Annotated in this window: 55 protein-coding genes, 1 tRNA gene and 1 pseudogene (1 of these 57 cut by a window edge); 31 read left to right on the top strand and 26 right to left on the bottom strand. The window is 66.0% G+C overall.

Annotation, left to right across the window (positions count from 1 at the left end):
* Positions 1 to 815, top strand: partial view of a VC_2705 family sodium/solute symporter gene (locus tag K320_RS0105755; protein ID WP_024537893.1) — the end only. The gene continues 1,249 nt to the left of window position 1, outside the view; the window shows 815 of its 2,064 coding nt (coding positions 1,250-2,064); its start codon lies off the left edge, out of view; the stop codon is at positions 813 to 815.
* Here K320_RS0105755 and K320_RS0105750 read toward each other — a convergent pair.
* The 3 genes from K320_RS0105750 to K320_RS0105740 form a co-directional block, all read right to left on the bottom strand.
* Positions 805 to 1,161: an FKBP-type peptidyl-prolyl cis-trans isomerase gene (locus K320_RS0105750; RefSeq protein ID WP_024537892.1), complete on the bottom strand. Its 357-nt coding sequence runs from the start codon at positions 1,159 to 1,161 to the stop codon at positions 805 to 807. The genes K320_RS0105755 and K320_RS0105750 overlap by 11 nt on opposite strands.
* 31 nt (positions 1,162 to 1,192) lie before the next feature.
* Positions 1,193 to 1,498: a winged helix-turn-helix transcriptional regulator gene (locus tag K320_RS0105745; RefSeq protein WP_024537891.1), complete on the bottom strand. Its 306-nt coding sequence runs from the start codon at positions 1,496 to 1,498 to the stop codon at positions 1,193 to 1,195.
* A 230-nt stretch (positions 1,499 to 1,728) separates the two neighbouring features.
* Complete coding sequence (locus tag K320_RS0105740; RefSeq protein WP_024537890.1) at positions 1,729 to 2,673, bottom strand: ketopantoate reductase family protein; 945 nt, start codon at positions 2,671 to 2,673, stop codon at positions 1,729 to 1,731.
* 325 nt (positions 2,674 to 2,998) lie between these two features.
* On the opposite strand from K320_RS0105740, the gene aceA reads away from it, so the two are divergent.
* Positions 2,999 to 4,330, top strand: coding sequence for an isocitrate lyase (gene aceA / locus K320_RS0105735; RefSeq protein WP_024537889.1), 1,332 nt, complete (start codon positions 2,999 to 3,001; stop codon positions 4,328 to 4,330).
* A 117-nt stretch (positions 4,331 to 4,447) separates the two neighbouring features.
* The gene (locus K320_RS0105730) at positions 4,448 to 4,729 is read left to right on the top strand and encodes a hypothetical protein (RefSeq protein ID WP_024537888.1); all 282 of its coding nucleotides are present in this window, start codon (positions 4,448 to 4,450) and stop codon (positions 4,727 to 4,729) included.
* Here the strand turns inward: K320_RS0105730 and asd are convergent.
* Positions 4,711 to 5,562, bottom strand: a complete 852-nt coding sequence (gene asd / locus K320_RS0105725; RefSeq protein WP_024537887.1) for an archaetidylserine decarboxylase — start codon at positions 5,560 to 5,562, stop codon at positions 4,711 to 4,713. The genes K320_RS0105730 and asd overlap by 19 nt on opposite strands.
* A gap of 141 nt (positions 5,563 to 5,703) precedes the next feature.
* Between asd and infA the strand changes: the two genes are divergently transcribed.
* The 14 genes from infA (at position 5,704) to K320_RS0105655 (ending at position 16,005) form a co-directional block, all read left to right on the top strand.
* Entirely contained in the window at positions 5,704 to 5,949 is a 246-nt protein-coding gene (gene infA, locus K320_RS0105720) for a translation initiation factor IF-1 (RefSeq protein ID WP_024537886.1), read from the top strand.
* A gap of 52 nt (positions 5,950 to 6,001) precedes the next feature.
* Positions 6,002 to 6,078: transfer RNA gene (locus tag K320_RS0105715), tRNA-Pro, on the top strand.
* A gap of 281 nt (positions 6,079 to 6,359) precedes the next feature.
* On the top strand, positions 6,360 to 7,601 hold the full coding sequence (locus K320_RS0105710; RefSeq protein WP_024537885.1) for a tyrosine-type recombinase/integrase: 1,242 nt from the start codon (positions 6,360 to 6,362) through the stop codon (positions 7,599 to 7,601).
* 460 nt (positions 7,602 to 8,061) lie between these two features.
* On the top strand, positions 8,062 to 8,391 hold the full coding sequence (locus K320_RS0105705) for a type II toxin-antitoxin system RelE/ParE family toxin (RefSeq protein ID WP_024537884.1): 330 nt from the start codon (positions 8,062 to 8,064) through the stop codon (positions 8,389 to 8,391).
* On the top strand, positions 8,388 to 8,705 hold the full coding sequence (locus tag K320_RS0105700; RefSeq protein WP_024537883.1) for an addiction module antidote protein: 318 nt from the start codon (positions 8,388 to 8,390) through the stop codon (positions 8,703 to 8,705). The genes K320_RS0105705 and K320_RS0105700 overlap by 4 nt, the downstream gene beginning before the upstream one ends.
* A gap of 298 nt (positions 8,706 to 9,003) precedes the next feature.
* The gene (locus K320_RS0105695) at positions 9,004 to 9,291 is read left to right on the top strand and encodes a hypothetical protein (RefSeq protein ID WP_034342699.1); all 288 of its coding nucleotides are present in this window, start codon (positions 9,004 to 9,006) and stop codon (positions 9,289 to 9,291) included.
* A gap of 389 nt (positions 9,292 to 9,680) precedes the next feature.
* A complete protein-coding gene (locus K320_RS18025) occupies positions 9,681 to 10,001 on the top strand; it encodes a hypothetical protein (protein ID WP_024537881.1) in 321 nt (106 codons plus the stop codon).
* Complete coding sequence (locus tag K320_RS0105685) at positions 9,998 to 10,252, top strand: hypothetical protein (protein ID WP_024537880.1); 255 nt, start codon at positions 9,998 to 10,000, stop codon at positions 10,250 to 10,252. Before K320_RS18025 ends, K320_RS0105685 begins: the two co-directional genes overlap by 4 nt.
* Positions 10,253 to 10,255: 3 nt before the next feature.
* On the top strand, positions 10,256 to 10,825 hold the full coding sequence (locus K320_RS18020) for a JAB domain-containing protein (protein WP_024537879.1): 570 nt from the start codon (positions 10,256 to 10,258) through the stop codon (positions 10,823 to 10,825).
* A 366-nt stretch (positions 10,826 to 11,191) separates the two neighbouring features.
* Complete coding sequence (locus K320_RS0105675; RefSeq protein ID WP_034342695.1) at positions 11,192 to 11,464, top strand: hypothetical protein; 273 nt, start codon at positions 11,192 to 11,194, stop codon at positions 11,462 to 11,464.
* Positions 11,465 to 11,719: 255 nt separating this feature from the next.
* On the top strand, positions 11,720 to 11,938 hold the full coding sequence (locus K320_RS0105670) for a helix-turn-helix transcriptional regulator (protein ID WP_024537877.1): 219 nt from the start codon (positions 11,720 to 11,722) through the stop codon (positions 11,936 to 11,938).
* Positions 11,938 to 12,309, top strand: a complete 372-nt coding sequence (locus K320_RS0105665) for a hypothetical protein (RefSeq protein WP_024537876.1) — start codon at positions 11,938 to 11,940, stop codon at positions 12,307 to 12,309. Before K320_RS0105670 ends, K320_RS0105665 begins: the two co-directional genes overlap by 1 nt.
* A complete protein-coding gene (locus tag K320_RS0105660; protein WP_024537875.1) occupies positions 12,300 to 15,194 on the top strand; it encodes a DUF927 domain-containing protein in 2,895 nt (964 codons plus the stop codon). The genes K320_RS0105665 and K320_RS0105660 overlap by 10 nt, the downstream gene beginning before the upstream one ends.
* A gap of 286 nt (positions 15,195 to 15,480) precedes the next feature.
* Positions 15,481 to 16,005, top strand: a complete 525-nt coding sequence (locus tag K320_RS0105655) for a hypothetical protein (RefSeq protein ID WP_156913836.1) — start codon at positions 15,481 to 15,483, stop codon at positions 16,003 to 16,005.
* 769 nt (positions 16,006 to 16,774) lie between these two features.
* On the opposite strand, the gene hemH is transcribed toward K320_RS0105655, so the two are convergent.
* On the bottom strand, positions 16,775 to 17,773 hold the full coding sequence (gene hemH, locus K320_RS0105645) for a ferrochelatase (RefSeq protein WP_024537873.1): 999 nt from the start codon (positions 17,771 to 17,773) through the stop codon (positions 16,775 to 16,777).
* Between the two features lie 32 nt (positions 17,774 to 17,805).
* On the opposite strand from hemH, the gene K320_RS0105640 reads away from it, so the two are divergent.
* A complete protein-coding gene (locus K320_RS0105640) occupies positions 17,806 to 18,507 on the top strand; it encodes an HAD family hydrolase (RefSeq protein WP_029695850.1) in 702 nt (233 codons plus the stop codon).
* Here K320_RS0105640 and maiA read toward each other — a convergent pair whose 3' ends face one another.
* The 5 genes and pseudogenes from maiA to K320_RS0105620 form a co-directional block, all read right to left on the bottom strand.
* Positions 18,508 to 19,149: a maleylacetoacetate isomerase gene (gene maiA / locus K320_RS0105635; RefSeq protein ID WP_024537871.1), complete on the bottom strand. Its 642-nt coding sequence runs from the start codon at positions 19,147 to 19,149 to the stop codon at positions 18,508 to 18,510.
* A 14-nt stretch (positions 19,150 to 19,163) separates the two neighbouring features.
* Positions 19,164 to 20,486 (bottom strand): fumarylacetoacetase, encoded by a 1,323-nt coding sequence (gene fahA / locus K320_RS19440; protein WP_024537870.1) that lies wholly within the window; start codon positions 20,484 to 20,486, stop codon positions 19,164 to 19,166.
* A 135-nt stretch (positions 20,487 to 20,621) separates the two neighbouring features.
* Positions 20,622 to 22,862 (bottom strand): annotated as a pseudogene (locus tag K320_RS19435) (ABC transporter permease); the annotation flags it as partial.
* Positions 22,844 to 23,863 (bottom strand): HlyD family secretion protein, encoded by a 1,020-nt coding sequence (locus K320_RS0105625; protein ID WP_024537869.1) that lies wholly within the window; start codon positions 23,861 to 23,863, stop codon positions 22,844 to 22,846. The gene K320_RS0105625 and the pseudogene K320_RS19435, both read right to left, overlap by 19 nt.
* A complete protein-coding gene (locus K320_RS0105620; protein ID WP_024537868.1) occupies positions 23,860 to 25,362 on the bottom strand; it encodes a TolC family protein in 1,503 nt (500 codons plus the stop codon). The genes K320_RS0105625 and K320_RS0105620 overlap by 4 nt, the downstream gene beginning before the upstream one ends.
* A 174-nt stretch (positions 25,363 to 25,536) precedes the next feature.
* Here K320_RS0105620 and K320_RS0105615 point away from each other — a divergent pair, with 174 nt between their 5' ends.
* The gene (locus tag K320_RS0105615; RefSeq protein WP_029695849.1) at positions 25,537 to 26,880 is read left to right on the top strand and encodes an MFS transporter; all 1,344 of its coding nucleotides are present in this window, start codon (positions 25,537 to 25,539) and stop codon (positions 26,878 to 26,880) included.
* 24 nt (positions 26,881 to 26,904) lie between these two features.
* Here K320_RS0105615 and rpoD read toward each other — a convergent pair whose 3' ends face one another.
* The gene (gene rpoD / locus K320_RS0105610) at positions 26,905 to 29,124 is read right to left on the bottom strand and encodes an RNA polymerase sigma factor RpoD (RefSeq protein WP_245593826.1); all 2,220 of its coding nucleotides are present in this window, start codon (positions 29,122 to 29,124) and stop codon (positions 26,905 to 26,907) included.
* 298 nt (positions 29,125 to 29,422) lie between these two features.
* Positions 29,423 to 31,288: a DNA primase gene (gene dnaG, locus K320_RS0105605; protein WP_024537865.1), complete on the bottom strand. Its 1,866-nt coding sequence runs from the start codon at positions 31,286 to 31,288 to the stop codon at positions 29,423 to 29,425.
* A 116-nt stretch (positions 31,289 to 31,404) separates the two neighbouring features.
* Here dnaG and K320_RS0105600 point away from each other — a divergent pair, with 116 nt between their 5' ends.
* From K320_RS0105600 to K320_RS0105575, 6 genes are all read left to right on the top strand, one after another.
* Positions 31,405 to 32,412, top strand: coding sequence for an AraC family transcriptional regulator (locus K320_RS0105600; RefSeq protein WP_029695848.1), 1,008 nt, complete (start codon positions 31,405 to 31,407; stop codon positions 32,410 to 32,412).
* A gap of 245 nt (positions 32,413 to 32,657) precedes the next feature.
* Positions 32,658 to 33,851 (top strand): serine hydrolase domain-containing protein, encoded by a 1,194-nt coding sequence (locus K320_RS0105595; RefSeq protein ID WP_024537864.1) that lies wholly within the window; start codon positions 32,658 to 32,660, stop codon positions 33,849 to 33,851.
* 26 nt (positions 33,852 to 33,877) lie between these two features.
* Positions 33,878 to 34,759 (top strand): helix-turn-helix domain-containing protein, encoded by an 882-nt coding sequence (locus K320_RS0105590; protein WP_024537863.1) that lies wholly within the window; start codon positions 33,878 to 33,880, stop codon positions 34,757 to 34,759.
* 221 nt (positions 34,760 to 34,980) lie between these two features.
* Positions 34,981 to 36,642, top strand: a complete 1,662-nt coding sequence (locus K320_RS0105585) for a flavin-containing monooxygenase (RefSeq protein ID WP_024537862.1) — start codon at positions 34,981 to 34,983, stop codon at positions 36,640 to 36,642.
* Between the two features lie 50 nt (positions 36,643 to 36,692).
* On the top strand, positions 36,693 to 37,739 hold the full coding sequence (locus K320_RS0105580) for an alpha/beta fold hydrolase (RefSeq protein ID WP_024537861.1): 1,047 nt from the start codon (positions 36,693 to 36,695) through the stop codon (positions 37,737 to 37,739).
* Between the two features lie 247 nt (positions 37,740 to 37,986).
* Positions 37,987 to 39,630, top strand: coding sequence for an acyl-CoA synthetase (locus K320_RS0105575; RefSeq protein WP_024537860.1), 1,644 nt, complete (start codon positions 37,987 to 37,989; stop codon positions 39,628 to 39,630).
* Here K320_RS0105575 and K320_RS0105570 read toward each other — a convergent pair.
* Entirely contained in the window at positions 39,620 to 40,456 is an 837-nt protein-coding gene (locus K320_RS0105570) for a TlpA family protein disulfide reductase (protein ID WP_024537859.1), read from the bottom strand. The two genes, K320_RS0105575 and K320_RS0105570, sit on opposite strands and share 11 nt — an antisense overlap.
* A gap of 83 nt (positions 40,457 to 40,539) precedes the next feature.
* Between K320_RS0105570 and K320_RS0105565 the strand changes: the two genes are divergently transcribed.
* Both K320_RS0105565 and rlmD read left to right on the top strand, forming a co-directional pair.
* Positions 40,540 to 40,848 (top strand): hypothetical protein, encoded by a 309-nt coding sequence (locus tag K320_RS0105565; protein WP_024537858.1) that lies wholly within the window; start codon positions 40,540 to 40,542, stop codon positions 40,846 to 40,848.
* Between the two features lie 27 nt (positions 40,849 to 40,875).
* Positions 40,876 to 42,312 (top strand): 23S rRNA (uracil(1939)-C(5))-methyltransferase RlmD, encoded by a 1,437-nt coding sequence (gene rlmD / locus K320_RS0105560; RefSeq protein WP_029695847.1) that lies wholly within the window; start codon positions 40,876 to 40,878, stop codon positions 42,310 to 42,312.
* Between the two features lie 6 nt (positions 42,313 to 42,318).
* On the opposite strand, the gene K320_RS0105555 is transcribed toward rlmD, so the two are convergent.
* Positions 42,319 to 42,699, bottom strand: a complete 381-nt coding sequence (locus tag K320_RS0105555; protein WP_051384856.1) for a hypothetical protein — start codon at positions 42,697 to 42,699, stop codon at positions 42,319 to 42,321.
* Positions 42,700 to 42,786: 87 nt separating this feature from the next.
* On the bottom strand, positions 42,787 to 43,482 hold the full coding sequence (locus K320_RS0105550; protein WP_024537855.1) for a Bax inhibitor-1/YccA family protein: 696 nt from the start codon (positions 43,480 to 43,482) through the stop codon (positions 42,787 to 42,789).
* 184 nt (positions 43,483 to 43,666) lie between these two features.
* Between K320_RS0105550 and K320_RS0105545 the strand changes: the two genes are divergently transcribed.
* Together K320_RS0105545 and K320_RS0105540 are read left to right on the top strand one after the other, a co-directional pair.
* Positions 43,667 to 44,074, top strand: coding sequence for a GlcG/HbpS family heme-binding protein (locus K320_RS0105545; protein ID WP_024537854.1), 408 nt, complete (start codon positions 43,667 to 43,669; stop codon positions 44,072 to 44,074).
* A gap of 186 nt (positions 44,075 to 44,260) precedes the next feature.
* Positions 44,261 to 44,836: an FABP family protein gene (locus K320_RS0105540; RefSeq protein WP_024537853.1), complete on the top strand. Its 576-nt coding sequence runs from the start codon at positions 44,261 to 44,263 to the stop codon at positions 44,834 to 44,836.
* A gap of 53 nt (positions 44,837 to 44,889) precedes the next feature.
* Here the strand turns inward: K320_RS0105540 and K320_RS0105535 are convergent, their stop codons facing one another.
* The 5 genes from K320_RS0105535 to K320_RS0105515 all read right to left on the bottom strand — a co-directional run bounded on the left by K320_RS0105535 (position 44,890) and on the right by K320_RS0105515 (position 47,508).
* Positions 44,890 to 45,300, bottom strand: a complete 411-nt coding sequence (locus K320_RS0105535; protein ID WP_024537852.1) for an ExbD/TolR family protein — start codon at positions 45,298 to 45,300, stop codon at positions 44,890 to 44,892.
* 4 nt (positions 45,301 to 45,304) lie between these two features.
* Complete coding sequence (locus tag K320_RS0105530) at positions 45,305 to 46,021, bottom strand: MotA/TolQ/ExbB proton channel family protein (protein ID WP_024537851.1); 717 nt, start codon at positions 46,019 to 46,021, stop codon at positions 45,305 to 45,307.
* 9 nt (positions 46,022 to 46,030) lie between these two features.
* Complete coding sequence (locus K320_RS0105525; protein WP_024537850.1) at positions 46,031 to 46,780, bottom strand: energy transducer TonB; 750 nt, start codon at positions 46,778 to 46,780, stop codon at positions 46,031 to 46,033.
* An 82-nt stretch (positions 46,781 to 46,862) separates the two neighbouring features.
* Positions 46,863 to 47,087, bottom strand: a complete 225-nt coding sequence (locus K320_RS0105520; RefSeq protein WP_024537849.1) for a (2Fe-2S)-binding protein — start codon at positions 47,085 to 47,087, stop codon at positions 46,863 to 46,865.
* A gap of 133 nt (positions 47,088 to 47,220) precedes the next feature.
* Positions 47,221 to 47,508, bottom strand: coding sequence for an SWIB/MDM2 domain-containing protein (locus tag K320_RS0105515; protein WP_024537848.1), 288 nt, complete (start codon positions 47,506 to 47,508; stop codon positions 47,221 to 47,223).
* 200 nt (positions 47,509 to 47,708) lie between these two features.
* On the opposite strand from K320_RS0105515, the gene rraA reads away from it, so the two are divergent.
* Positions 47,709 to 48,224: a ribonuclease E activity regulator RraA gene (rraA, locus tag K320_RS0105510; protein ID WP_029695844.1), complete on the top strand. Its 516-nt coding sequence runs from the start codon at positions 47,709 to 47,711 to the stop codon at positions 48,222 to 48,224.
* Here rraA and K320_RS0105505 read toward each other — a convergent pair.
* The 3 genes from K320_RS0105505 to K320_RS0105495 are packed head-to-tail and all read right to left on the bottom strand — an operon-like array spanning position 48,190 to position 52,085.
* Positions 48,190 to 49,146, bottom strand: a complete 957-nt coding sequence (locus tag K320_RS0105505; RefSeq protein WP_034342675.1) for an EamA family transporter — start codon at positions 49,144 to 49,146, stop codon at positions 48,190 to 48,192. The two genes, rraA and K320_RS0105505, sit on opposite strands and share 35 nt — an antisense overlap.
* Entirely contained in the window at positions 49,143 to 51,071 is a 1,929-nt protein-coding gene (gene mnmC / locus K320_RS0105500; RefSeq protein ID WP_024537845.1) for an FAD-dependent 5-carboxymethylaminomethyl-2-thiouridine(34) oxidoreductase MnmC, read from the bottom strand. Before mnmC ends, K320_RS0105505 begins: the two co-directional genes overlap by 4 nt.
* Before the next feature lie 6 nt (positions 51,072 to 51,077).
* Positions 51,078 to 52,085, bottom strand: coding sequence for a D-2-hydroxyacid dehydrogenase family protein (locus tag K320_RS0105495; RefSeq protein WP_024537844.1), 1,008 nt, complete (start codon positions 52,083 to 52,085; stop codon positions 51,078 to 51,080).
* A 242-nt stretch (positions 52,086 to 52,327) separates the two neighbouring features.
* Here K320_RS0105495 and K320_RS0105490 point away from each other — a divergent pair, with 242 nt between their 5' ends.
* Entirely contained in the window at positions 52,328 to 54,025 is a 1,698-nt protein-coding gene (locus tag K320_RS0105490) for a long-chain fatty acid--CoA ligase (protein WP_024537843.1), read from the top strand.
* A 51-nt stretch (positions 54,026 to 54,076) separates the two neighbouring features.
* Here the strand turns inward: K320_RS0105490 and K320_RS19330 are convergent, their stop codons facing one another.
* Genes K320_RS19330 through K320_RS19320 form a run of 3 tightly spaced genes read right to left on the bottom strand, consistent with a single transcriptional unit; the run spans position 54,077 to position 55,480 of the window.
* Positions 54,077 to 54,676 (bottom strand): HipA domain-containing protein, encoded by a 600-nt coding sequence (locus K320_RS19330; RefSeq protein ID WP_281172614.1) that lies wholly within the window; start codon positions 54,674 to 54,676, stop codon positions 54,077 to 54,079.
* Between the two features lie 27 nt (positions 54,677 to 54,703).
* Positions 54,704 to 54,889 (bottom strand): hypothetical protein, encoded by a 186-nt coding sequence (locus tag K320_RS19325; protein ID WP_211236092.1) that lies wholly within the window; start codon positions 54,887 to 54,889, stop codon positions 54,704 to 54,706.
* Positions 54,890 to 55,480 carry a hypothetical protein gene (locus K320_RS19320; protein WP_211236091.1) on the bottom strand — a complete coding sequence of 197 codons (591 nt, stop codon included), beginning with the start codon at positions 55,478 to 55,480 and terminating at the stop codon, positions 54,890 to 54,892.
* Positions 55,481 to 55,695 lie beyond the last annotated feature (215 nt).

Below are 55,695 nucleotides of genomic sequence, written 5' to 3'. Positions count from 1 at the left end.
CGACGGTTGCCGCGGCGCGCGCCTCTGTGGCCTGGTCGCTGGTCTTCATCGCGCTTCTGTACCTGAGCATTCCGGCATTGGCGGCACTGGTGAAGTTCGAGGTGATGAGCCATCTCGTGGGCAGCCGTTTCGATGCGCTGCCCAGTTGGATTGCGCAATGGGCGAGCGTGGACTCCTCCCTGCTGTCGGTGCAGGATGTCAATGGCGACGGCATTGTGCAGTTTGGCGAAATCCGGCTGGGGGCGGACTTGCTGGTGCTGGCCGCGCCCGAGATTGGCGGCCTGCCTTATGTCGTGTCCGGCCTGGTGGCGGCCGGCGGTCTCGCGGCGGCTCTTTCGACGGCGGACGGCCTGTTGCTCACGATCAGCAATGCGCTGGTGCGCGATCTCTATTTCCAGCCGGGCAGGCGCAAGGCCTCTCCGGAGCAGCGGGTAATTCTGACGAAGTTCACCTTGCTCACCGTCGCGCTGGCCGCGGCTTTCGTCGCTGCGCTCAAGTCCTCGGAAATCCTGCCGCTGGTGGCCGCATCGTTTTCGATTGCTGCCGCAACCTTTGTGCCCGCCATGATTCTTGGAATCTACTGGCGCGGCATGACCCGCCACGGAGCGGTTGCGGCCATGGCGGTTGGCCTGGGGCTGACGCTGTACTATCTGGTGATCCACAACCCGGCGGCGCGCGCATGGCTGCCCAGCGGATTGCTGGTGCCGGGCCTGTGGTGGGGCATAGAGCCGATTTCTGCCGGAGCCTTTGGCGCCCCTGTGGGGGCGCTGGCCGGATGGCTGGTCAGCCTGCTGTCGCGGCGCGTCAGCCGATAGCGAGCAGTTCGACGTCGAATTGCAGCGTTGCGTTGGGCGGGATCACGCCGCCAGCGCCGCGCGGGCCGTAGCCCAGATCGGCCGGGATGATGAGTGTGCGCTGTCCGCCCACCTGCATTCCCTGCACGCCTTCATCCCAGCCGCGGATGACCATGCCCGCGCCCAGCGCGAATTCGAAGGGCTGGCCGCGGTCGCGGCTCGAATCGAAGCGCGCGCCCTTCTGGCCCGTCTCGTGCAGCCAGCCGGTGTAGTGCACGCGCACCGTCTGGCCTTTTCGGGCGGGTTCGCCTGCACCCGCGCAGACATCTTCAAATTGCAGGCCGGAGGCGGTGGTTGTCAATGCCACTGTGGAGGTTCCTTTGGTGAATGGGAGGGTCTTATTTTCTGGCGCGCGCTGCCGACCAGCGCGTCGCAAACGCCTGGATGTCCGAAAGCCGCTTGAGCAGATCCTGGCCGGAGGCGGTGACGATGTAGCCGTCGCTGCCGTGGTCCAGAAAGCCGGCCTCGCGCAATTCCTTGATGCGGGTGTTGAGCGTGTTGGGCGTGATGCCGCCGACGCTGTCCTGCAGCAGGCGAAAGGTTTGCGGATGGCCATCACGCAGTGCCCAGAGTACGCGCAGTGCGTAACGGCGTTCCAGCCGTTCAAGAAGCAGGTTGACGGCGACGTTTTCTTTGGAACCCATGGACTGTCTCCTGGTGCGAAACGGTGTTCAGCTGTCTATGCCGTGGCAAAAGCAGCTAAAAAGGATAGCGCTATGGTAACGTGGAAACGCGTGCCATGCCAAATTTTCCATCGGCGATCCAATCAGGCAGTCCTGGTCTGCGGGTTGCGGTTCGGATTTCTGTTGTTTTTCGGCATTTTCTGCCTGCTGGCGGCATGGACAAAGCGCCAACAGCTATCAATGCTGCAGGTTCAAGATTGCCGCTGTGACGCGCCGCGGCTTTCCATCATGCGCACCAGCACCTGCAGCGTCCGGTTGACCGGCGTGGCAATGCCCAGTTGCGTGCCACGCTGGACGACGTAGCCATTGAGGTGTTCGATTTCCGTCGGCTTGCCGCGGGCAATATCCTGCGCAGTTGACGATAGCTGCCCGGGCATGGTGGCGACGATATTGCGCAAGGCCGCATGGATGTCGCCCGGTATCTGGACGCCGTCGGCCCGGGCGACCGCCAGGCATTCCGTGACGATGTCCTGCACGACTTCCGCGGCGCCGGGCTGCTGCATCAACCAGCCATAGGGCTGCTGCAGCAGCGCGGACAGTGCGTTGACGGCGCTGTTGATGATGAGCTTGGCCCAGAGTGCGCCGCGGACGTTGTCCGATACCTGCGTGGGTATGCCGGCGGCCTGCAACTGGGTTGCAACGGTGCTGCTGAGCGGGGAGGGCGCCAGCACCAGGTCTCCCCGGCCATAGTGGCGCACATGGCCGGGGCCGACCATCGCCGTAGCCACGTAGACCACTGCCGCTGCCACGCTGCAGGCCGTGCCCAGCACGGCACGTGCGCGCGCGTCGTTGTCCACGCCGTTCTGCAGCGTGAGCAACAGGGTGTCTGGATCGACGTAGGGTTTGATCTCCCGCGCCGCCGTTTCGGTATCGCCGGACTTTACGCACAGAAAAACAACGTCCGCGCCCTGTATTGCGCCAGGCTGCGTGCTGGCGCGCAGCGAAATGAAGGTGTCTTCAGTGGCGGTTTGCAGGCGCACCCCGTGTGTTTCAATGGCCTGTACATGGTGGGGACGGCCGATCAGCGTGACGGCATGGCCCGCGCGCGCGAGCATGGCCCCGAAATAACATCCCACGGCCCCGGCACCGATGATGGCGAAGGACAAGGGGGCCGTTGGCGCAAGGGGGTCGGTCATGAATGGTGCCTCTGGAATGCCGGAAATTTGAAATCGGCTGGCCATCGTAGCGCGGATGCTTCATGGGGGTGGAAGTATTAATTTCCATATTGTGGAAATTAATACTATTGATCGAGATGCGGACATGTTGCAGCGCACCAAATTTTCCCAAATGCAAAAATTCTATTTTTCAATACGATATTTCAAACGTAAGATATTGATTTATATTAATTAAATTTATGTCTTATATAAGACACAAGACATTGCGACAGTCTTCTATAAGACTTAAACTGGAGCCACTGTACCGAGACGGGTACCGTCCTTTTTTCAACCTTCGGAGAAGACCATGCCGCAATCGCTGAATGCCCAGCTCAGCCGTGAACAACAAATCGCCGCCCTCGAGAAGGACTGGGCGCAGAACCCCCGCTGGAAGACCGTCAAGCGCGGCTACAGCGCCGCCGACGTGGTCCGCCTGCGCGGCAGCCTGCAGGTGGAGCACACGCTGGCCAAGCGCGGCGCCGAGAAGCTCTGGGAACTGATCAACGGCGAGTCCAGGAAGGGCTACGTCAATGCCTTCGGCGCCATCACCGCCGGCCAGGCCATGCAGCAGGCCAAGGCGGGGCTTGAGGCCGTCTATCTGTCGGGCTGGCAAGTCGCCGCCGATGGCAACACCAGTGAAACCATGTATCCCGACCAGTCGCTGTACGCGTACGACTCGGTGCCGACCATGGTGCGCCGCATCAACAACACCTTCCAGCGCGCGGACGAGATCCAATGGGGCCGTGGCGTCAATGCCGGCGACAAGGAGTTCATCGATTACTTCCTGCCCATCGTGGCGGATGCCGAAGCGGGCTTCGGCGGCGTGCTCAACGCCTTCGAGCTGATGAAGAACATGATCACCGCCGGGGCCTCCGGGGTGCACTTCGAAGACCAGCTGGCGGCCGTCAAGAAATGCGGTCACATGGGTGGCAAGGTGCTGGTGCCGACGCGCGAAGCGGTTGAGAAGCTGATCGCCGCGCGTTTTGCCGCCGACGTGATGGGCGTGCCCACCATCGTGCTGGCGCGCACCGATGCCGAGGCCGCCAACCTGCTGACCAGCGACGTGGACGCCAACGACAAGTCCTTCCTGACCGGCGAGCGCACGCAAGAAGGCTTCTACCGCGTGAAGAACGGCCTGGAGCAGGCCATCAGCCGCGGCGTGGCCTACGCGCCCTATGCCGATCTGGTGTGGTGCGAAACCGGCGTGCCCGACATCGGCTTCGCGCGCGAGTTCGCCCAGGCCGTGCTGGCTGCCAATCCTGGCAAGCTGCTGGCCTACAACTGCTCGCCGTCCTTCAACTGGAAGAAGAACCTCAACGACAAGCAGATCGCCACGTTCCAGGAAGACCTCTCGGCGCTGGGCTACAAATTCCAGTTCATCACGCTCGCGGGCATCCACAGCAACTGGTACAACACCTTCAAGTTCGCGCACGCCTATGCACGCGGCGAGGGCATGAAGCACTATGTCGAGATGGTGCAGGAGCCCGAGTTCGCCGCGCGCGAGCAGGGTTACACCTTCGTTTCGCACCAGCAGGAAGTGGGCGCGGGCTACTTCGACGACGTGACCACCGTGATCCAGGGCGGCTCGTCCAGCGTCAAGGCCTTGACCGGCTCGACCGAAGAGGCGCAGTTCCATTGAAGCGCCGCAGTGCAGGCACCTTGCCTGCCGCGTGACTGAAGCAAGAGGGCCACCGCAGAGTGGCTCTTTTGCGCTGGGCGCTCAAGTTTTGGTGCAATCTGCCGATGAATCAGGCATATGGAAATCCAGGCCGATACCGCTGAGCAACTCCCGGATGCCACCCCGCAAGGCTGGAGCAAGCGCTTCATCATGCCGCTGTTTCAGCGCGGCACGCAGGTGCGCCACGCGGGCCGCTGGGAAACCGTCGATTACGTGCAGTTGCGCCGTCTGGAAATGGCCGTGTTTCTGGTCGGCCATGCCGAGCCGGTCTCTACCTGGCAACTGGAGCTGGCGCCCACGCTGTTCACCACGGAGCGCGTTCCCGCGGCGGAAAACATCGGCTATACCTCAGGGCTGTAGGCCATGGCTTCTCCCAGGCGGATGGGGCGCCCGGCAGACCAGCCGCCGGTCCAGCGCAGACCGCCGCGGGGCAGCAGCACGATCACCGTCGAGCCGAGCTGAAAGCGTCCCATTTCTTCTCCCTGACGCAGGTGCATGGACTGCTCCGCGTAATCCCACTGGCGCGGTTGTCCGGTGCGCGGTGGGTTGACCTGCCCGTGCCAGACGGTCGCCATGCTGCCGACTATGGTTGCGCCCACCAGTACCAGCGCCATGGGACCGAAGGCCGTCTCAAACAGGCAGACCACACGTTCGTTGCGGGCAAAGAGCCCCGGCACGTTGCGCGCTGTCGTCGGGTTGACCGAAAACAGGCTGCCCGGGACGTGCAGCATGCGCAGCAGGCGGCCATCGCAAGGCATGTGGATGCGGTGGTAGTCGCGCGGGCTCAGGTACAGCGTTGCAAAATTGCCGTCGGTGAACCTTGCCGCGAGCGATGCATCGCCACCGAGCAAGGCGGTCGCCGTGTAACTGTGGCCCTTGGCCTGGAAAATGCTGCCATCCTGGATGGCGCCGGCCTGGCTGATGGCGCCGTCCACGGGGCAGGTCAGGGCAGCGGGCGCCAGCGGTCTTGCGCCAGGGCGCAGCGCGCGTGTGAAAAATGCATTGAAGGTGGGGTAAGCCGACGGATCCGGTTCTGCCGCTTCGCCCATGTCCACGCGGTAGCGCTGGATGAACCAGCGGATCGTTGCGGTCGTCCAGCGCCCCGCCTGCGCATTGGCCCAGCGTCCGGCCAGCCGGGTCATCAGCAGCTTGGGTGCTAGGTATTGGAGAGCAGTGGCTAGTTGATCAGGCACGGCAACAAGGGCAAAAGCGCGCAGTGTAATCGTGTACCAGCAAAAACCGGTCTCCCTGTACAATACGCAGTTCGCTTTTTGCTTGTGCAGCCGGGTTGGCTTGGGCGCAGCGGCGGCTTATCTTGAGAAGAACAGACCTCTATGGCAAAGGAAGAACTCATCGAAATGCAGGGCAGCGTCACTGAAGTGCTGCCCGATTCGCGTTTTCGTGTGACGCTGGACAATGGGCATCAGCTGATCGCCTACACCGGCGGGAAGATGCGCAAGCACCACATCCGCATTCTGGCGGGCGACAAGGTTTCGCTTGAAATGTCGCCCTATGATTTGACCAAGGGCCGGATCACTTTCCGCCATCTGCCAGGACGCGGGCCGGCGCCGGGCGCTTGAGCGCCGTCGGCGGCATGGCCGTGGTTGTTGATGCACGCGGCAAATTCAGCATCGGAGCGTAGCGCAGTCTGGTAGCGCATCTGGTTTGGGACCAGAGGGTCGTAGGTTCGAATCCTATCGCTCCGACCAAAATAGGGCCCGGAAGCTTCCGCAAGCTTCCGGGCTTTTTGTTTTCTCCCTTGTAAATCAACGCTTTTTCGTTCGCATGCTTCCGGCGTCGTTCGCATGCAGCCGATCAAAACCGGGGGAACAAACGGGGGAACAAAACGGGCTTGGGGGTAAACTTCCGGCGCCTGTTCCCCCGGTTTCGTGCAAACCTAATGCTGGCGCGGGTTTCCGGGATTTTTCACGTTCTCGGGCCTGGCTGGCCCCGTGGATACCGAACTGGCTACCCTGCAAAAAGGTGCCCCATGCTGACCGATGCCCATTGCCGCAACGCCACCTGCCCACCGGACAAAAAGCGCGGGCGCCTGAGCGATTCGGGCGGGCTTTACCTGGAAGTGACGCCCAACGGTTCCAAGCGCTGGTTCTGGAAATACCGGCACGCGGGCAAGGAGGGGCGCCTGGCCATCGGGAACTACCCGGCCGTGAAGCTGCCCGCCGCCCGCAAGGCACGCGACGATGCCAAGCGCGACAAGGAGGCTGGCACCGATCCGGTGAAGGCCCGGCAGATGGCCCGTGCCAACGAGGCGGCGCAGACCGATGGCACATTCAAGGCGCTGGCACTTGAATGGATCGCGCTGCGCCGGGACATGTGGAGCACCACGCACCATGCCCGTGAGCTGCGCAACCTGGAAAAAGACCTGTTCCCCTTCCTGGGGGCGCTGCCCATCCGGGATATCACCGGCCCGCAGCTATTGGCCGTGGTGCGCAAGGTGGAAGACCGTGGTGTTCTGGATGTGCCCCGGCGCGTGCTGCTGACTGCACATGGCGTCTGGCAGTACGCCGTGGCATCGGGCCACGCCGATCGCGACGTGACGCAAGACATCCGCAAGGCCCTGAAACCGCACGTCAAGAAAAACCTGCCCGCCATCATCGAACCGCCCGAGCTTGCCGAGCTGCTGCGCGCCAGCGATGCCTATCGGGGCGGGCCCGTGGTGCGTGCCGCCCTGCGCCTGGCGCCCATCCTGTTCCAGCGACCGGGCAACCTGCGCGCCATGCGCTGGGCCGATCTCGATCTCGACGCGGCGCTGTGGCGCATCCCCAGTGAAGACATGAAGCGGCGCAAGCAAGAAAAAATCAACGGACAGCCCCATGCCGTGCCCCTGCCGCGCCAAGCCGTGGAACTGCTGCGGGAGATCCAGCCCCTGACCGGGCGCAGCGTGTACGTGTTCCCTGGCATGCGCAACCACGAGCGCCCCATGAGCGAAGCCGCCCTGACCGCCGCCCTGGCCGCCATGGGCTACAAGGGCCGCCATTCCTGGCATGGCTACCGGGCCACCGGCCGCACCATCTTGCGGCAGGTGCTCAAATACCCGGCCGACGTGATCGAGGCGCAGCTGGCCCACAAGGGGCAGATCACCCATGGCGGCGCCTACGACCGGGCCACCTTCATCGATGAGCGCACCGCCATGTTGCAGCACTGGGCCGATTACCTCGACAAGCTGCAGGCCGGTGCCGACGTGATCCCGCTACCCCAGCGCACCGGCTGAGCACCAGCCGCCAGCCCGCCCCGAGCTCGCAACCAAGCCACCGCCGCCGCCCGGCCCGGTGGCTTTTTTGTGCGATTTTCAGAATCCTTTCCGGCTGGAAAACGCAAAAGTGCCGGGGACACGGGGACAAATAGCAAGGAACATAGCAACCATGCGGGTTTGCTGGCGTTTTGGTGCCGGGGACAAAGCGGGGACAAGACGGGGACAAAGCGGGGACAAATGAAGAATTTATTGGGTAGTGAAATTTTTCATATATATAAACCCTTATTCCAATTTTTCCCCCTTCCTTTTTTCAACCCTTTCCACCCTCTGGTCATGCCCGGCTGCTGGCTTTTCTGCCTGGTGCTGCTGGCGGAACGCGGCGTACCTCTGCGGATATGAGCGCGAGCGGGGTTCCCCTTGGCGCCGCAGCGCCCGCCGTCTTGTCCGCTATCTGCATGTAACGTATAATTCACAGTCCATGTTTGAGCTGCAGGCATACCAAAGCCCCACCGGGCAGGCGCCTTACGCGCAATGGCTGGCTGGGCTGGCAGACCGGCAAGCCCGGGCCCGTGTGCTGGTGCGTGTGGCGCGCATGGCCGCTGGTAATTTGGGCGACTGCCGGGCCGTGGGCGCTGGCGTGTGGGAGCTGCGCATTGATTGGGGCCCCGGCTATCGCGTGTACTACGCGCAAGCGGGCAAGCGCCTGATCCTGCTGCTGGCTGGTGGCGACAAGCGCAGCCAGCGTGCCGACATCGCCGCCGCTATCGCCTGCTGGCAAGACTGGCAGCAAAGGAGAAAGCCGATATGACCACCACCACAGCAAGCCGTCCGCACGACGCCATCGTGGTTGACCTGCTGCGCACCGATCCCGCGTTTGCCGATGAATACCTGGCTGCCGCCCTGGACGAATGCACCCAGCCGGGCGGGCAGGCAGCGCTTTTGGCTGCGCTGCGCCACGTTGCCGAGGCACAAGGCATGGCCACCGTTGCCGAGCGTGCGGGCATGCCCCGCGAAAGCCTGTACCGCGCCCTGAGCCCCAGCGGCAACCCCACCATCAAAACACTGCTTGCCGTGCTGGGTGCGGCTGGCCTGCGCCTGCGCATCGCGCACGACGGGGCTTGATCGGCCCCGGCGCCACCATGCCCCGGTGCCCGGTTTGCACGCTCAAAATGCACCGCTTTGTTTTTGATAGCAAACCTGTGGATAACTTTCGTGTAAGCAACTGCCTATTTTTTCGGCAAAACGGCCATCGGCCGCAAACCCGCATGAATGCTAGGTTTGCCCACAAATGTGCGAAAGTTATTCACAACGCACACTTTAGACAACGGGTTTTATGTTAAATACAGTGCGTATTTAATTTTTTTTGCACCTTTAAGGGATTGCATGCCACAATGCTGACTTCAACAAAAGGATGCGCGCAATGACCCTTGAAGAATTCGATGCCGCTTTGGCCGCCCTCGATTGGAAGGCCGTGGACTTTTGCCGGGCCACCGGCCTGCACCGCAACACCCCCAGCCGCTGGCGCAATGAGGGCGTGCCGATCCCGGCATGGGTGCCCCAACATATGGGCCTGCTGCTGGATTTGAAGCGCCTGCACGCTGCCCACGTCGTGCCAGCCAGCCCCAAGGGTGAGGGATGGTTCATGCAAGACCTGGCGCGCCTGCATGCGGCTTACCTACTGCCCCCGCGTGCCCCATCCGACGATTGACCCTGCCCTGCGCCCGGTCCCGCCCACATACCGATAGGGTTTGCGGGCGCAGCCCGAGCCATCCCACGCCTGATCCCTGAAATTGACCCGCGCCGATGCCGATAGCCCTTGCGCACCTGGTGCAATGCCGCTACGATGCGCGCAACCCCGAAAGGGGCCGGTGCTTGAAAACACCTCACGACCAGCGTTTGCAACCCGCACGATAGCGGGTTTCGTCACGTCAGGATTGCAACGAATACGGCGCAGCGCCGTATTCAGGTTCCGGGCGGGATGGCCAGAGTGGCAACACCTGGCGCATGGTCTGATCGCCGTGTTTTCAACATCCCGCCCACCCGCTGCGCGTGAAAACGTGGCGAGTGGTTTCAAGTCTCGATCAGGAGCTTTGAACCATGCCCATCATCCCCCTGCCCACGGCAGGCACCCAGCCCCATCCCGCAACGGGGCAACACCCCAAGACCGCCGCCCCCCACGGGCCGCAACACGCCAGCGCCCGCCCGCGCCTGGCGCATCCGCAAGGCCCCTGCAGCCAGCCCACCGAGCCCCAAGAGTGCAAACGTCTGCAGGCATTTGCCGACGCCAGCAACGCCCTGGCCATGGCTGCGCACTACCTGCGCCATCCCGCCGCCAATCTGCCCGCCGCACGGCGCAAGACGGTGCAGGCATTGGGCGCGCTGCGCACGCTGCAGGCGATGGAAGGGGGTGCAGCATGAATACCGCCGCCTTCACACGATCCGCCCACCCCGAGCCCGGCATGCTGCTGCGCTGCGAATACACCAGCCCCACCGGCCTGCAACTGTGCGTGAGCGCCGATGCCTGGTGCATACGCCTTGCCCGCTGGGAGCCCGATAGCTACCATTCGCAGCGCCTGAGCTTCGATCAGGCCGCCGCCCTGGCTGCCGAGCTGCTGGCCTGCGTGGCTGCGCATGCCGCTGCCGATCCAGCCGCACCGGGGAGGGCCTGAGCCATGGCCACCGCCCACCTTGCCACCCCGCCCCAAAAGCGCGCCCTGCCGCTGCCAAAGCACCGCGCCGGGGATTGCATGGCCGTCTATGGCCAGCCCAGCGATTCCGCCGCCCTGCACCCGCGCATGCAGCCACACGAACGCGCCACGATTACCAAGGCGCTGCGCATCCTGGGGCGCTACCTGCGCCAGCCCGGCGCAGTGCTGGATGGCCCGGCCGCCATGCGTGAGTTCCTGCGCCTGCAACTGGCTGCCGAGCCGATCGAGCGCTTTGCCGTGCTGTACATGGATAGCCAGCACCGGGCCATCGCCTTTGAATTTCACGCCAGCGGCACCCCGACACAAACCGCTGTTTATCCGCGTGAAATCGTATCTGCCACCTTGCGCCATAGCGCTTCTGGCGTGGTGCTGACGCACAACCACCCCAGCGGCAGCATAGAGCCCAGCCGGGCCGATAAAGCCCTGACGCAGACCATTAAAAGCGCCCTGGCGTTGATTGATGTTCGCGTGCTGGATCATGTGATCGTGGCAGGCGATCAAACGCTATCCATGGCCGAGCGGGGCTTAGTTTGAACAGGGGGCAATGATGGCCGTTGACCTGCAATGGTATGAGGCGGTAGCGCAGACCGATTGGTTAATTGCCGACGAACGCGACAAGCCATGGCCAGAAAAACTGCCCATAGAAGTCCTGACGGATTTTCAGCGACCCGCGTCAATGCACCCCAAGTCCGCACGGGATGCCCTGAGGGCGGCGCTAAGCGCGGCAACCAAGGCGCAACGTATCGCATGGCATGAAAAAAACAAAACTGAGCTTTATCGCGTAACCCCGCATTTTTTTCCAACTGGCTGCATGCACAAGATGAGGAGCCCAGCCCATATATCCTGGCTTGGTTTGCAGCCCGTGCCGTGCCCTGGCCACCGCTGGCTGTTGTGCCGTCCATGCCCACCGACTGGCCTTCACTGGTGAAGTACCGCAAAGACAACCCCGGCACCGATTGGGGGCTGGGCGATCAGCTTGCAATCCTGGCTACCGAGCTGCAGCGCCGCATGGGCGATGGCATGGGCAAAACTGCGGCGCTTGATGCAATGGCCGCTGAAATCGCAATTTCGCGGCAGGCGTTGCAAAAGGCCATGGGAGCCGAGCGCAAGCGCCCCAAGGCTGCAGCTGCACCGCCCGGCGTGATCGTGCGCAACGGCCAAAAAACCGGCTGATCCGCCGCCGCACTTCGCAACCCGTTTGCATCGGTGGTTGCGAGCTTGCCCACCGCTGCGCCCCTTGCCCATTCGGGGCTGGCGATAGCGCACGCATGCCACGCAAATGCAACTTGTACCCCAAGGGTTGCGAGCCGGAAAGTTCCTCACAAGCCCGCCAATTCACAACGATCGTGCGGGAGCTTTTTCGGCAATAGGAGCCACTGCAATGCACCCTGAAACCTTCACCCACGCCACGCCACGCCCGGCCCGCGCCTGGCGCACTCGCAAACCCCGGTTGTTGTTCCGCGTGATCGGCTGCTGCGCCTGCCGCAAGTGGAGCAAACGACCGGCATCAAGAAAACCACGATTTACAGCCTGATGGAACAGGGGCTTTTCCCACGCTCCATTCGCCTATCGGCCCGCGCCGTCGTGTGGAGCGAAGCCGCCGTTTTGAGCTGGGTTCAGGCCCGCATCGCAGAGGGGGTGCAGTAATGAAAAACCTTCCCAACGGCCTGCCGTGCGAAGACTACGCACTCGACAGCGTGACAAACCCGATGGATGGCTACCTGACCAATTCCACAGCAGCTGTAGGCGGATGGGTTGACACCAGCCATCCCCAGCGCCGCGCCACGCTGGAAGCCGCCTACATCGTGGGCTGCGCCCATTTGCACGCTGCCGAGCTGCAGGCCGAGGCGCTTGCATCCATCGCAGCCGCCATTGACCGTCACACCGCCGCCATGCGTGAACAGGAGCCAGCCCGAAGCCCCACCGATCAGGACGCGGACGATGCAGAACTGAATGCCGCGCTTGCCGCCGCCGTTGCCCACCTTGCGGCCAGTCCGGGCGATCAGCAGTGCAGATAACCCCCGAGCTGATCCGCGCCGCCCTGGCGCACATTCCGGCCAACCTGCCGCGTGATGAATGGGCGCGCGTGTGCATGGCGATCAAGTCCGAATACCCCGACGCAACCGGCCGGGCCTTGTTCGAGGATTGGAGCGCCACCGCAGACACCTACCACGCCAGCGATTGCGCCAGCACCTGGCGCAGCGTGCGGGCCGGGGGCGGCGTGGCCATCGGCACCCTGCTGCACCTGGCCAAGCAAAACGGTTTCGAGCTGCCCAAGGCAGACCAACCAGCCGAGCCCCCCAGCGCTGCCGAGCTGGCGCGCCGCGATGCCGAGCGCAAGGCCGCTGCGCAGTCTGAGCGCGAGCGTGTGGAGCGTGAACATGCAGCCGCCGCAGCAGAGGCGCAAAGCTTCTGGGATGGCAACTGCCAAGACGTGACCGAGCCCACGCAAGCCCCCTACCTGGTGCGCAAGGGCATTGCCGCCCATGGCGTGCGGCATGCGCCGCCCGGCGTGTTGTGCGTGCCCCTGTGCGATGGTGAGGGCGCGTTGTGGAACGTGCAACGCATCGCAGCCACCAAGCCCGAACGGGGCCCCGAGAAAACCTTTTTCAAGGGCGGGCGCAAGTCGGGCCTGTGGCACATGCTGGGCAGCCCTGCAGGCGCCGCCGTGATCGTGGTTGCCGAGGGCTACGCCACCGCCGCAAGCGTGTTCGAGGCCACGGGCTACCCCAGCGCCTGCGCCTTCGATTGCGGCAACCTGATCCACGTTGCCAAGGCCCTGCACCGCCTGCACCCTGCGGCCTTGCTGGCGATCGCCGCCGATGATGATCGGCACACCGAGGCACGCACCGGCACCAACCCCGGCCGCACCAAAGCCGAGGCCGCCGCCCGCGCCGTGCGTGGCCTGGCAGTGTTGCCCGAGGGCATGCCCGCCAATGGCGAGCCGCTCAATTGGGACTACAACGACCAGCACCGCGCCCATGGGCTGGCTGCCGTGCGCGCCACGATAGCGGCCGCCATCGATGCCTACCGGCAAGCAGCCGCCGCAGCGCCCCCGGCAAGCCCACCCACAAGCCCACCGGCACCCGCTGGCGCCGGTGGCGACGATGCAGGCGACGGGCCCGACGCCTTCACGGTTGACGATGGCGGCGTGTACTTTCACGGCTATGGCCGCGATGGCAAGGCGCTGGCGCCCCTGTGGTTGTGCAGCCGCTTGGACGTGATCGCACGCACCCGCGATCAGGACGCGCAAAGCTGGGGCTACCTGCTGGCGTTTGCCGACCCGCTGCAGCGCCCCAAGCAATGGGCCATGCCCGCCCGCATGCTCAGTGGCGATGGCGCCGAATACCGGGCCATGCTGCTGGGCATGGGCCTGCGCATCGCCACCAGCCCGGCCGCAAGAAACAAGCTGACCGAGTACCTGCAGACCCGCCGCCCCAGCGAATTTGCCACCTGCACCGATCGCATTGGCTGGCACCCTACCGAGGCGGGCGGTGCCGCCTACGTGCTGCCGCACGCCACCATCGGCGCCGGGGATCAGCGCATCGTTTTTCAATCCGACAGCGCCATGGAAAACACCTGGCGCATGCGCAAGGATGCCGCCGCCTGGCGTGATCGCATCGGCCTGTTGTGCCGTGGCAATAGCCGCCTGATGTTTGCCGTGTCCTGCGCCTTTGCCGGGCCGCTGCTGCGCCCTGCAGGCATAGAGTCCGGGGGCATGCACCTGCGTGGTGATTCATCATCGGGCAAGACCACCGCGCTGCGCCTGGCTGCATCGGTGAATGGTGGCCCCAGCTACATGCAGCGCTGGCGCGCCACCGACAACGCATTGGAGGCCATCGCCGCGCAGCACTGCGACGCGTTGCTGATCCTGGATGAGCTGGCACAGGTAGATGGCAAGGTGGCAGGTGAGTGCGCCTACATGCTTGCCAACGAACAAAGCAAGGCGCGCGCCACCCGAGGCGGCGCCCCGCGTGCCCGCCTGAGCTGGCGCCTGCTGTTCCTTTCCGCTGGTGAGCTGGGGCTTGCCGACCACATGGCAGAGGGGCAGCGGCGCACGCGCACCGGGCAGGAAATCCGCATGGTTGACATCCCTGCCGATGCGGGCAAGTGCCTGGGTGCATTCGAGGAAATCCACGGGCATGCCAGCCCCAGCGCCTTTGCCCAGCACCTGACCCGCGAGGCCGCGCAATGCCATGGCGCGCCCGGCGTCGCCTTCATCGAATGGGCCGCAGCCCATTGGCCTGAGCTGCCCCGGCGCCTGCGTGAAGGCGTGGCAGCCATCGCAGCGAAGTGGGTGCCCGAGGGTGCAAGCGGGCAGGTGCAACGGGTTGCCAACCGCTTTGCGCTGGTGGCCATGGCGGGCGAGCTGGCCACCGAGGCGGGCCTGACCGGCTGGGATTACCTGGATGCCACATGGGCGGCCGAGCAATGCTTTGATGCCTGGCTGCAGGCACGCGGGGGCGCTGGCAATGGCGAGGTGCGCGCCATGCTGCGGCAGGTGCGCCGCTTCATGGAGACCAACGGGGAAGGCCGCTTTACCTGGTGGCACCGGGCAGCCGATGACCACAACGCCAAGACGCTATCACGGGCGGGCTTTCGGCGCATGTTGAACGAACAAGGCGAGCCCATCAAAACCAACGCGGCGCACATGGGCGAGTTTGGCGACCACATCAGCGCCGCCCAAGGCGAGGCCGTGAGCGTGGAGTATTTCATCTTGCCCGAGGTGTTCCGCAGCGAGGTATGCCAAGGCTTTGACCCCGAGGCCGTGTGCCGCACGCTGGTGGCGCATGAATGCCTCAAGACCGAGGCGGGCCGGTTCACCATCAAAACCCGCCTGCCCGGCATGGGCCCGAGCCGCTGTTATCACATAACGCCCGCGATCTTTGGCCTTGACGTGTAGCGCGCCCGGCCGCCCGTGGGGGGCGGGGCAGGAGCTGCCGCCGCGCCGGATTTTCCAAGGCGGGGCAGTGTTTGGGTCCTTCCTGGCCTTTCCCCGTTACGGGTAATTCGCGCCCCGCATCCGGGGTAGGTAGTGGGCTTTGAATTTGGTTCACTGCCGCCGTGCATTGCCCCAAATTGGTTCTGTTTAGTTCATTGATTCATTGGGGGTACGCATGCAGAAAAAAGAGCTGGCCCAGCTGCTGGGCATATCCGCATCCATGGTTTCACGCCTGGCAAAACGCGGCATGCCCACTGACACCCTGGAGCGTGCGCAGCGCTGGCGCAAAAGGCACCTGGAGCCCGGCATGGTCAAGGGCAGCCGCATGGGCACCGAGGCGCCGCCGCCCCTTGCAACGCCAGCACCAGCCACCCCGACGCCGATGGAGCCGGGCATCGATCCTGCCCACTACCGGGCAGCGATCGAGCTTGCCGGGCAGCACCTGGCGCGCAACCTGAGCCCCGACCCCGTGGAGCGTGAGCAGCAATTGCGACCGCTTCGGGGGCTGCTTTGGCTGTTTCCGGTTGCTGCGGCCGAGCCGATGGCGCTGCCAGCGCCGCTATGGGCTGCTTTGTGTGACCACGCCCTGAGCGATGCGGCACCGCTGCGCACCATGCAGGATGCGCGCATGCCGATCACCGAAGCGGCCCTGTTTGCCGTGCCTGGTGATCAGCATATGGATTGGCCCGATTTTTTCTGGCTCGCTCTTGGCGATGATGAAACCGTGGTGCCTTGCAACGCGCCCAACGCCCGGGCGATGGCGAACGAATAAATAGATAAAAACTATTTATCAATGCCACGCTGCATGCGACGCCTGCGGATATCGGCCCAAAATTCCAGCGACGTGCGCACGCCCCAAGCCAGCCGACGCAGCACAAAAAACAGGTTCAAGCACTTCAAATGTCATTCAAACATTTAAAAATCGACATTTTAAGCCAATTTGTCCCCGCTGTCCCCGGCAAAAAACCATTTGTCCCCGCCTCTGCCGGGGATAAATTTTTTCAATAGTGACAATGGCTTAGGCGCGTTTTTCGGATTTGTCCCCGGTGTCCCCGCTAAAAATGAACGATGGGGGGAAGGAATGCCCTTCAAAACCTGCGAAAAAAACGCCCGGATGCGGACATGGAGTTGTCAAAAAACCATACAAAAATAGTTTTTTGCTATTTTTATGTGGGTCCTTCCTGGCCTTTCCCCGTTACGGGTAATTCGCGCCCCGCCATCTGTCTAGTCGCGGGGATGCATAAGGGGGGTTCCGGTTTTGCTGGGCAGCACCATACGACCACGTGGCGCGTGTGCGCTTGCGGATGCGCTTCCGACTGCTGCACCTGGCCCGGTGAGGCTGGCGCACGCTGCCGCTGGTGCGATTCGAGGGGTATCCAAGGCAAAGCGGGGGAACAAACGGGGGAACAATTTTGATTTTTGAAGTATTCGATCAAGCATCCATGCGGGTTTCAGCCAGTTTTATGGTTCCATCGCGGGATTTTTATTGGTGTAATGGACAGTTTGCGTGGTTGGGGTGTGAGTTGCCTGCCGTTTTGAACCTAGGCCGTCCAGCCGTTCAGATGCTGCTGCGCTATTTGCGATAGCGCCGTGATCCACGCGTTGTCGTCGTTCAGGCAGGGAATGTAGCGAAACTGTTCCCCTCCGGCGCGCATGAAGGCTTCGCGTACCTCCTGGTTGATTTCCTGCAGTGTCTCCAGGCAATCGGCAGCGAAACCGGGGCAAATCACGTCCACGCTGCGTGTGCCACCTTTGGCCAGCGCCATCAGCGTGGGCTCGGTATAAGGCTGCAGCCATGCCGCGCGGCCAAAGCGAGACTGGAAGGTGAGTTGGTACTGATCGGGCGCAAGCTGCAGTGCCCTGGCCAGCAGTTCGGTGGTTTCTTCGCATTGCGTGCGGTACGGGTCGCCCAGACGCACATTGCGCTCGGGGATGCCATGAAAGCTCATGACGAGCTTTTCGGCCCTGGAGCCCTCGCGCTGCCAGTGCCGGCGGACGCTTTGCGCCAGCGCGGCAATGTAGCCGGGGTGATCGTGGTAACTGTTGACGAAGCGCAGTTCCGGCAAGACGCGCTGGCGGCTCGCCCAGGTGGTGACGCCGTCAAAAACGCTGGCCACGGTGGTGGAGGAATACTGCGGGTACAGCGCAAGGACGAGGATGCGCCGCACTCCTTGATGTGCAAATGCCTGCAGCTGCTGTTGAATCGCGGGTTGTCCATAGCGCATTCCGGGCAGTACTGGTATCAGGCATCCCGCCTGCCCAAGCCAGCCGCGCAGCAGGGTGGCCTGCTTTTGTGTCCACGTCAGCAGGGGCGAGCCTTCCTTGGTCCAGATCGTCTGGTACTTGGCGGCGGACTTTGCCGGCCGGGTGCGCAGGATGATGCCGTGCAGGATCGGCCACCAGGCGATGCGCGGGATTTCAACGACGCGGCGGTCGCTGAGAAATTCCGCCAGATAGCGGCGCAGCGCGGGGGTCGTGGGAGCGTCTGGCGTGCCGAGATTGCACAGCAGGATGGCGGTGGTGGGGGCAGGTGCCGTCATGCTGGCGATTGTGGCAGTTATGCTTGGCCCCCATGGCGCTTGATGTACATCGCATTCGTGCTATCAGTCTGGATTTGGACGACACGCTCTGGCCCGTTTGGCCGGTGATTGCACGTGCCGAAGGCGAGTTGTGTGTCTGGCTGGCCCTGCATGCGCCGGCCACAGCGCGGCGGTTTCCCGACGGATCCGCCTTGCGCGCGCTGGTCAAGCAGCTTTGGAGCGAGCAGCCTGAATTGCGCGTGGATCTGGGCGCGCTGCGGCGCGAGTCGATACGTCTGGCGCTGCAGCAGGCCGGAGACGACCCGGCGTTGGCGGAGCCGGCCTACGCCTGCTTCTACGCGGCGCGCCAGAAGGTGGAGCTGTTTGAAGATGCGCTGGCTGCGCTGGAATTCCTGGCAGGCCGCTACCCCATCGTGGCGGTGACCAATGGCAATGCCGATGTGCATGCCGCGGGGGTAGGGCGTTTTTTCCATGCGCATCTTGGTGCGGCGCAGCTGGGTTTTGCCAAGCCCGATGCGCGCATCTTCCGGGCGGCTGCCGAAGCGGCGGACGTGGCGCCCGACGCGGTGCTGCATGTGGGCGACGATGTGCTGCTGGACGTGCGCGGCGCGCTCGATGCGGGCATGCAGGCGGCCTGGGTCAACCGCGCAGGCAGGGCGTGGCCTCCCGAGCACGCGCAGCCGCCGCAGGCCACGGTGGCCGACCTGGACGCGCTGTGCGCCTTGCTGCGTTGATCAGGCTGCGTCCGGCTGGTTGGCTGGCGCCGCACGCTGAAACGCGGGCAGCTGGCCGCAGGCGGCATCCACCGCGCTGATCAGCGGCCAGCGCGCCATGTCCACATGAAAGCGGTGGGCGCTGGCGATTTGAGGGATCAGGTAGCAATCGGCCACGGTGGGGCGGCCGCCCCAGCTGAAATCCCCGCGCGCGCTGTCGGCGGCGAGCAGTTTTTCATAGGCGTCAAAGCCCTTGGTGATCCATTCGCCGCACCAGCGCTCGACGGCGGCCTTGTCGGCGCCCAGCTGGTGCTGCAGGTATTGCAGGATGCGGCGGTTGTTGATCGGGTGGATGTCGCAGCCGACGATGGCGGCCAGCGCCCGCACGTGGGCGCGGGCCTTGGGCTCCCTGGGCAGCAGCGGTGGTTCGGGGTGGGTTTCCTCCAGCCATTCGATGATCGCGGGCGATTGGGTCAGCACCGTGCCGTCGTCCAGCACCAGCGCGGGCACCAGCGCCTGCGGGTTGACCTCATGGAAGTTGCCTTTGAGGTGCTCCTCGTGCAGTAGATCGACCGCGATGTATTCGGCCTGCAGGCCCTTGAGTTCCAGCGCGATGCGAGTGCGGTGCGAGGTGCCGCTGCGAAAGTAGTTGTAGAGCTTCATGGGGCGCATCTTTTTCAGAGGTTGCGCGCGGGCAGTATCTGGCCGCGGCATTCGCCAAAGCCGATGCGCGCATGGCCCGCTTTCTCGCACCAGCCGCGCAACACCACCGCGTCGCCATCCTGCAGAAAGGTGCGCTCCTCGCCATTGGGCAGTTTCAGCGGATTCTTGCCACCCGCAGTCAGTTCCAGCAGCGCGCCCGCCTGGTCCAGCGTGGGGCCGGAGAGCGTGCCGGTGCCCAGCAGATCGCCCGCCTGCAGGTTGCAGCCGTTGACGCTGTGGTGCGCCACCATCTGCGCCAGCGTCCAGTAGGCGTGGCGGTAGCTGGTCTGGCAGATCGTCACTTCGACGGCACCATCCTGCGTGCGCATGGCGGGTGTCTGCAGGCCGACGGAGAGCTGGATGTCCAGCGCGCCCGCCTCGCGGTTGTGCTCGCTGTCCAGATAGGGCAGGGGCTGCGGGTCTTCGGCGGGCCGGGCAAAGGCCGTGCGGTAGGGCGCCAGGGCCTCCATGGTCACCACCCAGGGCGAGATCGTGGTGGCGAAATTCTTGGACAGGAAGGGCCCCAGCGGCTGGTATTCCCAGGCCTGGATGTCGCGCGCCGACCAGTCGTTGAGCAGGCACAGGCCAAACACATGGTCTTCGGCCTGCGTGATCGGTACCGCTTCGCCCAGTGCGCTGGATTGGCCCAGGAACACGCCCAGCTCCAGTTCGATGTCCAGGCGCTTGCTGGCGCCCAGCACCGGCGCGTCGCTGTCCGGTGCCTTGAGCTGGCCACAGGGTCGCGCGAAGTTCTGGCCCGACACCACCACGCTGGACGCGCGCCCGTGGTAGCCGATGGGCACCCATTGGTAGTTGGGCATCAGGGGGTTGTCGGGGCGGAACAGGCGCCCGACGTTGGTCGCGTGGTAGATCGAGGTATAGAAATCGGTGTAGTCGCCGATGCGCGCCGGCAGCAGGTATTCCACCTGCGCCTGCGGCACCAGGCAGACCTGCAGCACCGCCTGCTCGGGCGCGCCTTCGCGCAGCGCGCGCGAGAGCGCCAGGCGCAGAGCGCTCCAGTGCGCGGGGGTCAGGGCCATCAGCGCGTTCAACGTGCTCTGGCTGCCGGCCGCCAGTGCCTCGGCCGCGCGTCCGCTGAAGGGCCGGGCCTGGTGCAGTTCGGCCAGGTCGATGATCTGATCGCCAATGGCCACGCCGCCGCGCGCCGGTTCGGTGCTGCCGCGGCGGCGGAACACCGCGAACGGCAGGTTCTGGATGGGGAAGTCGCAGCCCGGCTGGTGGGCCGAGGCCAGCCAGCTGCGCAGCTGGGCGTCGTGGGTTTCGTTCAACAGGGTCATGGGCGTGCTTGTTGTGGGCAGAAGGGGTGGGCATTCAAGCTTATCAGTCTGTGCGGGCGCGTCGCCCTGTGGCGCGCATGGCCGTGGCGGCGGCGGGGTTGCAGCTTGGGTGTGCGTCAGGCGCAGCCAGGCAGCGGCGCCGTACAGCGCGGTCAGCAGCAGCAGCGTGGTGGCCTTGGGCGCGATGTCGCGCAGCGAGGCGCCCATGGCGTTGAGCTGCACGAACATCAGCACCGCGGTGCTGGACGGTATGAGCTTGGCCAGCGCCACCATCAGTGCGGGCATGGCCAGGAAGGGCCAGGACAGGCCCGAGAGCAGAAACACCGGGATCGAGGTGCCCGAGAGAATCTGCATGCTGCGTTCATGCCGCTCGAACAGCGAACCCAGCAGCAGCCCCAGCGCCGAGACGCTGGCGGCAAACAGCGGCACGCAGAGCAGCAGGCCGGGCAGGTTGCCGCCGCGCGGGTAGTCCTGCCACCAGAAGATGAAGCCGAAGAAGAACCAGCCCATCAGGCTGCCCAGCAGCGTGAACGCGCTCCAGGTGCCCAGAAACGCCCGGTGCGTGAGGTGCCAGGGGCCGCGCTCGCGCTTCAAACCCATGAACATCGCCACGCCAAACAGCAGCGTGGCCTGCAGGATGATGGAGGCCACGCCCGGTACCACATAGCTGCCGTAGCCGTTGTCGGGGTTGTAGAGCGCGCGCTGCTGCACGCTGATCTGGCCGATGTGCGCCACGGCGGCCACCGGGTGGACGATCTCCTGCACCGCCCCGCCGATGGCGCCGCGCAGCGCCTCGCCCACATAGCGTGCGCGCACCAGGTAGGCGCCCTTGAGGTAGACGCTCACGCCGCCGGGCTCGCCCTTGAGCACGCTGGCCTGCAGCCGGTCGGTGAGGACGATCACGCCATCCACCTTGTCGGCCTGCAGCAGTTGCTGGGCCTGCGCGATGGAATCGGCCTGGGTGGCGATCCGCACCACGCGCGTGGCGTCCAGCTTGCGCAGCAGGCTGCGGCTGAGTGGCGAATGGTCCAGATCGACCACCGCCACGGGGATTTTCACCACCGTCTGGATGGAGTAGGCCGAGGGGTAATAAAAGCCGTAGAGGACGACCGCCGCCACCACCGTGAGCGCGATGGGCCGGTTGATCGCCACGGTGTGCAGCGTGTGCAGCAGGCTGCCCAACCAGCTTTCGGGTGTCGGTGGTGCGTGCAACGGTGTCGGCTGCGCCCCCGAGCGCGCCAGCCGCGCCAGCAGGGGCACCGCCACCAGCAGCGGCACCAGCACAAACGCCAGCAGGATGGCCAGTGGCAGCGCACTGCTGGCCAGGGGCGAGGCCATCACCCATTGCTGCTCCTGAATTTGCACATAGCTGGTGCTGGGCAGCAGGGCCGACCAGGCACGCACCCACCACGGGCTGCCATTGAGCGTGAGCGTGGCCCCGGCAAACGACAGGCCCGAGCCCAGGTAGAAGGCCGAGACCGAGAGCGCGGTATCCAGATCCTTGAGCAGCGCCACCAGCAGGGCGGAAAGCGCCGCTATGCCCGCAAAGAACACGAGCTGCACCAGCAGCAAAAAGGGCAGCGAGCCCGCCACGTGCCAGCCGCGCAGGCCAGCCATGTAGAGCGTGAACACCACGCACCAGAGCCAGAACACGGTGACATAGGGCGCGAGCTTGCCCAGCAGCGCTGCCAGCGTGTGCCCGCCGCTGCCTTCAAGCCAGGCGGCAAGCTGGTCATCGGCCCATTCGCGCCCCACCGCAAACACGGCAGCGCAGCCCAGTAGCATGGCCAGCACCAGCGGCGTGGCCAGCGTTTGCAGGAACAGCTCGAAGCTGGCCTGCGGGTTGCCGACGATGGTGACCTGCACCTTGGGCGGTTGCAGCCCGGCCAGGTGCGCGACGGTCTTGAGCCCGGGCCTGGAAAGCGCCTGCTGCACGGCGGCCTGCGCCGCGTCCGCCGCCTGCGAGGCCACGGTCTGAAAGGCGGCGTTGAAATAGATCACCACCGCGCCGTCTTCATGGCGGGCATGCTGGTCTTCCAGCCCCGGTGGCAGGTACACCACCGCATAGGCCTGGTCCCGGCGCATCAGCACCATGGCTTCATCCAGTGCCACCGGGTGGGCCGTGATCTGCAGCTTGGGCGTGGCGGCAAGCTGGCGCGCGATGGCGCGGCTCAGCAGCGAATGGTCGGCATCGACCACCGCGATCGGCACCTGGTTGAAGCCGCCGGGCCGGAACATCACCGCCAGCGTGAGCACGGCCAGCAGCGGCAGGGCGATCAGCAGGAACTGGTCCCAGCGGCTGGCCGCCAGCAGCCGCAGTTCACGGCGCAGCGAAGCCGTGAACGCCGCCAGGCCGCTCAGCCGTTCTGCGGCCACGCGAACAGCACGCTCATGCCCGGGCGCAGGCCGGGGATGGCCTGCACCGGCACGGCGCGCACCTCGAAGCTCTTGACGTCGTAGCCGCTGGATTGGCGCGTGGCGCGCCAGGTGGCAAAGTCGCCCTGCGCGCGGATGTGGCTGACCTTGAAGGCCACGTGCTGCAGTTGCAGCGCCGGGATGCTGCCGCGCAGCTCCCGGCCCTCGGCCAGCGCGCCGTACTGGTCTTCGCGCACATTGAAGGCCACCCAGAGCCTGTCCAGGTTCACCAGCGTGATGGCGGGTACGCCGGGCAGCACGATTTCGCCCGGATGGGCAAAGACCTTGTCCACCTCGCCGCTGGCGGGGGCCCGCAGCTCCAGCTCGGCGCTGATGGATTGGGCGCCACGCACGCGCGCCTGGGCACCGGCCACCTGGCTGGCGGACACCTTCTTGTCTTCCACGCGCGTGCCGGCCAGCGCCTTCTGGTATTGCTGCAGCGCGGCCTGCGCCATTTCGGCGCTGGCCTTCTGCGCGGCCACGGCGTCGTCGCGCCGTTGTTCGGAGATCACCTGCTCGGCATACAGGTTCTGCATGCGCCGCGCGGTCACCGCCGCCAGATCGGCCTGCGCCTGCGTGCTTTGCCAGGTGGCCTTGAGCGAGGCGATGTCCTGCGCGCGCGCGCCGGCATCGGTGCGCTCCTGCAGCGCCTGCGCGCTGCCGAGCGACGCCAGTGCCTGGTCTTCCTGCGCGGCGATCTCGGGGTTGGCCAGGCGCGCCAGCAGCTGCCCGGCCTCAACCTTGTCGCCCTCGTGCACCAGCACCTCGGCGACGCGCCCGGTCATGCGCGTGGCGGCGTTGATCTGGCTGGTATCGACCATGCCCTGGATCTGCTGCGGCACGGGCTGCAGCGCCTGTTTGAGGCCCCAGGCGATGAAGGCCAGGAAGGCACAAAAGACGAGGAACGCGGCAACGCCGCGCAGGATGCGCCGCGAGGCGGGGGGCAAGGTGCTCTGGCTCATGGGGTGTTGACGTGCTCATCCGCACGCAGCAGGTAGTCCTGGAATTGCTCGCCCTGGCCGCTGGCGAGCAGCAGCGACGCAAGCGAGAGATCGTATTTGTAGGCTGCCATCGCGCGCTCGGTGCGCGCCTGGGCGAGGGCGTTGCGTGCATCGATCAGCTCGCTCATCGTGCCTACGCCCTCCTTGAAGGAAACTTCCTGCACGCGCAGCGACTCTCTGGCTGCCGCAATGCTCGAGGCGAGCGAAAGATATTCGCGCCGTGCCGATTCGGTGAGCTGCCAGCTCTGATGGATGCCGGTCTGAATCTGTGTCCAGGCTTCGCGCGTGGCGGACTCGGCAGCTTCTTCGCGTGCAAGTGCGGCAGCCTCGTTGCTGCTGCGGTCCACCTGCGGCCAGAGGGTGTAGCGCATGCCTATGCCGACGATCCAGTCCGGTTCGGTCAGCAGCTCGTTGCGGCGGTTGAGGTTGATGCTGCCGAAGGCGAAGACCGTCGGGCGCCTGGCCGCCTGGGCAAGCTCCGTGCCATGGCGCGCGGTGGTTTCCAGGGCTCTCGCCTGGCGCAGCGCGGGGTGGGAGGCCTCAGCATGGCTCAGGTAGTCCTGCACCGGTGCCAGCGGCTGGCTCAGCACGAACAGGGTGTTGGTCGGGTCCACGGCCTGCGTGCTGCGCAGCAGCTGCTGCAGCGTTTGCACTGCTGCGGCGTATTCGCCTTCAGCGCGCTGCAGGTTGCGCTGCGCGCTATCGCGCGCCACCACCACCTGCAGCACGCGTGCCTGGCTGATCTGGCCCTGCTGCTGCAGCTTGCGCGAGTTGGCCAGGTGCCCCTCAAAGCCGGCCAGGGTCTCGCGCGAGACGGCCAGCACCTGCGTCGCCAGCACCTGGCCGAAGTAGGCCTTGGCAAGCGACAGGCGCTGGGCCTCGCGCACGCCGTCGCCTGCCGCCTCGGCCACGTCCACTCCCGATCGCGCTGCCGCCTGCGCCGCCGCGATCGCGCCGCCGGTGTACAGCGGCACGATGGTGGAGAGCGTGGGATGAATCAGGCTTTGGCGCGAGCGGGCGCTGATTTCATCGGGTATCGGCCGGAACATCGATGGCAGCGCCGCCTGCACGCGGTCGATCACCTGGCCGACGGCGCCGCTGTCCACGCCCGGCACGCCTTGGCCCGCGATGCCGCCCAGCACGTTGGCCGCTGCGCCCTGCGCCCGGCCACGCAGATCGTCGAGCGAGACCGTCACCGTCTTCTGGTAGTGAAGCCCCTGCACGTCCAGGTTCAGGCGCGGCATGGCCAGCGCCTTGAGGGCCTCGGCCTGCTGGCGCGCAGCCTCCACGCTGCGGCCCGCGCCCTGCAGCGCATCGGAGCGCTGCGCCAGCAGCAATGAGGATTGTTCGTAGCTCAGCGCCACCGCAGGCGCGCTGGCAGGCGGCTGCTGCGCCCCGCAGGGCAGGGCGGCGAAGGTGAGCAGGGCAAGCAGCCACGCAGCAGATGCCGGAGTATTCATGGGGGCTGAAGTGTAGAAGCTCTTCATACACCAACGCCAGCACGGACAATCGCCGCGTGCGCCGCACCGTTGCGGCGTGACGCCGGCCGGTGCACTTGCCGGCGTTTGCTTTTCCAACCCAGAATTTTCAAGCAATATATGGCTCCAGCGCCCATGGGACGTGCGCAAAGCGCTATGGTATTCATTGTCATAGCGTTTGCGCTGATGATGATGTCCATCGACGCCACCATCGTCGCCACCGCGCTGCATGCGCTGGCGAGCGACCTGGATGCGCCTATCAACTGGACGGGCTGGACCATCACCGCCTACTGGTTTGGCTATGTGGTGATGCTGCCCGTCAGCGGGCGCCTGGCCGAGCGCTTTGGCAACCGGCGCGTGTTTCTGCTCTCGGCCCTGGCGTTTGCGCTGGCGTCGCTGGCCTGTGGCCTGGCGGGCAATATCTATGCGTTGGTACTGTTTCGCGCGCTGCAGGCCATGGGCGGCTCCGGGCTGACACCTGCAGCCACCGGCATCGTGGTGGCGTGGTTCGGCGGCGGGCGCGATCGCATCCTGGGCCTGTTTGGCGCGGTGTTCTCGGTAGGCAGCCTGATGGGGCCGGTGCTGGGCGGGCTGTTCGTCACTTACGCGCATTGGCGCGATGTGTTCTTCGTGAACGTGCCCATCGGCTGCTTCATGGCCTTGCTCGGCTGGTGGCTGATCCCGCCGGATCGGCCCGAAGACCGCTCACGCCGCGGCATGGATGTACCGGGCGTACTGCTGCTGGGTGTCGCCGTCATCGCGGGCATGCTCGCGGCGAGCCTGCTGGGCAATCCGGACGTGCTGGTGCTGTCCTGGCCTTTCCTTGTCCCGTTGGCGCTGGCCGTTGCCAGCGGCTGGGCGTTCTTCTGGCACATCGCACGGGTGGCCGAGCCTTTTTTGCCGCCGCGCCTGATCTACGGCAAGGGCTTTGCCGCAACCAACCTGCTCAACGCCACCTACGGCGGGGCGGTGATAGGCGCACTCACGCTGGTGCCGCTGTACGCGGCGTTGCGCTACGGTCTGGATGCACTGGATGCCGGCACGCTGCTCACGGCGCAGGCCGTGGTTGGGCTGGTGATCGGGCCGCTGGCGGCCTGGGCGCTGCGCTGGAGCGGCTACCGGCTGCCGTTTTACGTCGGCGGCGTGCTGGTCGCCATAGGCATGCTGATGCTGGCGCTGGCGCCGCGTCTGGGCCTGTCGCCGTGGATGTGGCTGGCGGCGGCCACGGTGTTCACCGGGGCGGCCAGTGGGCTGATGGGACCGGCAAGCCGCAATGCCGCGCTGCAGCTGGTGCCCGAGCGCGCGGCCACCATGTCGGCGCTGCGCGCGACGGCGCAGCAGGTGGGGGTGATCGTGGCGCTGGCGGTCATCACCTCGGCCATGGCCGCGTCACCCGGGCAGGGCGACGTGCTGGCCGCCAGCTATGCGCTGCTGGCGGCGATGTCGCTCTTGCTGCTGCCGGTGGTGGCGCGGGTGCCGGAGCACCGCGGCGCGTGGTAGCGCGCCGCGGCGCGCATGGACCGTTTACAGCGAGTCGATGAAGCTGCGCAGCTTGTCGCTGCGGCTCGGGTGCTTGAGCTTGCGCAGCGCCTTGGCCTCGATCTGGCGGATGCGCTCGCGCGTCACGTCGAACTGCTTGCCGACCTCTTCCAGCGTGTGGTCGGTGCTCATCTCGATGCCGAAGCGCATGCGCAGCACCTTGGCTTCGCGCGGCGTAAGACCATCCAGAATGTCCTTGACCACGTCGCGCAGGCCGGCCTGCATGGCGGCGTCCACCGGCGCGGTGTTGGCGCTGTCTTCGATGAAGTCGCCCAGGTGGCTGTCGTCGTCGTCGCCGATGGGGGTTTCCATCGAGATCGGCTCCTTGGCGATCTTCATGATCTTGCGGATCTTGTCCTCGGGGATCTCCATCTTCTCGGCCAGCAGGCTGGCGTCGGGCTCGAAGCCGAACTCCTGCAGGTGCTGGCGCGAGATGCGGTTCATCTTGTTGATGGTCTCGATCATGTGCACCGGGATGCGGATGGTGCGTGCCTGGTCGGCGATCGAGCGCGTGATGGCCTGGCGGATCCACCACGTCGCGTAGGTCGAGAACTTGTAGCCGCGGCGGTATTCGAACTTGTCCACCGCCTTCATCAGGCCGATGTTGCCCTCTTGGATCAGATCGAGGAACTGCAGGCCGCGGTTGGTGTACTTCTTGGCGATGGAAATGACCAGGCGCAGGTTGGCCTCGATCATTTCCTTCTTGGCATGGCGGCTGGCACGCTCGCCGTCGTTCATGCGCTTGTGGATGGCCTTGAGCTCCAGCAGCGGCACGACCACGCGCGTCTGCAGGTCGATCAGGTTCTGCTGCAGTTCCTGGATCGGGGGAATGTTGCGCCCCATGATGGTGCTCCAGGGCTTGCCGGCGCCGGCCTGCTTTTCCACCCAGTGCAGGTTCAGCAGGTTGGGCGGAAATTCCTTGATGAAGGTTTCCTGCGGCATGCCGCATTTGTCCACGATGATGCGGCGCAGTTCGCGCTCTTTCTTGCGCACGTCGTCGACCTGCGCACGCACCATGTCGCACAATTTTTCGATGGTCTTGGCGGTGAAGCGGATGGACATCAGCTTGGATGAAATTTCGCGCTGCACCTTCATGTACCCAGGCGTGCCGTAGCCCTCCTTGTCGTAGATCCTGTGCATCTTCTCGAAGTGCGCGCGCAGCTCGTCAAAGCGCTCCATCGCATCGCCCTTGAGCTTTTCCAGCAGGCGCGTCATCGCCTTGGAGCCGCCCTTGCCGTCGTCGTCGTCCTCTTCGTCGTACTCGTCGAAATCTTCCTCGGCCACGTAGTCGTCGGCTTCCTCAGGGTCGGCAAAACCATCGACCACCGTGTTGATGACGACCTTGCCGGCGCGGATTTCCTCGCCCATGTTGAGGATCTCGGCGATGGTCGCGGGCGAGGCGCTGATCGCCTCCATCATGTCCATCAGGCCGCCCTCGATGCGCTTGGCGATCTCGATCTCGCCCTCGCGCGTGAGCAGCTCCACCGTGCCCATCTCGCGCATGTACATGCGCACCGGGTCGGTGGTGCGGCCGAATTCGCTGTCCACGGTGGACAGCGCGGCCTCGGCTTCTTCCTCGGCTTCTTCGACCGTGGTGGCGGTGGGCGTGACGTTGTTCTGGAACAGCGTCTCGGCGTCGGGCGTCTGCTCGTAGATGGCCACGCCCATGTCGCTGAGCAGCGCGGCCACGGCCTCCATGGTTTCGGCGTCCACCAGCTTGTCCGGCAGGTGGTCGGAAATTTCGCCCTGCGTGAGGTAGCCGCGCGTCTTGCCCAGCGTGATCAGCTTCTTGAGCTGGGCGCGGCGCTTGGCCATGTCTTCTTCGGAAAGGATGGTTTCATCCAGGCCGAATTCCTTCATCAAGGCCCGCTCCTTGGCCTTGCTGATCTTCATGCGCAGCGGCTTGACCTTTTCGACGGGTGTCTCAACCGCGGCTTCTACGGCTTCGGGTTCGCCTTCCAGGTCCGCTTCGACATCCGACAGGTCGGTATCGTCTTCTTCCACGCCCTTCTTGCCCTTGCCCTTCACGGCGCCCTTGCCGCTTGCCTTTCCTGCCTTGGCAGGCTTGGCCGCGGCGGCGTCAGCCTTTTTGCTGGCGCGCTTTCTGGTGGCGGATTCCGCGGCGGTCTCCTTGGCGGCTGCGGATTTCTTCGTCTTTTCTTCGGCGGGCGTGTCACCGGCCTTGGCGGCAGTGGCAGCGGGCATGGCGGATTTTCGAGCGGGCATGAAATTCCTCGAGATCAGGGCAGGGTCACAAACATCGTCGATGCGAAATGGGCATGGTGGAGCACTTGGCGCGCACCGGTGGGACACGCCTCAGCGCGTGTTCCCGAAAGGCAAGATGTCTGGGCGAACATTTGGTGTGCAGCCCTTGCGGGTGGTGTTGGGCGATGCGCCTTGCTGCGCTGGTTCGTGCTGCCCGGACCGGAGGTACTGCTGTCGCTCTTGCCTGTCAAGCCGTACATTATAACGATTTTGCCGAATTCAAGAGGCAAAAATCACTTCATTGCGCGTTGGCTGGCGCCTTCAGCGCACGGCGGCGCTCTTCAAGCTGGCGGTAGCGCTCCAGCGCCTGCGGGTCCTGGCCGCTGGCGGCGATGAGGGCGCTTTGCTCCTGCTCTATGGCCTCGATGTGCAGGCGCCGCAGCACGTCGTGCAGCTCGGCGTGCCATTCGGCCTCGTTGCCCTCGGTCTGTGCGTGCGAGCCGGTCATGATGCGTTCGGCCAGCGGCTGGCAGGCATGGTTTTGCAAGGCTTCGCGCAACTGCGCCCAGGACAGCACGCCGTGCTCATGCCATTGGCCTTCCAGCCAGACGAACAGCGGGCCGTGGGGCTCGGCGAGGTTGGCGAGCGCCATCCGGTCTTCCTGCTCCAGGGATTCCAGAAATGCCATGTGCGAGAGCAGCAGGCGCAGCGCGTGGTCGCTGCGCCGCGTCGGCGTGCCGCGGGGCAGCGGCGCCTGCGTCGCCACACGTGCGCCGGCATGGCGGGAGCCGCGCCAATCGTTGCCCTTGCGCCAGGAGCGGTATCCAGTCGAATCGGCCTCTGGCACTTGCTGATGCTGCGCTGAATGCTTTTGTTTCCATAGCTGCAACAGCGGCTGCGCTTCCATGTGCCCGAGCTCCGCCAATTCGGCGAGGAGCTGCTGTTTGAGCGCGCCATCGGGCATCAGATTCCAGAGCGACTCGGCGTTGCTCAGCATATGCGCTCTTCCCTCGGCCGTGCCCTGGTCGCATCCGTCGCGGGCGGCTTCCAGCAGAAAGCGCGACAGCGGCAGCGCATCGCCCAGCTGGCGCGCGAACGCGTCGTGGCCGAAGGCGCGGATGAAGCTGTCCGGATCGTGCTCGGGCGGCAGAAACAGGAATTTGATGGAGCGCGTATCGGTGGCGTAGGGCAGGGCGGCATCCAGCGCCTTGCGCGCCGCGCGCCGTCCGGCCGCATCGCCGTCAAAACTGAACACCACCTGCTCGGTGAAGCGAAACAGCTTGTGCACATGCTCCGCCGTGCAGGCGGTGCCCAGCGTGGCGACGGCATTGCCAAAGCCCAGCTGCGCCAGCGCCACCACGTCCATGTAGCCCTCGGTCACCAGCACGCTGCCGGCCTCGCGGATGGCCTGGCGCGCTTCAAACAGCCCGTACAGTTCACGCCCCTTGTGGAACACCGGGGTTTCGGGTGAATTCAGGTATTTGGGTTTTTCATCGCCGAACACCCGCCCGCCAAAGCCTATGCATTCGCCCTTGACGTTGCGGATGGGGAACATCACGCGGTCGCGGAAGCGGTCGTAGCGTTTGCCGTCCTCTTCGCTCTGGATCACCAGTCCCGCTTCCACCAGCAGCGGGCTGTCGTACTCGGGGAACACGCTGGCCAGGCCATGCCAGCCCGCGGGGGCGTAGCCCAGGCCGTAGCGTTTGGCGATCTGGCCGCTCACGCCGCGGCCCTTGAGGTATTCGATCGCGTGGGCCGCCTCGCGCAGGTGCTGGCGATACGCCTGGCCGGCCTTGGCCAGCACCTCGGTGAGGGTGGATTGCTGCTCTTTGTGCTGGGCGGCGCGTGCGCGCTCCTGCGGCGAGCGCTCCTCCTCGGGCACCTGCAGGCCGGCTTGCTGCGCCAGGTCCTGCACCGCCTCGATGAAGCCCATGCCCTGGTGCTCCATCAGAAAGCCGATGGCGTTGCCGCTCTTGCCGCAGCCAAAGCAATGGAAGAACTGCTTGGAGGGGCTGACGCTGAACGAGGGCGATTTTTCGCCATGGAACGGGCACAGCCCCATGTAATTGGCGCCGCTTTTCTTGAGCTGCACATAGCGCCCGACGACCTCGACCACGTCGGTGCGGTCGAGCAGTTCCTGCAGAAATGACGGAGGGATGGCCACCTGCCGATTTTGGCCCAGCCGCGCCTGCACGGAACCATTCCTATGACCCGTGCATTACCATTGCCGCTGGGTCATGGCGCCGCAGCCGCGCTGGGGCTCGCGATGGAGCAGGCAGAATGAACGCGCTACGCAATGTTTTGATCACCGATGCCAGCGGTGCGCCGAGCACGCGTTACCGTCTGCTGCAATCGGCGGATTGGGATGAGGTCCAGCACTGCTGCCGCCAGATTTACATGCCTTATGAGGCGGCACCCTCTGGTCCGGCGCTCCATCCGGATTCGGTGCTCGATGCCATCCAGATCGGGCATTTCACCCTCAGCCGCTTCAAATATGGCATCCCGGTGCACCTGTCGCAGTTCCAGGCGGGCGAGACAGGCGTGGTGCTGACCACGTTGCATGGCGCCATCCGCCATTGGACCCATGGCAAGGCGTTCAGCGACACGGGTGCGGGCGAGGCGTTTCTGGTGGACAACACGCGCACGCACTACGGGCTGGACGCCGACCCCGGTCATCTGCAGATCAACCTGACCTTCCGGCACGACGCGATGGCAGCGCTGCACGAGCGCTGGTTTGGACAGCCGGCCGATGAGCGCATGTGGGCCTGCGCGTTTCGGTTCGGCGGCCTGCAGTCGAGCTGGATTGCGCTGCTCACCTACGTCTGCCAGTGCATCACCCAGATGCCCGACATGGTGGAGCAGGGGCCGCTGGGCCGCCATCTGGAAGAGGCGATCGGCGTGCATCTGCTCACGCTCTGGCGCCAGCAGTTGCAGCAGCCGCAAGCGCCCACCCTGCACCGGCTGACGCCACGGCATGTGCTGGCTGCCGAGCAGCATATCCGCGAGCATGCCAGCGATGCACCCACGCTCAGCGCGCTGGCCGCGGCCGCGGGGGTGAGTGTGCGCACGCTGAACGCGGCATTTCGCGAGTACCGCGATTGCACGCCGATGCAGGCGCTGCGCGAGGCGCGGCTCACCGGCGTGCGCGCCGAGCTGCTCAGCGCCCCTCCGGGCGCCACGGTGCGCGGCGTGGCGGCGGGATGGGGCTACGCCAATTTCGGGCTGTTTGCGGCCGACTACCGCCGGCGCTTCGACGAAACGCCATCTGCCACGCTCGCCCGGCGCTGACCGGCGCTTCGCTAGCACGCCATCGGGCGCCGCCACCGCGCCCGCTGCGCATTTTTGCCAGATCAAGACAGCCCGCTGCCAGATTCGAACCGCGGCGGCGTCGGCTTCTGCTTCAATTTTCCGGTGCACAAGGGTCATGGCGCAGCTCATGCGCGAGGTCCGGTGCGCGCACCCCGCTTCCTGGCATTCGCAGGGCGGGCGTGGGAATTCGGCACTCAATTCAATCCGCTCAGACAGGAGACAACATGCCACAGGCAAAACTCAAGCAATCCCTGGACACCGTCCTCGAGTACACGACGCAGCGCTTCGGCGGCGCACCGGGCGTCGTTGCGATGGTGACCGACCGCGACGGCAACATCTATGAAGGCGCCGCCGGCAAGCGTGAACTGGGCAAGGACCAGCCGATGACCGCCGACAGCGTGTTCGCGATCTTCTCCACCACCAAGGCAATCGCCGGCACGGCGATGATGCAACTGGTCGAAGAAGGCAAGGTCCGTCTCGAAGACGCGGCCAGGAAATACGTGCCCGAGATTGCCGAGGTCGGCGTGCTGACGGGCTTTGACGCCAACGGCCAGCCCCAGACGCGGCCGCCCAGGCGCGACATCACCATCAACGACCTGATGCTGCACACGGCGGGCTTCAGCTACGAGTTCTTCTCGGCCGATGACCTGAGATACCGCACCGCGAAGAACATCCCCACCATCGTTTCGAGCACCAGAGCAGCCTTCAAGTCCGTGCTGCTGTTCGATCCGGGCGAGCGCTGGAGCTACGGCGTCAACATCGACTGGCTGGGCATGATCGTCGAGCAGCAGCGCGGCAAGCGCCTGGGCGAGGTGATGGCGGAACGCATCTTTGCGCAGCTGGGCATCACCGACACCGCCTTCACGATGACCGATTCCATGAAGGCGCGCCGCGTGACGATCCACGACCGCGCGGCCGACGGCAAGCTCACGCCGCTGCCCGATCTGGCGCTGCCCCAGCCGCCCGAGTTCGACTCCGGCGGCGGTGGTCTCTACGGCACGGTGGGCGATTACATGAAATTCATCCGCATGATCCTGAACGACGGCAACGGCCCGAACGGCCGCGTGCTCAAGGCCGAGACGGTGCAGCGCATGTGCCAGGATGGATTGAAGCCGATGGGGCTGTCGTCGGGCGGCTGGACGACTTCGATCCCCTCGTTGAGCAACTCGGGGGATCTCTTCCCGGGGCTCGACAAGGGCTGGGCCTACACCTTTCAGTTCAACCGCGAACCGGCGCCCACCGGGCGGCCCGCTGGCCAGGTGGCGTGGGCGGGTCTGGCCAATTGCTACTACTGGATCGACCGCCAGACCGGTGTCGGTGGCTACTGGGCAACGCAGATTCTGCCGTTCCAGGATGCTGCCTCCTACCCCGGCTACGTCGATTTCGAGAGTGCGGTGTACCGCGGCCTGAAGGCATAAGGCGGCGGCGCGCCGTCCGTGATGCGATGTCGTTGTTGATTTCTCCCCGTGACCTGCCCACCTGGGTTCCCGGGCAGGTGCTCTCCGCCAGCGACGGATTGGGCTGGAAGGGCGTGGGCCACCGCACTTACCGTTACACCGGCCTGGACGTGCCGGTGCCGGCCATGGATCAATTCATGATCGTGGGATACCGCAGCGGTGCGACCCCGATGCAGCGCCGTGTCGATGGGCGCTGGGTCAAGACCCAGTGCACGCCGGGCGATTTCTCCCTCCTGACCCGGTCGGAGCAATCGCATTGGTGCTGGAATGAAGGCATCGACGTGACCCATACCTATCTGTCCGAGTCGATTGTGTCGCGCGTGGCGTCCGACGTGCTGGGGCGCTCGGTGGCCGAGGTGCGCCTGCACGATCTGCTGCGCGCGCGCGACCAGGGTGTATCGGCGATCGTGGATGCCATCGCCTTCGAGGCGGAGCACCGGGGGCTGGGCGGTGCGATATACGCCGAGGCGCTGGCCATGCAGTTGTCGGTGCGTCTGCTGCGCAGCTACGCATCGGTGACCTACCGGGACGCCCGCCCGGCGGGGCCGCTGGCGCCCGCCCGTCTGCGCCGTGTGGAGGAATTCGTCGAAGCGCACCTGCATGAAGCGATTTCGATCGAGCAGATGGCGGCGGTCGCAGGCCTGGGCGTCTGGACCTTCGCGCGGCATTTCCGTGCAACGGTGGGCAAGGCGCCGCACGAGTTTGTTCTGGCGCGCCGGGTGGATCGCGCCCGGCGCCTGCTCGGTCAAGGCCTGCTGGCGCTCAAGGAGGTTGCGGCGGCGTGCGGTTTCGCCGACCAGGCGCACATGACGCGCGTGTTTCGGCGGCAGCTGGGAACCACTCCCGCCCGGCTGCGAAAGACCGCTTGATGGCTCCCGTCCAGGCCGGCGGCGGGCAGGCCGATCGCCTGCCGCGCCGATCGCCGGGTTCGTTCAAAAACTTGCCCGGATTTGACAAGGCCACCATGGCACCCGGCTCCTACAGTGTCCCCAGATCGGCAGCGGCGGCGGATGAACAGAGCGCTGCAGCACCGATCGGACCCCGGTGCGCAAAGCCGCCGGCTTCATTGTCAGAACAGCAGGAGACATCCATGAGTACAGCCACTTGGACCGCCCCGGCGGCCAGTTCCCAGAGCGCCGACGGCATTGCCCGCTACGACGCCATCGTCGTTGGTGCCGGCGTTGCCGGCCTCTACCAACTCCACCGCCTGCGCGAGATGGGCCTGAAGGTGCTGGCCCTGGAGGCCGGCAGCGGCGTCGGCGGCACCTGGTACTGGAACCGTTATCCCGGTGCGCGTTTTGACTCGCAGGCGGAGGTCTATCAGTTCTGGATTTCCAAGGCGCTCTACAAGTCCTGGACGCCAAGCGAGCGTTTTCCCGCCCAGCCCGAGACCGAGCAGTGGCTCAACCACGTCGCCGACCAGCTCGACCTCAAGAAGGACATCCAGTTCCTCACTCGGGTCACGGCGGCGCATTACGACGAAGGCACAGGCCGCTGGGAGGTGACTTGCGAAAGCGGCGAACGTTTCAACACACAGCTTCTCGTCGCCTGCACCGGCATGCTTTCGGCGCCGCTGACCGACCGTTTTCCCGGCCAGTCCTCGTTTCGCGGCGAAATCCACCACACCGGGCGCTGGCCCAAGGAAAACGTGGAGTTCAAGGGCAAGCGCGTCGCGGTGATCGGTACCGGCGCCACCGGCATCCAGGTGATCCAGACCATCGGCCCGAAAGTGGATTCGCTCACGGTTTTTGCGCGCACGCCGCAGTACGTCGTCCCGATGCGCAATCCGAAGTATTCGCAGGCCGACTGGAACCAGTTCGCGGATAACTACGACGCATTGAAGCAGAAGGTGCAGCACACGTTTGCCGGCTTTGACTATGACTTCGGAAGCCCGCCCTGGGCCGATCTCACCCCAGAGCAGCGCAATGAAATCCTGGAAAAAATCTGGGACGATGGCTCGCTCTCGTTCTGGGTCGGCGGCTTTCCGGAGCTGTTTTTCGACAGGGCGGTCAACGATGTCGTTTCCGAATTCGTGCGCGAGAAAATGCGCGCGCGTCTCAAGCATGACCCCGAGCTGTGCCGATTGCTCATTCCCACCAAGGACGATTACGGGTTCGGCACGCACCGGGTCCCTCTGGAGAACAAATACCTGGAGGTTTATCTGCAGGACAACGTCGAAGTGGTGGACTGCCGCGCGACCCCCATCGAGTCCATCGTGCCCGAGGGCATCAGGACGGCCGACGGCAAGGTGCATGAAGTCGACGTGATCGTCATGGCCGTGGGCTTCGATGGGGCGACGGGCTCGCTGACCCGCATGGGCATCCATGGCCGCGGGGGGCGTTCGCTGACCCAGGATTGGGGCAAGGACCTGCGCACATCCATGGGACTGCAGGTGCACGGCTACCCCAATCTGTTCACCACCGGCGCCCCGCTGGCCCCCGCTGCGGCCCTGTGCAACATGCCGACCTGTCTGCAACAGCAGGTGGACTGGATCAGCGACCTCATCGCCCATGCCCGCAAGGAAGGCAAGAACGTCATCGAACCCACCGCGGAATTCGAGGACGCGTGGGTCAAGCACCACGACGAACTGGTCAACCAGACCCTGGTGGCGGATACCGTCTCGTGGTACATGGGCTCCAATATCGACGGCAAGCCGCGCCGTCTGCTGTCCTACATCGGCGGGGTCGCCACCTACCGCGCCAAGTGCGAAGAGCAGGCGAGCACGGGCTACCCCGGGTTCCAGATGCGCTGAGCCGGCATTGGCAAGAGAACATCCTTTTTCACCCACCTGGAGACGAAACCATGAGCGACTACTACTCGCAAGAAGGCCACGGGCCTTATCAGATGATTGACATCGGCCGCCTGCAACTGGCCGAAGGCGGTGTGCTGGAGCACTGCGAACTGGCCGTGGCCACGCACGGCACGCTGAATGCGGACAAGAGCAATGCCATCCTGGTGCTCACCTGGTATTCGGGCACGAGCAAGATCATGGAGCAGGTCTATATCGGCCCTGGCCGCGCACTGGATCCGACCAAATATTTCATCATCGTGGTCAACCAGATCGGCAGCGGACTTTCCACCTCGCCACACAACGCCAAGGGCGCGCAGGCCGGGCCGAATTTTCCGAAGGTGCGCATCGAAGACGACGTGCAGGCCCAGCATCGCCTGCTGACCGAGCATTTCGGCATCCAGCGCCTGGCACTGGTCACCGGCGGCTCCATGGGCGCGCAGCAGACCTACGAATGGGCCGTGCGCTTTCCCGACATGGTGCAGCGCGCCGCGCCTATCGCCGGCACCGCCTGCAATACCGAGCACGATTTCCAGTTCGCCGAGACGCTGAACGAGGCCATCACCACCGATCCTGGTTTCAAGGGCGGCCACTACGGCTCGCCGGCGGAAGTGGCGGCCGGCCTCAAGCGCCAGGCCAAGCTGTGGACGGTGATGGGCTGGAGCACCGAGTTCTTCCGCCTCAACCGCCACAAGGCGCTGGGTTTCGACAGCGTACAGGCGTTCGTGGACGGCTTCATGACCGGCTACTTTGCTCCGATGGACCCCAATGACCTGCTGTGCATGGCCTGGAAGTGGCAGCGCGGCGACGTGAGCCGCAACACCGGTGGCGACAGGGTCAAGGCACTGGGGCGCGTCAAGGCCAGGATGTTCGTGATGCCCATCTCTTCCGACATGTTCTTCCCCCCGTCAGACGCCGAGCAAGAGCAGAAGCTGGTGCCAGGCAGCGAGTTTCGGCCGATCCGGACCGTCGATGGCCATCTGGGTTTGTTCGGAACCGACCCCGATGCGATTGCCCAGATAGACAGCCACCTGAAAGAGTTGCTGGCGCTATCGGTCTGAAACCTTGTCTGATCGCGTCGGTTCGAGACATCGCGCTGACGAATTCGGGCCGCGTTCAGCCGCATGCAGGGTTGAATTGGCACAGCCCGTCCTCGAACACCCGGCCCGGCGCTTCGGCGCCGGGCCGGGTGTCTCGTGGTGGCGATGGCGGCTGGCCGAAACGGCGCCTGTGCGCCGCGAGCGCCCGGCAGGAGCGTACATTGGTGGGTCGTGCCCGAGGGCTGCCCTCTCTTGTCGGAGTTTTCACATGAGCATTTTTGACCAGCATCTGGATCGCAATGGCGCCAACTTCGCGCCGTTTTCGCCTCTGTCCTTCATCGAGCGCACCGCGCTGGTCTATCCTGAACAACTTGCTGTCGTGCATGGCGATCTGCGCCAGACCTGGAGCCAGACCTACGCGCGCTGCCGCCAGCTGGCCAGCAGCCTGCAGCGCGCGGGCATAGGCAAGAACGACACGGTGGCGGTGATGCTGCCCAATACCCCGCCCATGGTGGAGGCGCATTTCGGCATTCCCATGGCGGGCGCGGTGCTCAACACCATGAACACGCGTCTGGATCCCGAGACCGTGGCCTTCGTGCTCGACCACGGCGAGGCCAAGGCGGTGATCGTCGATCCTGAATTCACGCCGGTGATGGCCAGGGCGCTGGCGCTGCGCCAGTCCAGGGCGCCGCTCGTTCTCATCGAGACGGCGGATGCGCTCTACGGCCCGCCTGCGCAAAGCCTGGGCGGCACGGCGTATGAGGATTTCATTGCCCAGGGCGATCCGCAGTTCGCCTGGGAGCTGCCCTTGGATGAGTGGGACGCGATCGCGCTGAACTACACCAGCGGCACCACCGGCAACCCCAAGGGCGTGGTCTACCACCACCGCGGCGCGGCGGTGAATGCCATCAGCAACATCCTGGAATGGGACATGCCCAAGCACGCGGTGTACCTGTGGACGCTGCCGATGTTCCATTGCAATGGCTGGTGCTTTCCCTGGACGGTGGCGGCGCGTGCGGGTGTCAACGTTTGCCTGCGGCGCGTGGAGGCGCAGGCGATTTTCGATGCCATCCGCAACCACGGCGTCACGCACTATTGCGGCGCGCCCATCGTGCAATCGCTGCTGGTGAATGCGCCAGCCGCCATGAAAGAAGGCATTCCTGCCGGCGTCAAGGCGATGGTGGCGGGCGCCGCGCCGCCGGCGTCGCTCATCGAAGGCATGGAGCAGATGGGCTTTGATCTGACCCATGTCTATGGCCTCACCGAGGTTTACGGCCCGGCGACGGTGTGCGTCAAGCACGAGGCCTGGAACGCCGTGGACATCGGCGAGCGCGCGCGCCTGAACGCCCGCCAGGGCGTGCGCTACCACCTGCAGCGCGCGGCGATGGTGATCAACCCCGAAACCATGCAGCCGGTGCCGCAGGACGGCGAGACCATGGGCGAGATCATGTTCCGCGGCAACATCACGATGAAGGGCTACCTGAAGAACGCCCAGGCGACCGACGAGGCCTTCGCCGGCGGCTGGTTTCACACCGGCGATCTGGCGGTGCAGTACCCGGACGGCTACATCAAGATCAAGGACCGCAGCAAGGACATCATCATCTCGGGCGGCGAGAACATCTCCTCGATCGAGGTGGAGGATGTGCTGTATCGCCACCCAGCGGTGCTGGCCGCCGCCGTCGTCGCGCGGCCCGATCCGAAATGGGGCGAGACGCCCTGCGCCTTCGTCGAGCTGAAAGCGGGTGCCAAGGTGAGCGAGGCGGACATCGTCACGCATTGCAAGCAGCACCTGGCGGGCTTCAAGGTGCCGCGGGCGGTGGTGTTTGGCGAGCTGCCCAAGACCAGCACCGGCAAGATCCAGAAGTTCGAACTGCGCCGGCGCGCCGGCTCGGCAACGGCGATCAACGTCTGATCAGCGCCAGGCGCTCGGCGAGCGTGGCGGCCGAAAGCTCGCCGGTGCGCCGTGCGACCAGCGTGCCTTCGGCGTTGTAGAAAAGGGTGGTGGGCAGGCCATTGGCGCCCAGCATGCGGCTCAGTTCTGAGCCGGTATCCAGCACCACATTGCCCGCCGGCAGGCCCTGCTGCGCGGCGTAGCGCGCGGTCTTCTCCTGGTCCTCGCCCTGGTTGACCCACAAGAATCGCACCTGCGGATGCTGCTGGCTGGCCTCCCGCAGCACCGGCATTTCGCGCCGGCAGGGCGGGCACCAGGTGGCCCAGAGGTTGACCACGACCGCCTGACCCTTGAGGGCGGGCAGCGAAACCACGGTGCCGTCCAAGGCGGTGGCCTGCCACTCGGGCAGGCCATTGCGCTGCGCGGCTTGCGTGGCTCCCGCACCCACGGGGACGACCTGCGGCAGCGCCATGCCGCCCAGCCACAGAGCCAGGGCGGCTGCGGCGCCCAGGCTGGCCGTCTTGCGCCAGGGGCTGCGCGCGGCCCACAGGAACAGCAGATAGGCGGCGACCGCCGAAACGCCCCACCATGGCGCCCAGCCACCATCGCGGATGTCGAGCATGGACCAGGGCGCGGCGCCGTATTCACTGCGGAAATTCAGCACATAGCCCAGCCGGGCGGCCGCCAGCACCAGCAGCAGCATGAGCCAGCTGTGCCGCGCGCCTGCCGGCCTGCCGGCGCGGCGCGCCAGGCGCTCGTGCAGCGTGCTGCCGACGATCCAGGCAAAGATCAGCAGCAGCGGCGCCAGCGGCAGGGCGAGCGGGCCCAGGCGCAGGGTGGATTCCATGGGCAGTCTCCTTTGCATCCAGTATGCACAAGGCGTAAAGCACGCAATAATTGCCAGCGTATTTTCAACGCCGAGGGCTTGCCATGATCCGCCTCCCCGCCACCATCGCTGCCGCCATGCTGGCAGGCTTGTTCACCAGCGGCGCCTGGGCCGGCTGCTATGTGGTGTACGGCCCCGACCAGCAGGTGGTCTACCGCAACCAGACGCCGCCCGTGGACATGTCGCGCCAGGTCCATGAAACGCTGCCGCTGGTGGCGCCGGGCGGCACCATGGTGTTTTCGCTCGATACCTTCGGCTGCGAACTGCCGGTGAACAAGCTGCCGCTGAAGGTCGCCGCCACCGCCAAGAAGGCCGGGAAGCAGGCGCCCGAGCGGCTGATTTCCGGCTCCTGACATCGCCGCGCTGCGACAATCGGGCCCATGAACGACGGCCCGAACAACGACCACGCGCACCTTCCCCCCGGCTGGCTTGAAATTACCTCCATGGACATGGAGGCGCAGGGCGTTGCGCACCGTGAGGACGGCAAGGTGGTGTTCGTCGACGGCGCCCTGCCGGGCGAATGGGTCAGCGCCGTCTCGCGCCGCAGCAAGAAGCAGTGGGAGCAGGCGGATTTGACCGAAATCCACCGCGAATCCAGCCAGCGGGTGCGGCCGCAGTGCCCGCACTTTGGTCTGCACGCGGGTGCCTGCGGCGGCTGCAAGATGCAGCATCTGGAGGCCTCGGCCCAGGTGGCGGCCAAGCAGCGCGTGCTGGAGGACAACCTCTGGCACCTGGGCAAGGTGCGGGCCGAAACCCTGCTGCCCGCCATCCACGGGCCCAGCTGGGGCTACCGCTACCGCGCGCGCCTGGCGGTGCGCCATGTGGTGAAGAAGGGCACCGTGCTGGTGGGCTTTCACGAGCGCAGGAGCCGCTACATCGCGGACATGCAGACCTGCAGGATTCTGCCGCCGCACGTTGATGCGCTGTTGATGCCGCTGCGCGCCCTGATAGCCGCGATGGCGGCGCGCGATACCTGCCCGCAGATCGAGCTGGCCTGCGGCGACGCCGTGACGGTGCTGGTGCTGCGCCATCTGGAACCGCTGGCCGATGCGGATCTGCAACTGCTGCGCGCCTTTGCGCAGCAGCATGGCGTGCAATGGTGGCTGCAGCCCAAGGGGCCGGACAGCGTGCATCCGCTTCAGGCGGACGGCGTGCCGCTCAGCTACAGCCTGCCGGAATTCGGCATCACGATCGCCTTCAGGCCGACCGATTTCACGCAGGTCAACCCGCACATCAACCGGGTGCTGGTGGGCCGTGCACTGCGCCTGCTGGCGCCGCGCAAGACCGACCGTGTGATCGACTGGTTCTGCGGCCTGGGCAATTTCACGCTGCCGATCGCCACGCGCGCGGGCAAGGTGCTGGGCGTGGAGGGCAGCCGCGCATTGATTGCCAGGGCCAGGGAAAATTTTGATAGAAATCAGGCAACAGCGCATGCGGGACAAGCGCTTGCAGCTACTGAATTTGAAGTTTCCAACCTCTTTGAAATCACGGTGCAGGCGCTGGTGGCGCATGGCAGCGCCCAGCGCTGGCTGATCGATCCGCCGCGCGAGGGCGCGTTTGCGCTGGTGAAAGCGCTGGCCGACATCCATCAGGCGCGCACAGGCGCCGAGGGCGCTGCCGCGTTGCCGCCCGAGGCGCAGCCATGGCGGCCGCCCGAGCGCATCGTCTACGTGAGCTGCAACCCGGCGACGCTGGCGCGCGATGCCGGTCTGCTGGTGCACCAGGCGGGCTATCGCTGCACGGCGGCAGGGGTGATCAACATGTTTCCGCATACCGCGCATGTGGAGAGCATGGCGGTGTTCGAGCGAGCCGCGTGAGGGCCCTCAGCCGCGGTTGCGGGACGCGGGTTTCGGGGGCTTTTCGTCGCCGTCCGGTGCTGCCCTGGGTGCGTCGCTGGGCGCCTGCGTGAGCACCGACGGCACGCCTTCGACCTTGTTCTCGCGCATGTAGGCGTCCATTTCCTTCCAGCCGGCGTAGATGCTGGCCTTGGACGATCTGGGGTTGAGCGTGTAGCAGTCTTCCAGGCCGCGCATCGCATGGCGGCAGGCGCCGCCTATGGCCTGCGCTTCCGCCTCGCGCGCCTGCACGCGCGGGTCGGGCCCGAGCCCGGGAATGTCGCAGCCCGCCAGCAGCACCAGCACCATCGCGCTCAGGGCGGCGCGCGCGGTGGTGGCGGAGCGATGGCGGCGGGCGGTATCAGGCATGTCCTGGTTATCGGCAGCCGCGGCCATTAGTTGAGCACGGGCAAGAAAATGCCCCGCCGGGCGGGGCATTCGCGCGGGGCGCAGGCGTCAGTCGCTGCTGCCACCGAAGATGCCCAGCAGCGCCAGCAGGCTCTGGAACACGTTGAAGATGTCCAGGTACAGCGCCAGCGTGGCGCTGATGTAGTTGGTTTCGCCGCCGTCGAGCACGCGTTTGATGTCGTACAGCATGAACGCGCTGAAGATGCCGATCGCGGCCACCGAGATCGCCATCATGCCGGCGGTGGAGCCGACGAAGACATTGATGACCGCGCCAACGATGAGCACGAGGGCACCCACGAACAGCCACTTGCCCAGGCCCGAGAGATCGCGCTTGATCACGCTGGCCATACTGGCCATCACGAAAAACACGCCGGCGGTGCCTGCGAAGGCCGTCATGATGAGGCTGGCGCCGTTGCTCCTGCCCAGCACCATGCCGATCAGGTTGGACAGCATCAGGCCCATGAAGAAGGTGAAGGCCAGCAGTACGGCCACGCCCTTGCCGGAGTTCTTGGTCTTTTCGATCGCGAACATGAAGGCGAAGGCGCCGCCCAGAAAGACGATCAGGCCCACGCCGCCACGCATGGCCTGCATGATGCCGGTGGCAACGCCGACCCAGGCGCCCAGCACGGTGGGCACGAGGCTCAGTGCGAGCAGCCAATAGGTATTGCGCAGGACGCGGTGGCGCTCTTCGCTGGAAACGCCGTAGCCGGCAGCGGAACCCATGCGGGTAATGTCGGTGTTCATGGTCTTGGTTTCCTCCACGCGGCACATGCCGCTGACCGGTTGATTCTATGTGGTGTGAAAAGTGCCCGATGCAATACCCCCGGATTGCGTTGCCGCAGGTCAAGGGTGTTTTGCATGCAGATGTTGTGTACTGATGTGCGTATCGGGCTATGCTGGAGGTTTCCAAACCATACCAGGGCATTCCATGAAAAACCAATCCACCCTTGAACTGTCCGATGTGAAGCAGATTGCCGCGGCCGCCGAGGCCGAGGCGCTGAAGAACGGCTGGGCGGTGGCGATCGCCATCGTCGACGCGGGCGGCCATCCCCTGTGGCTGCAGCGCCTGGATGGCTGCGCGCAGATGTCGGCCTATGTGGCGCCGGCCAAGGCGCGCTCGGCCGCGCTGGGCCGGCGCGAGACGAAGAACTTCGAGGAAATGATCAACAACGGGCGCACCGCGTTTCTGTCGGTGCCCGAGCTCGACGGCCTGATGGAAGGCGGTGTGCCGATCCTCAAGGACGGCCAGTGCATGGGCGCCGTCGGCGTGAGCGGCGTGAAATCGGTGCAGGACGCGCAGGTGGCGCGGGCCGGCATTGCGGCGCTGGGGCTGTAGGCGGCTTGGGGCGGCTGCGGCCGATAGCCTTGAGGCTATCGGACCCATTGATTTTTCGAATGCAGGCCATGGCCCAAGTGCCTATACTGGGCCGGTGGTCGCACCCGCGACACACGGATGGGGCGGCGAGCCCTTGTGACATGCCGCTTTTCTTAGAGTGCGTAGCAACGAAAAGGAGTACAAGGCATGGCTGAAATTCACGGACCGCAGCGCCTCGGACCATTGACGCCGTTTGTCGGCGAATGGGAAGGCAACGTCGGTGTCGATCTTTCCTACCACAACGAAGACGATCACACGGGCGAAACCGGCTACTTCGAAAAGGCCTGGTTCAGGCCGATTCCGCTGCAGACGAACGGCAAGCAGCGTCTTGAAGGCCTCACCTACCAGATGACCGCCTGGCGCCATGGCGAGGAAGCCATGGACCCGTTTCACGATGAGGTCGGCTATCTGCTGTGGGAAAAGGCGACCGGACAGATCATGCGGCCGGTGGTGTTTGGCCGCGGCATCTCGATTCTGGCGGGCAGCATCGCCAAGCCGCTCGACAAGGTGCTGCATTTCAATGCCAAGCCGGGCGACCCGTCGTTCGGCATCCTGCAGAACAAGTACCTGCTGGAGCGCGCAGAACTCAAGGATTTCAAGAGTGCCTTCACCTTCCATGACGACGGCACGATGAGCTATACGTCCGAGCTGGTGCTCAAGCTCGCCGCCATCGGCAAGGAAATGCACCACACCGACAAGAACACCCTGCATCGGGTCAAGTGAGCCGCGTGTCCGGCATGAAAACGGCCTCTTCGGAGGCCGTTTTCGTTGGCGGGCTATTTTTCCGGGTCGGTCACGAAGCCGATCTTGCGTATGCCCGCGCGCTGCGCCGCCGACATTGCCTTGGCCACGTATTCGTAGCGTACGTCCTTGTCGCCGCGGATGTGCAGGTCGGGCTGCGGGTCCTTGGCGGCTTCCTGGCGCAGGCGTGCTTCCAGGTCTTCGGGCGTGACGTCGGTTTCGTTCCAGTGGTAGCGGCCATCCGCGGTGATCGCCAGGCGGATGGTCTCGGGCTGGATGATCTCTTTCTGGCTCACGGCGCGCGGCAGCTGCACCGGTACCGCGTGGTTCATCACCGGGATGGTGATGATGAAGATGATGAGCAGCACCAGCGTGACGTCCACCAGCGGCGTCACGTTGATCTCGTTCATCACCTCGTCGGTGTCGTCCTGCGTTCCGAAGGACATGGCCTCAGCCCTTCTTCATCGGCAGCACGTTGACGGCTTCGCCGGGCGGGCTCACGCGTGCGCCGGTCACGAAGTAGGCATGCAGATCGTGCGCGAAGCTGCCGAGCTGGTTCAGGATCCACTTGTTGCCGCGCACCAGGGCGTTGTAGCCCAGCACGGCGGGAATGGCGACCGCCAGGCCCAGCGCCGTCATGATGAGCGCCTCGCCGATCGGGCCGGCCACCTTGTCGATGGTGGAGGCGCCCGAGCTGCTGATCGCCATCAGCGCGTGGTAGATGCCCCAGACCGTGCCGAACAGACCGATGAAGGGCGAGGTGGAGCCGATGGACGCCAGCACGGCCAGGCCCGACTGGATGCTGGCGGTGAACTCGTCGATGCAGTTGCGCAGGCAGCGTGTGATCCAGTCGCTCACGTCCAGCGTATCGTGCAGATGGGTCTGGGTGTTGCGGTGGTGCGCGTTGGCTTCGCGCGCTTCCAGGGCCAGGTAAACGAAGGGGTTGCCCGGGCGGTTGCCCAGCTTGGTCAGGCCGGCGGCGAAGTCTTCGCTGTGCCAGAAGTCGCGCGCATTGCGCGCATCGCGCTTGAAGCGCACGATGTTCAGCGCCTTCACGATGATCACGATCCAGGTCAGCAGCGACATGCCCAGCAGCAGCGCTGCCGTGGCACGGGTGACGAAGTCGCCCTGTTCCCAGAGGTGCCAGAGGCCGAGTTGTGATTCCATGGTGTGTCTTCAGTGAGTCAGAACAAAATTGATGGGCTGCAGGTGCCACATGGCTTCGGGCACGCCATTCCTGGTGCCGGGCACGAAGCGCCAGCGCGAGACGGTCTTGACCGCCGCCTGGTCCAGCCGCTCAAAGCCGCTGGATTGGTTCACCTGTACCTGTTGCGGCAGGCCATCGGTGCCGATCAGCACGCGCAGCACCACCAGGCCTTGCTCGCCCAGGCGCCGGCTCACGGCGGGGTAGGTGGGCGGCGGGTTGTTCAGATAGCTCGCGTTGCTGGAAGGCGCCACCATGGCCGGTGCCGCCGGCGGGACCGGTGGTGCGGGCGGCGGCGGCGCCACGGGTGCCAGGATGGGCGGCGCCGGCGGCTGCGGTTCGATCACGCCCACGGGTGCGTCCGGCGCTGGCGCCGCGTCTGCAATCGCCACCGGCATGGGCGCTGGTTGGGGCGCCACGGCCTTGGGTGGCGATGGCGCGTGGCGCACGGGAGGCGGCGGTGCCTTGGGCTTGGGTGGCGCGGGCGGTGGCGGGGGAAGAGGAATGGGTGGTGCCGGTGGCGGTGCGGGCGGTGGCGGCGGCGGGGCGGGGGTGATGAGGTTGCTTATCACCTGCACCGGCACGATCACTTCCACGGCCTGGCGCAGCAGACCGTTCTGTGCCGCCCAGAGTGCCAGCATATGCAATGCCACGACCGAGCCGACGATGGCTGCGTTGCGGCTGAGGCCGCCAGTAGGGGCGTATTGCTCGAAGTGGCTCATGAAAGAATAGCTGGCAGCGCCCGCCCGGCCTGCATTACCGGCCGATTCAATGAAGGCGCCAAGGGCAGCAGTGGGGGACGGTTCAGCCGGCGATGGTGTGCCGGGCCGCTTCCGCGGCTTCGTTGTGCAATGCGGCAACGGCGGCTGATGTGCCGCACTGCGCCGCCACTTCGCGCGCCGTCTGCTCGCAGCAGCCGCACTGGGTGGCTACGCCGAGCTCCATCTGGATTTCGTCGAAGCTCAGGCCGGCGCGCGCATGGCGTGCGATTTCGCGGTCGGAAATGCGGTGGCAGACACAGACGATCATGGCGGCAGCTCAGAAGCTCGTTTGGCTGCGAGTATAAATGAGAATCTGTCGCATTCAAATAGTCTTGCCGATTTTTTTGCAGGCATGAAAAAACCGGCCTCGACCGGTTCTTTCGCGGTGCATGCGCCGCGGCTCAGCTGACGTGCTTGCCGATCAGGCCGGCGAGCTCGAACATGGAGACCTGCGACTTGCCGAACAGCTCCTTGAGCTTGGCGTCGGCGTTGATCATGCGTTTGTTCGTGGCGTCCTGCAGCTTGTGCTTCTTGATGTAGACCCACAGCTGCTTGACGATTTCGGTACGTGCCAGCGGCTTGGCGCCGACGACAGCAGCCAGGGCGGCGTCCGGTGTCAGGGGCTTCATGAAGGCGGCGTTGGGGGTGCGCTTTTTTGCGGCGGGTGCCTTCTTTGCTGCGGTGGCCATGTTCGGTGTTCCTTGTGTTGTCAAATAGGTGGCGCCAGCGTCAAGCGACGGCTCCACTGGCCCACGCATACTAGCGGGAATTCGGCGCTTGCCAAGGGGCCGCGCGGTTTTTTGCGGCGGCGCCCCGCACGTTGCGGCATGGCGGCAACAGTGGCGGCGCAAAATCGGCGTTTTGCCGTTCAATTTTCAGAATTTCTCCCATGCCACATTCCCGCAACGTCAGTACCTGCGACCTGTGCGACGCACATAAAAGCGACGCCAGCGGCGCGTTTCGCGTCCTGCCGCCCGTCTTTCTCTCCTTTGGCGCGCGTGCGGCGTTTCATGGCCCGGTCAGCACGCTCCAGTGCTTCGAGGACAACGCGCTCGTGAAGGCGGCGGTCAACCAGGCCGGCGCGGGGCGCGTGCTGGTGGTCGATGGCGGCGCTTCGCTGCGGCGTGCGCTGGTGGGCGGCAATCTGGCCGCGGCGGCGGCGCGCAATGGCTGGGCGGGCATCGTCGTCAATGGCTGCGTGCGCGATGTGGCCGAGCTCAATGTCGAGGCGGTGGGCATACGCGCGCTGGCGCTGGTCCCGATGGCGACCGAAAAGCGCGGTACCGGCCAGGTCGACGTGCCGGTGCAGGTGCAGGGCGTCTGGGTGCGCCCGGGCGACTGGCTCTATGCCGACGCGGACGGCATCGTCGTCAGCGATCGCGCCGAGCATGGCCAAGACGGCTGAAGAGGGTGGCGGGCAGCGTGGCCAGCACCACGCTGGCCAGCGCCAGCGCGAATGCCAGCATCTGCAGCATGTTCATCTGCTCGCCCAGTGCCAGCACACCCACCAGCGCGGCGCTGACCGGCAGCAGCACGGTGAACACGCCCGCCTGCGAGGCAGGCACCACGCGTAGCCCCGTCATCCACAGCCAGACCGACCACATGCAGGCGGCGAGGGCATAGAAAAGCAGCAGCAGCCAGGTGGGACCGCTCACCGCGGCAAAGTCGAAGCGCAGGGCCAGCAGCAGGCCGGCGGGGGTGGCCAGGGCAAAGCCCCAGAGGTTGATGAGCGCCGAGATGCGCCGCGGCCCGAGCGTGCCCGTAAGGTGCTTGCCGATCACCGAATACGCTGCCTCGCACAGTGAAGCGGCCAGCAGCAGCGCCATGCCCAGCCATTGCAGAATTTGACCGTTTTTGGCCTCCAGCGCTTGTGGTTCAAGCGCTGGCAGCTCCTGTTTATGGAGTGAAAACAGCGCGATCCCCGCCACCGCGCAGGCAATCGCCGCCCAGGTGCGGGCGCTGATGCGTTCGTGCAGAAAGAACCGGCTCAGCAGCGCCACGCAGGCGGGAATCGACGCCATGATCACGCCCGCCGTCGTCGCGCTGGTCAGGCTCACGCCATAGATCATGAAGACGGTGAAGAGGAAATTGCCCAGCAGCGCGTGCAGAAACAGCAGCCCCTTGGCGCGGCGGCTCAGCGGCGGCTCGCCGGGCGGCTTGCGCAGCCAGCCCAGCATGGCCACGGACCCTATGCCAAAGCGCAGCCACGCCAGCAGCAGCACCGGAAAGGCCAGCGCCAGCGGCTTGGACAGCGCCACGTAGCTGCCCACAAGCACCATGCTCAGCGCCAGGCAGGCAAAGGCGACGGGGCGTGAGGGCTGGGTCAAGAGCGCGAAGAGGGGGCAGCGGTGGTGGATTGTGCCGCGCGCGCCAGCCGTTCGGTGCTTATCGCACGCCCCAGCGCAGCGTCCAGCGGCAGCGGCTCATCGTGCAGCCGGGCGGCGAGCAGCTCGGCGCACAGCAGCGCCAGCGTGGCGCCGCGCGCCCCCAGGCCGGTGCAGAGCCACAGGCCCGGCTGCACGGCGCCGTCCAGCGGGCCAACCAGCGGCAGGTGATCGGGCGTGGTGCAGCGCACGCCGGACCATGCCTGCAGTCGCGGTGCGACGGGCGCGGCAAAGACGGGCTGCAGCGCCGCTGCCAGCGCGGGCAGCAGCCGCTGCAGCTTGGCGAAATTGGCGCGGTGCGCGGCGGTGATTTCGCCCTCGCTCAAAGGCAAGCATGCCTGATCGCGCTCGAACGTCGAGCCGCAGACCCAGGCCTCACCTCCCGCAAGCGGCACGCGCGGAATCAGGTTGCCGTGCCCGTTGACGGGAACCTCGGGCCAGGGCGCGGCGGCGGTGTGCGGCGTATGCAGGCCCCAGCTGGCCATGCCGCGCACCGGCTGCAGCGGCAGCCGGCGGCCGGACAGCCGGGCACTGGCGGGGCCGGCGCACACCACGATGCACTCCGCCTCGGCGATGGGGGTGCTCCGCGCATCGGTCAGCCGCCAGCGCGCATCGGCCGCTTCGATTTTCGCAACCGCCAGGCCGGTGCGAACGGTGACGCCCGGTTGCGCCAGCAGTCGCGCTACCAATGCCGCCGGGCGCAGCCAGCCGGCGCTGGCGTGCCAAAGTGCCGGCGCATCGGTATCCAGCCGGGCCTGGGCGCGTTCTCCGGCGCTGGCCGGGCGCGTCCAGGGCTGCCATGCGCCGCTGTCCCCGGCCAGGCGGGCGCCTGGCTCCACGGCATGTTCCAGCACGCCGTGCATGTCCCAGGCCGTGCCCTGCAGGTCGCTGGCCAGCTGGTGCAGCGCCTGCAGCGTGGCACGCACCCCGGCGCGCGAGAGGCGCGAGATCACGCTGTCGTCGGGCGAGTGGTGCGGCGCGAAAATCGCAGCAGGCACGCCCGATGCGCCAGTGGCGGGGTGCGTGGCGCCATCGATCACCGCCACCTGCCAGCCGCGCTGGGCCAGTTGCCAGGCCACGGCCGCGCCCGCCAGTCCCGCGCCCACCACGGCGCAGCGCCGGCCTGCGGGCGGGCGCACGGCAGGCAAGGCCGGGCGCGTGGCGCGCGGCTCCCAGGGCGGGTCGTACACCGCGTGCAGGTTCTCGCGTTTGGGCGGCACTCCCGCCACTTTCTGCACCGCAAAGCCGCATTGGGTGAGCGCATCGCGCACGCTGCGCGCCGTGCTCCAGGTCGCCAGGCGGGTGCCGCGGCGGCAGCAGCGGGCGACGGCCTTGAGCGTGTGCGGGCTCCACACATCCGGGTTCAGGCGCGGCGCGAAGCCATCCAGAAACACGCTGTCCGCCTGCGGACGCTGCGCCTTGAGCATGGTTTGCGCATCGCCGACCAGGAGCGTCAGCAGTACCCGACCGCCTTCAAACGCCAGCCGGTGCACGCCCGGCACCAGACCGTGAAACCGTGCTGCCAGGGTTGCGGCCAGCGCCTGCAGCTGTGCATCCGGCGGTGCGGCGCGCAGCAAGTCTTCGGCGCTGACCGGCCAGGCCTCGCAGGAGACGAAGTGCAGCCGCTGCGGGCGCTGCGCGTCGGCGCGCCACGCGGCCCAGGCGACGAGGAAATTCAGCCCCAGGCCAAAGCCGGTTTCCAGAATGCGCCACCGCGCCTGCCCCGCCCAGGCCGCCGGCAGGCCGCAGCCCTGCAGGAAAACGCCGCGCGCCTGGTCCAGCCCATGGCCCGCGCTGCTGCGGTAGCGGTCGCCAAAGCGCGGGCTGGCCGGGGTGCCGTCGGCCAGCCAATCGACGGGTTCCGCCATCGCGCGTCAGCGGCGCATCTGCAGCGCGCCGGGGTTGACGATGTTGGTCGGCGTGCCCTTCATGTAGTTGATCACGTTGTCGAACGCGGCGCCAAAGTACAGCTCGTAGTTGTCCTGCTCGACATAGCCGATGTGCGGCGTGCAGATGCAGTTTTCCAGCCGCAGCAGCGCATGGCCCTGCAGGATGGGTTCGCTCTCGAACACGTCGATCGCGGCCATGCCGGGGCGGCCGCGGTTGAGCGCGGCGATCAGGGCATCGGGCTGCAGCAGCTCGGCGCGCGAGGTATTCACCAGCAGCGCCGTCGGCTTCATCAGGGAGAGGTCTTCCAATGTGATGAGGTGCTGCGTGGCCTCGTTCAGCCTGAGGTGCAGCGAGATCACGTCGCACTGCTCGAAGAACTCGGCGCGCGTGGCGGCGGACTGGTAGCCATCGGCCAGCGCCTTGGCGCGCGAGTTTTCGCTGCCCCAGATGCGCACGTTCATGCCGAAGACGCGGCCATAGCCCGCGACGATCTGGCCAATGCGTCCATAGCCCCAGATGCCCAGCGTGCGCCCGCGCAGCACCTGCCCGAGACCAAAGTTGGGCGGCATCGAGCCCGCGCGCAGCCCGGCCTGCTGCCAGGCGCCGTGCTTGAGGCTGGCGATGTAGTGCGGCAGGCGGCGCATGGCGGCCATCATCAGCGCCCAGGTCAGCTCGGCCGGCGCCACGGGAGAGCTGGTGCCCTCGGCCACGGCGATGCCGCGCTCGGTGCAGGCGGCCAGGTCGATGTGCGGCCCCGCGCGTCCGGTCTGGGCGATGAATTTCAGGCGCGGGAGTTTTTCGACCAGCTGGCGCGTGATGTGCGTGCGCTCGCGGATGAGCACGAGGATGTCGGCGTCGCGCAGCCGCACCGACAGCTGCCCCAGCCCCTTGACGGTGTTGGTATAGACCTTGGCGGAATGGGCCGCAAGGCGTTCGGCGCAGCGCAGCTTGCGCACGGTGTCCTGGTAGTCGTCCAGGATGACGATATTCATTGCAGGCAAATGGGTCAGCGCCGGCTGGTTTCCCGCCAGGGCGTCAAATGGGTTCAGTGATGGCGGACATGCCGCCGCCCCTGATTGTCGTTGATGGTGCGGCCCGCACCAGCACCTTCAGGGTAACCAGGTGTGCACGGTCGCGTGGGCGACTGCGGCCCGGGGTTGGCCCGGTTGCCAGCGCCGCGGGCGCTGCGTACCCTGAGCCCGTCGCAACAAAGATAGCTGACCAAGGAAGCTGCATGCAAGCCCACCATGCCCACTGGCCCGCGCGCCTGCCCCACGCCATCGCCACGCCGGCCACCTCGCTGTGGGTCAACCTCGCGGTCAACGCGCAGCGCTACCCGGACAAGGCGGCGCTGGTCTTCATGGGCCGGCAGACCAGCTACCGCGCGCTGCACGACGCGGCCGAACGCCTGGCGGCGCAGCTGGCGGCCTGGGGCGTGGGCAAGGGCGACCGGGTGCTGCTCTTCATGCAGAACTGCCCGCAGTGGGTCATCGCGCATTTCGCCATCCTGCGGGCCAATGCCGTCGTCGTGCCCGTCAACCCGATGAACAAGGCACAGGAGCTGGCGCACTACATCGAGGATTCCGGCGCCCGCATCGCCATCACCACCGGCGATCTGGCGGGCGAGATGGCGCAGGCCAGCAGCCAGCTGCCCGAGGGGCAGCGGCTCGCGCACCTGCTCGTCAGCCAATACACCGATGCGTTCGACCCGCGGGCGCTGCAGCCCGGCGACATGCCCGCCGCCTGGCAGGACTGGCTGTGCACCCGCCATCCGCTGCCCCTGCTGGCCGGCGGTGCGGTGCATGGCTGGGAAGAAGCAATCGCCTGCACCGCTGCCGCGCCGGCGCACACCGTGGGGCCTGACGACCTGGCCGCGCTGCCCTACACCAGCGGCACCACCGGCCGGCCCAAGGGCTGCATGCACCCGCACCGCAGCCTGATGCACAACGCCGTGGCCAGCAGCCTGTGGGGCACGGCCACCGCCGAAGGCGTGGCGCTGTGCGTGGTGCCGATGTTCCACATCACCGGCATGGTCAGCGTGATGCACGCGGCGCTGTACTGCGGCTCCACGCTGGTGCTCATGCCGCGCTGGGACCGCGAGCTGGCCGGGCGGCTCATCTCGCGCCACAAGGTCACGGTGTGGACCAACATCCCGACCATGATCATCGACCTCATGGCCAGCCCCAACTTCGCGCAGTTCGACCTGAGCAGCCTGAAGAACATCGGCGGCGGCGGTGCGGCCATGCCGCAGGCCGTGGCCCAGCGGCTATTGGAGCAATACGGCCTGAAATACGCCGAGGGCTACGGCCTGACAGAAACCGCCGCGCCCTCGCACAGCAACCCGCCCGACCGGCCCAAGCAGCAGTGCCTGGGCATCCCTTTCATGAGCACCGATGCGCGCATCGTCGATCCGCAGACCCTGAAGGAGCTGCCCCAGGGCGAGCAGGGCGAAATCGTGGTGCACGGCCCCGAGGTTTTCGACGGCTACTGGAAGCACCCCGACGCCACCGAGGCGGTGTTCTTCATGCTGGAAGGCAAGCGCTTCTTTCGCACCGGCGACCTGGGCCGCGTGGACGAGGAGGGCTACTTCTTCATCACCGACCGCCTCAAGCGCATGATCAACGCCAGCGGCTACAAGGTCTGGCCGGCCGAGGTCGAATCGCTGATGTACCGCCACCCCGCGATCCAGGAAGTCTGCGTCATCAGCGCGCGCGACGACTACCGCGGCGAAACCGTCAAGGCCGTGGTGGTGCTGCGCCCCGGCCAGCAGGGCCAGGTGAGCGAGCAGGACATCATCGCCTGGAGCCACGAACAGATGGCCGCCTACAAGGCGCCGCGCCAGGTGCGCTTTGCCGACAAACTGCCCAAGAGCGGCAGCGGCAAGGTGATGTGGCGCCAGCTGCAGGAGGCGCAGGACGCGGGGCAGTTGTAGCGCAGGCGCGGTGTTGCGCACGCGGCATGTGGGGGATTGCCTCTGCGCCTCTCAGCCCACCACCGCACGCAATTGCGTGAGCTGCCCGGCATGGGTGCCCGCCAGTGCGCGCAGGTCTTGCGCAGTGCCCACGTCATCGGCAAGCTGCTGCCAGAACGCCATGGCCACGTCAGCCGCTGCCTGCCAGTTGCTGCGCTCGGCCGGTAGCGGCAGGGCAGGATCGAGCGGGCGCAGCGCCGGCAGCTCGCCGCCCGGCAGCGGCGCATAGCGCATCGGCAGCATGTCGTAAGCGGGGGCGGGCGAAAAACCATCGGCCCGTGGGCGAAACCCCAGATTGCCCAGGTGCATGTCGGTGTTGCCGATCAGGCGGCCAAACCATTCCAGCCGGGCGATGTGCTGCAGCGCCGGATCAGAAAGCACATCCAGGCGCACCAGACCTGCGCCCAGCACGGCCCACGAGCGTTGCGGCTGGCCCAGGAACGCGGCGTTCACTGCCTCCAGGCTTACCAGTGGGCTGCGGCCCCACAGGCCGTGGCGGTCAAAGCGCTCCACCTCCAGAAAGGTGCGCCCCGCGCCGGTGAGGATGCGGCTGCGCGCCGCCGGCACGCCGTGCTCGGCCAGCGTCTGCAGCGCCAGATGCTCAGCGCGCAGCAGATCGGCCCAGCGGCGCTCTGCCGGTTACACTCCCGCGCCGGAAAACTTGACCAGCACATGCGCGCTGCGCGGCACGCCATCGGGCCCGCCCTCCTGCGCCAACGGCAGGCTGCGCAGCGCCGCAAACTTGGGGAACTCCCCCGCGGCGCTCGAACCCGCTGCGCCGCCCGCCAACGCCAGCTCGGCCAGCGCCGCGTAGGCTTCTAGCAATCATTCCTCAGTCAGCGCAGGTGGCGCTGCCAACCGCTGCGCCTGCCACAGGCGCAAGGCCCGCTCGCCCACGACCAGGTCGCCGGGCATGTCATGGCCCGCGTGCGCCAGCGCCAGCAGCACCTCGTCATCCCCCCAAGCGCGCGGGTCGGGCGGCAGTTGCAGATCGTCGTGCACGGCGCGCGCAAACTGCCGGCCCAGGTAGCCTTGGGGCCGCATATCCTGCAGTGGATAGGGCAGCCCCGGCCACCAGCCGTCGCGCGATGCATCGGGCAGCGGCCAGCCGCCCTCTTGCAGCGCCATCGCGCAGCCTTGGGGCGCCACCAGCGCCAGCGTGGCAAAGGCGTGGGCGATACCTTCGGCGTCGATGCGGTACACCGGCAGGTCTTGCGCCTGCCCGCGCAGGCTGCGGCGCGCGGCGTGGCGCGTGCGACGAGCGCGCCCCAGGCTCACGACCGCATCGCCCGCAGTGCGCAGCAGGCGCTGCGCGGTGGGCACGCTTACCCCCAGGGCGGCGGCCACTTCAGGCGCGCTGGACTGGGGTTTGCGGCGCAGTGTTGCCAGCAGTTGTTCAACCGATGTCGTGGTCATGAACAGCACGATATTCGATGTGATTCATGACACGATTGTTTCTGTAAACATGTGTTTTGCCAATGTCTTGAAATCAGAATGGAATTCGTGCTGACGCTTTTTTTCAACTATTCCGAATACCGGTGCGCGGCAGATGTATCCAGGTGCGTACTTGGCCTGACAGGGCGAGTCTGCGGGTCTGCTTCGAAAACGCCACATACGACACAGTGTTAGTG

The organism is Comamonas badia DSM 17552 (assembly GCF_000484635.1).
Lineage (GTDB): Bacteria > Pseudomonadota > Gammaproteobacteria > Burkholderiales > Burkholderiaceae_C > Comamonas_C > Comamonas_C badia.
The sequence above is the reverse complement of the archived record's forward strand: the minus strand, read 5'-3'. Positions and strand labels throughout refer to the sequence as shown.

Coding starts and splice junctions, on each gene's coding strand:
- K320_RS0105665 (WP_024537876.1), top strand. CDS start 11,938: ATGAAAAACCTTCCCAACGGCCTGCCGTGCGAAGACTACGCACTCGAC.
- K320_RS0105655 (WP_156913836.1), top strand. CDS start 15,481: ATGCCCACTGACACCCTGGAGCGTGCGCAGCGCTGGCGCAAAAGGCAC.
- K320_RS0105740 (WP_024537890.1), bottom strand. CDS start 2,673: ATGACCGACCCCCTTGCGCCAACGGCCCCCTTGTCCTTCGCCATCATC.
- K320_RS0105705 (WP_024537884.1), top strand. CDS start 8,062: ATGTTTGAGCTGCAGGCATACCAAAGCCCCACCGGGCAGGCGCCTTAC.
- K320_RS0105710 (WP_024537885.1), top strand. CDS start 6,360: ATGCTGACCGATGCCCATTGCCGCAACGCCACCTGCCCACCGGACAAA.
- rpoD (WP_245593826.1), bottom strand. CDS start 29,124: ATGCCCGCTGCCACTGCCGCCAAGGCCGGTGACACGCCCGCCGAAGAA.
- K320_RS0105535 (WP_024537852.1), bottom strand. CDS start 45,300: ATGTCCTTCGGAACGCAGGACGACACCGACGAGGTGATGAACGAGATC.
- K320_RS0105495 (WP_024537844.1), bottom strand. CDS start 52,085: ATGAATATCGTCATCCTGGACGACTACCAGGACACCGTGCGCAAGCTG.
- K320_RS0105595 (WP_024537864.1), top strand. CDS start 32,658: ATGCCACAGGCAAAACTCAAGCAATCCCTGGACACCGTCCTCGAGTAC.
- rlmD (WP_029695847.1), top strand. CDS start 40,876: ATGAACGACGGCCCGAACAACGACCACGCGCACCTTCCCCCCGGCTGG.
- K320_RS0105585 (WP_024537862.1), top strand. CDS start 34,981: ATGAGTACAGCCACTTGGACCGCCCCGGCGGCCAGTTCCCAGAGCGCC.
- K320_RS0105575 (WP_024537860.1), top strand. CDS start 37,987: ATGAGCATTTTTGACCAGCATCTGGATCGCAATGGCGCCAACTTCGCG.
- rraA (WP_029695844.1), top strand. CDS start 47,709: ATGCCACATTCCCGCAACGTCAGTACCTGCGACCTGTGCGACGCACAT.
- K320_RS0105550 (WP_024537855.1), bottom strand. CDS start 43,482: ATGAACACCGACATTACCCGCATGGGTTCCGCTGCCGGCTACGGCGTT.
- K320_RS0105675 (WP_034342695.1), top strand. CDS start 11,192: ATGCCCACCGACTGGCCTTCACTGGTGAAGTACCGCAAAGACAACCCC.
- K320_RS18025 (WP_024537881.1), top strand. CDS start 9,681: ATGCCCATCATCCCCCTGCCCACGGCAGGCACCCAGCCCCATCCCGCA.
- K320_RS0105525 (WP_024537850.1), bottom strand. CDS start 46,780: ATGAGCCACTTCGAGCAATACGCCCCTACTGGCGGCCTCAGCCGCAAC.
- fahA (WP_024537870.1), bottom strand. CDS start 20,486: ATGACCCTGTTGAACGAAACCCACGACGCCCAGCTGCGCAGCTGGCTG.
- K320_RS0105590 (WP_024537863.1), top strand. CDS start 33,878: ATGTCGTTGTTGATTTCTCCCCGTGACCTGCCCACCTGGGTTCCCGGG.
- K320_RS0105565 (WP_024537858.1), top strand. CDS start 40,540: ATGATCCGCCTCCCCGCCACCATCGCTGCCGCCATGCTGGCAGGCTTG.
- K320_RS0105615 (WP_029695849.1), top strand. CDS start 25,537: ATGGTATTCATTGTCATAGCGTTTGCGCTGATGATGATGTCCATCGAC.
- K320_RS0105700 (WP_024537883.1), top strand. CDS start 8,388: ATGACCACCACCACAGCAAGCCGTCCGCACGACGCCATCGTGGTTGAC.
- K320_RS18020 (WP_024537879.1), top strand. CDS start 10,256: ATGGCCACCGCCCACCTTGCCACCCCGCCCCAAAAGCGCGCCCTGCCG.
- hemH (WP_024537873.1), bottom strand. CDS start 17,773: ATGACGGCACCTGCCCCCACCACCGCCATCCTGCTGTGCAATCTCGGC.
- mnmC (WP_024537845.1), bottom strand. CDS start 51,071: ATGGCGGAACCCGTCGATTGGCTGGCCGACGGCACCCCGGCCAGCCCG.
- K320_RS0105490 (WP_024537843.1), top strand. CDS start 52,328: ATGCAAGCCCACCATGCCCACTGGCCCGCGCGCCTGCCCCACGCCATC.
- K320_RS0105580 (WP_024537861.1), top strand. CDS start 36,693: ATGAGCGACTACTACTCGCAAGAAGGCCACGGGCCTTATCAGATGATT.
- K320_RS19320 (WP_211236091.1), bottom strand. CDS start 55,480: ATGACCACGACATCGGTTGAACAACTGCTGGCAACACTGCGCCGCAAA.
- K320_RS0105620 (WP_024537868.1), bottom strand. CDS start 25,362: ATGAATACTCCGGCATCTGCTGCGTGGCTGCTTGCCCTGCTCACCTTC.
- K320_RS0105745 (WP_024537891.1), bottom strand. CDS start 1,498: ATGGGTTCCAAAGAAAACGTCGCCGTCAACCTGCTTCTTGAACGGCTG.
- aceA (WP_024537889.1), top strand. CDS start 2,999: ATGCCGCAATCGCTGAATGCCCAGCTCAGCCGTGAACAACAAATCGCC.
- infA (WP_024537886.1), top strand. CDS start 5,704: ATGGCAAAGGAAGAACTCATCGAAATGCAGGGCAGCGTCACTGAAGTG.
- K320_RS0105520 (WP_024537849.1), bottom strand. CDS start 47,087: ATGATCGTCTGTGTCTGCCACCGCATTTCCGACCGCGAAATCGCACGC.
- K320_RS0105515 (WP_024537848.1), bottom strand. CDS start 47,508: ATGGCCACCGCAGCAAAGAAGGCACCCGCCGCAAAAAAGCGCACCCCC.
- K320_RS0105545 (WP_024537854.1), top strand. CDS start 43,667: ATGAAAAACCAATCCACCCTTGAACTGTCCGATGTGAAGCAGATTGCC.
- K320_RS0105625 (WP_024537869.1), bottom strand. CDS start 23,863: ATGAGCCAGAGCACCTTGCCCCCCGCCTCGCGGCGCATCCTGCGCGGC.
- K320_RS0105530 (WP_024537851.1), bottom strand. CDS start 46,021: ATGGAATCACAACTCGGCCTCTGGCACCTCTGGGAACAGGGCGACTTC.
- K320_RS0105555 (WP_051384856.1), bottom strand. CDS start 42,699: ATGCCTGATACCGCCCGCCGCCATCGCTCCGCCACCACCGCGCGCGCC.
- K320_RS0105730 (WP_024537888.1), top strand. CDS start 4,448: ATGGAAATCCAGGCCGATACCGCTGAGCAACTCCCGGATGCCACCCCG.
- maiA (WP_024537871.1), bottom strand. CDS start 19,149: ATGAAGCTCTACAACTACTTTCGCAGCGGCACCTCGCACCGCACTCGC.
- K320_RS0105685 (WP_024537880.1), top strand. CDS start 9,998: ATGAATACCGCCGCCTTCACACGATCCGCCCACCCCGAGCCCGGCATG.
- K320_RS0105695 (WP_034342699.1), top strand. CDS start 9,004: ATGACCCTTGAAGAATTCGATGCCGCTTTGGCCGCCCTCGATTGGAAG.
- K320_RS0105570 (WP_024537859.1), bottom strand. CDS start 40,456: ATGGAATCCACCCTGCGCCTGGGCCCGCTCGCCCTGCCGCTGGCGCCG.
- K320_RS0105600 (WP_029695848.1), top strand. CDS start 31,405: ATGAACGCGCTACGCAATGTTTTGATCACCGATGCCAGCGGTGCGCCG.
- K320_RS0105640 (WP_029695850.1), top strand. CDS start 17,806: ATGGCGCTTGATGTACATCGCATTCGTGCTATCAGTCTGGATTTGGAC.
- K320_RS0105540 (WP_024537853.1), top strand. CDS start 44,261: ATGGCTGAAATTCACGGACCGCAGCGCCTCGGACCATTGACGCCGTTT.